Source organism: Enterobacter sp. 296B2, from assembly GCF_034106185.1.
GTDB lineage: Bacteria > Pseudomonadota > Gammaproteobacteria > Enterobacterales > Enterobacteriaceae > Enterobacter > Enterobacter cloacae_N.
This window is the reverse complement of record NZ_JAWNCA010000002.1, coordinates 113,081-170,037: the sequence shown is the minus strand read 5'-3', so window position 1 is coordinate 170,037 and position 56,957 is coordinate 113,081. Positions and strand designations below refer to the sequence as shown.

Annotated in this window: 53 protein-coding genes and 1 tRNA gene (2 of these 54 running past the window's edge); 36 read left to right on the top strand and 18 right to left on the bottom strand. The window is 55.2% G+C overall.

Features of this window, described 5'->3' with window-relative positions; genetic code table 11:
- Both frsA and crl read left to right on the top strand, forming a co-directional pair.
- A protein-coding gene (frsA, locus tag URZ40_RS02405) for an esterase FrsA (RefSeq protein ID WP_153657154.1) crosses the window boundary here: on the top strand, positions 1-507 show its 3' portion. The gene continues 738 nt to the left of window position 1, outside the view; 507 of the gene's 1,245 nt are visible here — the last part of the coding sequence; the start codon falls outside the window, past its left edge; it ends in the stop codon at positions 505-507.
- Between the two features lie 57 nt (positions 508-564).
- Positions 565-966: a sigma factor-binding protein Crl gene (gene crl / locus URZ40_RS02400; protein WP_008500249.1), complete on the top strand. Its 402-nt coding sequence runs from the start codon at positions 565-567 to the stop codon at positions 964-966.
- Between the two features lie 112 nt (positions 967-1,078).
- Here crl and phoE read toward each other — a convergent pair whose 3' ends face one another.
- Positions 1,079-2,131, bottom strand: a complete 1,053-nt coding sequence (gene phoE, locus URZ40_RS02395) for a phosphoporin PhoE (protein WP_116341713.1) — start codon at positions 2,129-2,131, stop codon at positions 1,079-1,081.
- Between the two features lie 305 nt (positions 2,132-2,436).
- On the opposite strand from phoE, the gene proB reads away from it, so the two are divergent.
- The 7 genes from proB to URZ40_RS02360 all read left to right on the top strand — a co-directional run bounded on the left by proB (position 2,437) and on the right by URZ40_RS02360 (position 8,973).
- Complete coding sequence (gene proB, locus URZ40_RS02390) at positions 2,437-3,540, top strand: glutamate 5-kinase (protein ID WP_116341711.1); 1,104 nt, start codon at positions 2,437-2,439, stop codon at positions 3,538-3,540.
- An 11-nt stretch (positions 3,541-3,551) separates the two neighbouring features.
- A complete protein-coding gene (proA, locus tag URZ40_RS02385; RefSeq protein WP_320719713.1) occupies positions 3,552-4,805 on the top strand; it encodes a glutamate-5-semialdehyde dehydrogenase in 1,254 nt (417 codons plus the stop codon).
- Between the two features lie 111 nt (positions 4,806-4,916).
- Positions 4,917-4,992: transfer RNA gene (locus tag URZ40_RS02380), tRNA-Thr, on the top strand.
- Between the two features lie 389 nt (positions 4,993-5,381).
- Positions 5,382-5,873: a DNA-binding protein gene (locus tag URZ40_RS02375; protein ID WP_320719712.1), complete on the top strand. Its 492-nt coding sequence runs from the start codon at positions 5,382-5,384 to the stop codon at positions 5,871-5,873.
- 582 nt (positions 5,874-6,455) lie between these two features.
- Positions 6,456-7,154, top strand: a complete 699-nt coding sequence (locus tag URZ40_RS02370) for a hypothetical protein (RefSeq protein WP_320719711.1) — start codon at positions 6,456-6,458, stop codon at positions 7,152-7,154.
- An 80-nt stretch (positions 7,155-7,234) separates the two neighbouring features.
- Positions 7,235-7,912 carry a hypothetical protein gene (locus URZ40_RS02365; RefSeq protein ID WP_320719710.1) on the top strand — a complete coding sequence of 226 codons (678 nt, stop codon included), beginning with the start codon at positions 7,235-7,237 and terminating at the stop codon, positions 7,910-7,912.
- A 128-nt stretch (positions 7,913-8,040) separates the two neighbouring features.
- Entirely contained in the window at positions 8,041-8,973 is a 933-nt protein-coding gene (locus URZ40_RS02360; protein WP_320719709.1) for a HEPN domain-containing protein, read from the top strand.
- A 534-nt stretch (positions 8,974-9,507) separates the two neighbouring features.
- Here the strand turns inward: URZ40_RS02360 and URZ40_RS02355 are convergent.
- From URZ40_RS02355 to URZ40_RS02320, 8 genes are all read right to left on the bottom strand, one after another.
- A complete protein-coding gene (locus URZ40_RS02355) occupies positions 9,508-10,254 on the bottom strand; it encodes a cyclopropane-fatty-acyl-phospholipid synthase family protein (RefSeq protein ID WP_116341705.1) in 747 nt (248 codons plus the stop codon).
- Positions 10,255-10,264: 10 nt separating this feature from the next.
- Positions 10,265-10,522, bottom strand: a complete 258-nt coding sequence (locus tag URZ40_RS02350; RefSeq protein ID WP_028012097.1) for a YjhX family toxin — start codon at positions 10,520-10,522, stop codon at positions 10,265-10,267.
- A gap of 240 nt (positions 10,523-10,762) precedes the next feature.
- The gene (locus tag URZ40_RS02345) at positions 10,763-12,700 is read right to left on the bottom strand and encodes an EAL domain-containing protein (protein ID WP_320719708.1); all 1,938 of its coding nucleotides are present in this window, start codon (positions 12,698-12,700) and stop codon (positions 10,763-10,765) included.
- Between the two features lie 17 nt (positions 12,701-12,717).
- Positions 12,718-13,212 carry a molybdopterin-dependent oxidoreductase gene (locus URZ40_RS02340; RefSeq protein WP_320719707.1) on the bottom strand — a complete coding sequence of 165 codons (495 nt, stop codon included), beginning with the start codon at positions 13,210-13,212 and terminating at the stop codon, positions 12,718-12,720.
- A gap of 798 nt (positions 13,213-14,010) precedes the next feature.
- Entirely contained in the window at positions 14,011-14,595 is a 585-nt protein-coding gene (locus URZ40_RS02335) for a cytochrome b (RefSeq protein ID WP_320719706.1), read from the bottom strand.
- Positions 14,592-15,665, bottom strand: a complete 1,074-nt coding sequence (locus URZ40_RS02330; RefSeq protein WP_320719704.1) for a catalase family peroxidase — start codon at positions 15,663-15,665, stop codon at positions 14,592-14,594. The genes URZ40_RS02335 and URZ40_RS02330 overlap by 4 nt, the downstream gene beginning before the upstream one ends.
- 328 nt (positions 15,666-15,993) lie before the next feature.
- On the bottom strand, positions 15,994-17,778 hold the full coding sequence (locus URZ40_RS02325) for a diguanylate cyclase (RefSeq protein WP_320719703.1): 1,785 nt from the start codon (positions 17,776-17,778) through the stop codon (positions 15,994-15,996).
- Positions 17,779-17,891: 113 nt separating this feature from the next.
- On the bottom strand, positions 17,892-19,001 hold the full coding sequence (locus URZ40_RS02320) for an AI-2E family transporter (protein WP_116341693.1): 1,110 nt from the start codon (positions 18,999-19,001) through the stop codon (positions 17,892-17,894).
- Between the two features lie 348 nt (positions 19,002-19,349).
- Between URZ40_RS02320 and mmuP the strand changes: the two genes are divergently transcribed.
- The 6 genes from mmuP to tauD all read left to right on the top strand — a co-directional run bounded on the left by mmuP (position 19,350) and on the right by tauD (position 25,259).
- Positions 19,350-20,750, top strand: a complete 1,401-nt coding sequence (gene mmuP, locus URZ40_RS02315; RefSeq protein WP_116341691.1) for an S-methylmethionine permease — start codon at positions 19,350-19,352, stop codon at positions 20,748-20,750.
- The gene (mmuM, locus tag URZ40_RS02310) at positions 20,737-21,669 is read left to right on the top strand and encodes a homocysteine S-methyltransferase (protein ID WP_320719702.1); all 933 of its coding nucleotides are present in this window, start codon (positions 20,737-20,739) and stop codon (positions 21,667-21,669) included. Before mmuP ends, mmuM begins: the two co-directional genes overlap by 14 nt.
- A 177-nt stretch (positions 21,670-21,846) precedes the next feature.
- The gene (tauA, locus tag URZ40_RS02305) at positions 21,847-22,809 is read left to right on the top strand and encodes a taurine ABC transporter substrate-binding protein (RefSeq protein WP_320719701.1); all 963 of its coding nucleotides are present in this window, start codon (positions 21,847-21,849) and stop codon (positions 22,807-22,809) included.
- 10 nt (positions 22,810-22,819) lie between these two features.
- Positions 22,820-23,587: a taurine ABC transporter ATP-binding subunit gene (tauB, locus tag URZ40_RS02300; protein WP_320719699.1), complete on the top strand. Its 768-nt coding sequence runs from the start codon at positions 22,820-22,822 to the stop codon at positions 23,585-23,587.
- Positions 23,584-24,411: a taurine ABC transporter permease TauC gene (tauC, locus tag URZ40_RS02295; protein ID WP_320719698.1), complete on the top strand. Its 828-nt coding sequence runs from the start codon at positions 23,584-23,586 to the stop codon at positions 24,409-24,411. The genes tauB and tauC overlap by 4 nt, the downstream gene beginning before the upstream one ends.
- Positions 24,408-25,259, top strand: coding sequence for a taurine dioxygenase (gene tauD / locus URZ40_RS02290; protein WP_116341681.1), 852 nt, complete (start codon positions 24,408-24,410; stop codon positions 25,257-25,259). The genes tauC and tauD overlap by 4 nt, the downstream gene beginning before the upstream one ends.
- 111 nt (positions 25,260-25,370) lie before the next feature.
- Here the strand turns inward: tauD and URZ40_RS02285 are convergent, their stop codons facing one another.
- From URZ40_RS02285 to ampH, 3 genes are all read right to left on the bottom strand, one after another.
- Positions 25,371-27,095, bottom strand: a complete 1,725-nt coding sequence (locus URZ40_RS02285) for a lysophospholipid acyltransferase family protein (protein WP_320719697.1) — start codon at positions 27,093-27,095, stop codon at positions 25,371-25,373.
- 72 nt (positions 27,096-27,167) lie between these two features.
- Positions 27,168-28,142, bottom strand: coding sequence for a porphobilinogen synthase (gene hemB, locus URZ40_RS02280; protein WP_061099078.1), 975 nt, complete (start codon positions 28,140-28,142; stop codon positions 27,168-27,170).
- A 164-nt stretch (positions 28,143-28,306) separates the two neighbouring features.
- Positions 28,307-29,467, bottom strand: a complete 1,161-nt coding sequence (gene ampH / locus URZ40_RS02275; protein WP_061099077.1) for a D-alanyl-D-alanine-carboxypeptidase/endopeptidase AmpH — start codon at positions 29,465-29,467, stop codon at positions 28,307-28,309.
- Between the two features lie 204 nt (positions 29,468-29,671).
- On the opposite strand from ampH, the gene URZ40_RS02270 reads away from it, so the two are divergent.
- From URZ40_RS02270 to URZ40_RS02260, 3 genes are all read left to right on the top strand, one after another.
- Positions 29,672-30,205 (top strand): isochorismatase family protein, encoded by a 534-nt coding sequence (locus URZ40_RS02270; protein ID WP_116341677.1) that lies wholly within the window; start codon positions 29,672-29,674, stop codon positions 30,203-30,205.
- A gap of 115 nt (positions 30,206-30,320) precedes the next feature.
- Entirely contained in the window at positions 30,321-31,541 is a 1,221-nt protein-coding gene (gene sbmA, locus URZ40_RS02265) for a peptide antibiotic transporter SbmA (protein ID WP_163330402.1), read from the top strand.
- Between the two features lie 14 nt (positions 31,542-31,555).
- On the top strand, positions 31,556-32,653 hold the full coding sequence (locus URZ40_RS02260; RefSeq protein ID WP_302220095.1) for a DUF1615 domain-containing protein: 1,098 nt from the start codon (positions 31,556-31,558) through the stop codon (positions 32,651-32,653).
- Here URZ40_RS02260 and URZ40_RS02255 read toward each other — a convergent pair.
- The gene (locus tag URZ40_RS02255) at positions 32,650-32,949 is read right to left on the bottom strand and encodes a DUF2755 family protein (protein WP_014882725.1); all 300 of its coding nucleotides are present in this window, start codon (positions 32,947-32,949) and stop codon (positions 32,650-32,652) included. The two genes, URZ40_RS02260 and URZ40_RS02255, sit on opposite strands and share 4 nt — an antisense overlap.
- A 250-nt stretch (positions 32,950-33,199) precedes the next feature.
- On the opposite strand from URZ40_RS02255, the gene URZ40_RS02250 reads away from it, so the two are divergent.
- The gene (locus tag URZ40_RS02250; protein ID WP_028012119.1) at positions 33,200-33,430 is read left to right on the top strand and encodes a DUF2754 domain-containing protein; all 231 of its coding nucleotides are present in this window, start codon (positions 33,200-33,202) and stop codon (positions 33,428-33,430) included.
- Here URZ40_RS02250 and ddlA read toward each other — a convergent pair.
- The gene (gene ddlA / locus URZ40_RS02245) at positions 33,427-34,527 is read right to left on the bottom strand and encodes a D-alanine--D-alanine ligase (RefSeq protein WP_320719695.1); all 1,101 of its coding nucleotides are present in this window, start codon (positions 34,525-34,527) and stop codon (positions 33,427-33,429) included. The two genes, URZ40_RS02250 and ddlA, sit on opposite strands and share 4 nt — an antisense overlap.
- Positions 34,528-34,630: 103 nt before the next feature.
- Between ddlA and URZ40_RS02240 the strand changes: the two genes are divergently transcribed.
- From URZ40_RS02240 to adrA, 5 genes are all read left to right on the top strand, one after another.
- Positions 34,631-35,314: an extensin family protein gene (locus tag URZ40_RS02240; protein ID WP_320719694.1), complete on the top strand. Its 684-nt coding sequence runs from the start codon at positions 34,631-34,633 to the stop codon at positions 35,312-35,314.
- A gap of 168 nt (positions 35,315-35,482) precedes the next feature.
- Entirely contained in the window at positions 35,483-36,697 is a 1,215-nt protein-coding gene (locus URZ40_RS02235) for a multidrug efflux MFS transporter (protein WP_192983487.1), read from the top strand.
- 209 nt (positions 36,698-36,906) lie between these two features.
- On the top strand, positions 36,907-37,167 hold the full coding sequence (gene iraP, locus URZ40_RS02230; RefSeq protein WP_061099070.1) for an anti-adapter protein IraP: 261 nt from the start codon (positions 36,907-36,909) through the stop codon (positions 37,165-37,167).
- Positions 37,168-37,454: 287 nt separating this feature from the next.
- Entirely contained in the window at positions 37,455-37,775 is a 321-nt protein-coding gene (gene psiF, locus URZ40_RS02225) for a phosphate starvation-inducible protein PsiF (protein WP_192983485.1), read from the top strand.
- Between the two features lie 102 nt (positions 37,776-37,877).
- A complete protein-coding gene (adrA, locus tag URZ40_RS02220; RefSeq protein WP_320719692.1) occupies positions 37,878-38,981 on the top strand; it encodes a diguanylate cyclase AdrA in 1,104 nt (367 codons plus the stop codon).
- A 14-nt stretch (positions 38,982-38,995) separates the two neighbouring features.
- On the opposite strand, the gene proC is transcribed toward adrA, so the two are convergent.
- On the bottom strand, positions 38,996-39,805 hold the full coding sequence (gene proC, locus URZ40_RS02215; RefSeq protein ID WP_041911103.1) for a pyrroline-5-carboxylate reductase: 810 nt from the start codon (positions 39,803-39,805) through the stop codon (positions 38,996-38,998).
- Between the two features lie 97 nt (positions 39,806-39,902).
- Here proC and URZ40_RS02210 point away from each other — a divergent pair, with 97 nt between their 5' ends.
- The 5 genes from URZ40_RS02210 to ppnP all read left to right on the top strand — a co-directional run bounded on the left by URZ40_RS02210 (position 39,903) and on the right by ppnP (position 42,540).
- Positions 39,903-40,361 (top strand): YaiI/YqxD family protein, encoded by a 459-nt coding sequence (locus tag URZ40_RS02210; protein ID WP_010428006.1) that lies wholly within the window; start codon positions 39,903-39,905, stop codon positions 40,359-40,361.
- Between the two features lie 144 nt (positions 40,362-40,505).
- Positions 40,506-41,030, top strand: coding sequence for a shikimate kinase AroL (gene aroL / locus URZ40_RS02205; RefSeq protein ID WP_163330408.1), 525 nt, complete (start codon positions 40,506-40,508; stop codon positions 41,028-41,030).
- A 44-nt stretch (positions 41,031-41,074) separates the two neighbouring features.
- Positions 41,075-41,266 (top strand): protein YaiA, encoded by a 192-nt coding sequence (yaiA, locus tag URZ40_RS02200; protein WP_013095817.1) that lies wholly within the window; start codon positions 41,075-41,077, stop codon positions 41,264-41,266.
- Between the two features lie 237 nt (positions 41,267-41,503).
- Positions 41,504-42,181, top strand: a complete 678-nt coding sequence (locus tag URZ40_RS02195; RefSeq protein WP_320719691.1) for an AroM family protein — start codon at positions 41,504-41,506, stop codon at positions 42,179-42,181.
- 71 nt (positions 42,182-42,252) lie between these two features.
- On the top strand, positions 42,253-42,540 hold the full coding sequence (ppnP, locus tag URZ40_RS02190; protein ID WP_008503270.1) for a pyrimidine/purine nucleoside phosphorylase: 288 nt from the start codon (positions 42,253-42,255) through the stop codon (positions 42,538-42,540).
- A 48-nt stretch (positions 42,541-42,588) separates the two neighbouring features.
- Here the strand turns inward: ppnP and rdgC are convergent, their stop codons facing one another.
- Entirely contained in the window at positions 42,589-43,503 is a 915-nt protein-coding gene (gene rdgC, locus URZ40_RS02185; RefSeq protein WP_014882739.1) for a recombination-associated protein RdgC, read from the bottom strand.
- A 123-nt stretch (positions 43,504-43,626) separates the two neighbouring features.
- Here rdgC and mak point away from each other — a divergent pair, with 123 nt between their 5' ends.
- Complete coding sequence (gene mak, locus URZ40_RS02180; protein ID WP_316380325.1) at positions 43,627-44,532, top strand: fructokinase; 906 nt, start codon at positions 43,627-43,629, stop codon at positions 44,530-44,532.
- A 75-nt stretch (positions 44,533-44,607) separates the two neighbouring features.
- On the opposite strand, the gene sbcC is transcribed toward mak, so the two are convergent.
- Together sbcC and sbcD are read right to left on the bottom strand one after the other, a co-directional pair.
- Positions 44,608-47,739, bottom strand: a complete 3,132-nt coding sequence (sbcC, locus tag URZ40_RS02175) for an exonuclease subunit SbcC (protein WP_320719690.1) — start codon at positions 47,737-47,739, stop codon at positions 44,608-44,610.
- Positions 47,736-48,941 (bottom strand): exonuclease subunit SbcD, encoded by a 1,206-nt coding sequence (gene sbcD, locus URZ40_RS02170; RefSeq protein ID WP_320719689.1) that lies wholly within the window; start codon positions 48,939-48,941, stop codon positions 47,736-47,738. Before sbcD ends, sbcC begins: the two co-directional genes overlap by 4 nt.
- Before the next feature lie 187 nt (positions 48,942-49,128).
- On the opposite strand from sbcD, the gene phoB reads away from it, so the two are divergent.
- From phoB to URZ40_RS02140, 6 genes are all read left to right on the top strand, one after another.
- Positions 49,129-49,818 (top strand): phosphate response regulator transcription factor PhoB, encoded by a 690-nt coding sequence (gene phoB, locus URZ40_RS02165; RefSeq protein WP_008503265.1) that lies wholly within the window; start codon positions 49,129-49,131, stop codon positions 49,816-49,818.
- A gap of 21 nt (positions 49,819-49,839) precedes the next feature.
- The gene (phoR, locus tag URZ40_RS02160; protein WP_262804310.1) at positions 49,840-51,135 is read left to right on the top strand and encodes a phosphate regulon sensor histidine kinase PhoR; all 1,296 of its coding nucleotides are present in this window, start codon (positions 49,840-49,842) and stop codon (positions 51,133-51,135) included.
- A 409-nt stretch (positions 51,136-51,544) separates the two neighbouring features.
- Positions 51,545-52,864 (top strand): branched-chain amino acid transporter carrier protein BrnQ, encoded by a 1,320-nt coding sequence (gene brnQ / locus URZ40_RS02155; protein ID WP_116341649.1) that lies wholly within the window; start codon positions 51,545-51,547, stop codon positions 52,862-52,864.
- A gap of 81 nt (positions 52,865-52,945) precedes the next feature.
- A complete protein-coding gene (gene proY, locus URZ40_RS02150; protein WP_028012135.1) occupies positions 52,946-54,319 on the top strand; it encodes a proline-specific permease ProY in 1,374 nt (457 codons plus the stop codon).
- A 162-nt stretch (positions 54,320-54,481) separates the two neighbouring features.
- Positions 54,482-56,299 carry a maltodextrin glucosidase gene (gene malZ, locus URZ40_RS02145; protein WP_320719688.1) on the top strand — a complete coding sequence of 606 codons (1,818 nt, stop codon included), beginning with the start codon at positions 54,482-54,484 and terminating at the stop codon, positions 56,297-56,299.
- An 86-nt stretch (positions 56,300-56,385) separates the two neighbouring features.
- Positions 56,386-56,957 carry the start of a DUF2339 domain-containing protein gene (locus URZ40_RS02140; protein WP_320719687.1) on the top strand. The gene runs 2,050 nt beyond the window's last position, so 572 of the gene's 2,622 nt are visible here — the first part of the coding sequence; it begins with the start codon at positions 56,386-56,388; the stop codon falls past the right edge of the window.

Genomic DNA, 56,957 nt, shown 5'->3' with positions numbered 1-56,957 from the left:
CTGCTGCACCAGCATGCGCTTAAAGCCCTGGAAAATATTCCCTGGGTTGACCATACCCGCGTGGCGGCTTTTGGCTTCCGTTTTGGGGCGAACGTTGCGGTGCGTCTGGCCTATCTTGAATCTTCGCGCCTGAAGGCTGTGGCCTGTCTGGGCCCGGTGGTTCACGCACTGCTCAGCGATCCTGCCCGTCAGGGGAGCGTGCCGGAGATGTACCTTGACGTGCTGGCCAGTCGCCTTGGCATGCATGATGCATCAGACGAAGCGCTGCGTGTCGAACTCAATCGTTACTCGTTAAAAACGCAGGGGTTGCTGGGCCGCCGCTGCCCGACGCCGATGCTTTCCGGTTTCTGGAAAAACGATCCGTTCAGCCCTGAGGAAGAGTCACGCTTAATCACTTCGTCATCTGCGGATGGCAAATTGCTTGAGGTGCCGTTCAGCCCGGTGTATCAGAATTTTGACAAAGCCTTGAAAGAGATCACGCGCTGGATCGCCCAGAGAGTGTGTTAATAGATTGCTAAATTTCGCTGGTTTGGTAAAACAGTGGCTTCACAAAAGGAGATCGCAATGACGTTACCGAGTGGACACCCGAAAAGTAGGCTGATTAAGAAATTTATGGCTCTCGGCCCGTATATTCGAGAAGAGCAGTGTGAAGAGAATCGCTTTTTTTTCGACTGCCTGGCTGTTTGCGTCAACGTGAAGCCTGCACCCGAAAAACGTGAATTCTGGGGCTGGTGGATGGAAATGGAAGCAGAGGAGAAACGTTTTACGTATAGCTACCAGTTTGGCCTGTTTAATAAAGATGGCAACTGGCAAGCGACCACCATTAAAGATCAGGAAGTGATCGATCGACTGGAATATACCCTGAAAGAGTTCCACGACAAAGCGAGCGCACTGCTGGCCACCCTGGACCTTAAGTTCGAGCCAGCGGATGACTTTTCCAGCGAAGCGGTGAAGCTGACCGCGTAATGCTTTTCTCCCTCTCCCTGTGAAAGAGGGCCGGGGTGAGGGCATCAGACCGCATTTATCTCGGGCAAAAAAATCCCGGCTTATATGCCGGGATTTTCTTATTTGGATAATCTTAGAACTGGTACGTCACGCCCAGCGCAACGATATCATCGCTGCTTACGCCCAGTTTATTATCGTCGTCAATCTGGTTGATTTTATAATCAACAAACGCGGACATATTCTTGTTGAAGTAATAGGTCGCGCCAACATCAATGTATTTCACCAGATCTTCATCACCAATACCTTCGATATCTTTGCCTTTAGACTGGACATAACCCAGCGACGGGCGCAGACCAAAATCGAACTGATATTGCGCAACAACTTCAAAGTGTTGTGCTTTATTTGCAAAGCCGCCTGAAATTGGCGTCATATTGCGGGTTTCAGAATACATCGCTGCCAGATAAATATCGTTCGCGTCGTATTTCAGACCGGTAGCCCAGGCCTCTGCTTTCTGCCCCTGGCCACGCGCCAGCAGGTTCTGCGCGTTGGTGCGGTCAGAGTTGGTGTACGCGCCGCTGACCGCGAAATCGCTGCCGCCGAAGTCATAGGTCAGAGACGTACCAAAACCGTCACCGTTCTGTTTCTTGGCGTCACGGTTTTCGTTTTTACCCTGGTACTGAAGCGTCATGTCCAGGCCGTCAATCGCACCGAAGAAATCCGTGTTACGGTAGGTGGCAAGACCGGACGCACGCTTGGTCATAAAGTTGTCGGTCTGCGCGGAAGAGTCGCCGCCGAACTCCGGGAACATATCGGTCCACGCTTCGACGTCGTACAGGGCACCCAGGTTACGACCGTAGTCCAGAGAGCCAAAGTCTTTCACTTTCAGACCAGCAAACGCCAGGCGTGTTTTCTGCGAGGAGTCGCTTTCCGCTTTATTACCGGCAAATTCTGCTTCCCAGCGGCCATAGCCCGTCAGTTGATCGTTAATCTGGGTTTCGCCTTTAAAACCGAAACGAACGTACGTCTGGTCACCATCTTTGGTGTCATCATCACTGATATAGTGCATAGCTTTCACTTTGCCGTACACGTCCAGTTTATTACCGTTTTTATTATAAACTTCTGCTGCGTGAACAGATGCGGAAGCCACCACGCCCATAACCACTAATGCCAGAGTGCTCTTTTTCATTTTCGATCCTGTCTTATAAACGCGCTTAAAAAATTCGCTGGACGATAAGCTCATGCTTAAGTCCCGTGAAAAAACAGGAAGGGTTTTATCGTTCTGGAATGAAACTTTTATGACAAACTAAGAATAATTTTAAAAAACTGTGATTTATTATTACGGTAATAAATTTGTCAAATTCTGCCGCTACGCTTCCTGATCCCGCGCAACAAAGTGCCTGGTGATGCACTAAGGCAGTTGGCAACCGGGCTGACTCCTGTTAAAACGTTCGTTCGACATTACTTTCCCTTATCGTTGAACGGCAGAGAATCATGAGTGACAGCCAGACGCTGGTGGTAAAACTCGGTACCAGTGTGTTAACAGGCGGATCGCGCCGCCTAAATCGCGCCCACATTGTTGAGCTTGTACGTCAGTGCGCTCAACTGCATGCCGCAGGGCACCGTATTGTGATTGTGACCTCCGGGGCGATTGCCGCCGGGCGTGAACACCTGGGTTACCCCGAACTCCCCGCGACGATCGCCTCTAAACAGTTGCTGGCCGCCGTGGGACAAAGCCGACTCATTCAACTCTGGGAACAGCTGTTCTCTATCTACGGTATTCACGTCGGGCAGATGCTGCTGACGCGTGCGGATATGGAAGACCGGGAGCGTTTCCTTAACGCACGCGATACGCTGCGCGCGCTGCTGGACAACAACATTGTTCCCGTTATCAACGAAAATGATGCCGTTGCCACCGCTGAAATTAAAGTGGGCGATAACGATAACCTCTCTGCGCTGGCCGCCATTCTGGCCGGTGCCGATAAATTGCTGCTGCTGACCGATCAGCAGGGGCTATTTACCGCCGACCCGCGTTCCAACCCGGATGCCGAACTGATCGCCGACGTTCACGGCATCGACGATGCCCTGCGCGCCATCGCCGGTGACAGCGTTTCAGGCTTGGGTACGGGAGGCATGGGCACTAAGCTGCAGGCCGCTGACGTGGCCTGTCGTGCCGGTATCGACACTATTATTGCTGCGGGCAGCCGCCCAGGCGTGATTGGCGATGTGATGGAAGGCATTTCCGTCGGCACCCGCTTCCATGCCCAGGAATCCCCGCTGGAAAACCGCAAGCGCTGGATATTTGGTGCGCCTCCCGCTGGCGAACTCGTCGTCGATGAAGGGGCAACCGCTGCGATTCTGGAACGAGGGAGTTCATTGCTTCCTAAAGGAATTAAAAGCGTGACAGGCAACTTCTCCCGTGGTGAAGTGATCCGCATCCGTAACCTTGAAGGTCGCGACATCGCCCACGGCGTAAGCCGCTATAACAGCGATGCTCTGCGCCGCATTGCGGGCCACCACTCGCAGCAGATCGACGCCATTCTGGGCTATGAATATGGCCCGGTTGCAGTGCATCGCGATGACATGATTATTCGTTAAGGAGCCAGAACATGCTGGAACAAATGGGCGCCGCCGCGAAGGCCGCCTCTTACAAACTGGCGCTCCTTTCCAGCCGCGAGAAAAACCGCGTGCTGGAAAAAATCGCTGATTATCTGGAGTCACAGTCCCAGGAAATTTTGCTCGCCAACGAGCAGGATTTACTGGAAGCGCGTCGCAACGGTCTGAGCGAAGCGATGCTCGACCGCCTGGCGCTGACCCCGGCGCGCCTGAAGGGCATCGCCGACGATGTGCGTCAGGTCTGCAATCTGGCTGACCCGGTTGGGCAGGTGATTGACGGTGGGCTGCTCGACAGCGGTTTACGTCTGGAGCGCCGTCGCGTGCCGCTCGGCGTCATCGGCGTGATTTATGAAGCCCGTCCAAACGTGACGGTTGACGTCGCTTCCCTGTGCCTGAAAACCGGTAACGCCGCCATTCTGCGCGGCGGGAAAGAGACCTGGCGCACTAATGCCGCGACGGTAAAGGTCATCCAGCAGGCGCTGGAAGAGTGCGGCTTGCCGGCGGGTGCCGTGCAGGCGATAGAAAGTCCTGACCGCGCGCTGGTCAACGAGATGCTGCGCATGGACAAATACATCGACATGCTGATCCCACGCGGTGGCGCGGGCCTGCACAAGCTGTGCCGCGAGCAGTCGACCATTCCGGTGATCACCGGCGGCATCGGCGTATGCCATATCGTGGTCGACGACAGCGCTGAAATTGAACCGGCGCTGAAGATTATCGTGAACGCAAAAACCCAGCGTCCAAGCACCTGTAATACGGTGGAAACGCTGCTGGTGCACCAGGATATCGCAAACACCTTCCTGCCGGCCCTGAGCAAGCAGATGGCGGAGAGCGGCGTGACGCTGCATGCTGACGCCAACGCGCTCGCACTGCTTCAGAATGGCCCGTCTAACGTGGTTCCCGTAAAAGCGGAGCAGTACGATGACGAGTTCCTGTCACTGGATCTGAACGTGAAAATCGTGAGCGATCTCGACGACGCCATTGCGCACATCCGTGAACACGGCACCCAGCACTCGGACGCCATTCTGACGCGCACGCTGCGCAATGCCGATCGCTTCGTGAACGAAGTGGACTCATCCGCTGTGTATGTGAATGCCTCCACCCGCTTCACCGACGGTGGACAGTTTGGGTTGGGCGCAGAAGTGGCGGTCAGCACGCAGAAACTGCACGCGCGCGGTCCGATGGGCCTCGAAGCACTTACCACTTACAAGTGGATCGGCTTCGGTGACGATACGATTCGTGCGTAAATAATCACGGGTGATGCAAAAATAGCCGTTTGATTCAAAAGGGCATTGACGCATCACCCGGATAGATCTAACCTTTTGCCCCGTGGTTACACTCGTAACCGGCCTCTCAGGGCCGATATAGCTCAGTTGGTAGAGCAGCGCATTCGTAATGCGAAGGTCGTAGGTTCGACTCCTATTATCGGCACCAGTTCTCTCAAAAAGTTAGGCATCATTAGCTCCCTTCTTATCTGCACGATGGGGCAGATTTGGGAAAGAAGCTCCCAAATTCGCATCAATTCTAAGCGCATGCTTGAGCATTCAACTGTTGCGTCTTCTCCTGCTCAGGTTGAAGCAGAGACGGATTTACTGAACGTTATCTTCAAAGATTCGGATCCAAATTAGCAGGAAGCAAACATTCTCGATTACCTGAAAATAAACGCGCATCGGTTAAATCATTGGCATCTACTCATTCCTGGCCTTGATTAGTTAAGCGAACATGTCAGCGCGATGCTCAAAGGCAGCCAGCGGCAGACACATTCAGAAGAGAAGCAGGCCGCCTGAGGGCGGCTTTTTTCTGCCCGGAGGGGAAACATCACGATGCTATTAAGTAAATCAGCCTACGCCAGGCATATGGGCGTCAGCCGGCAAACTGTTTACGGCTGGATAGCCCGCGGTGAAATTGTAATTTCAGGCGATAAAGTGGATGTCGAAGCATCGCAGGCTAAACAAAATTTTGCTGGTGCTGGCGAACACCAGACTGAAATGACGTGGGCGCTGGCCGCCGCATGGGTATGGAAGCATGACGGCGGGAAAGAGTTGCCGGCTGATATTGATGCTGGCCAGCGTATAGAGGCCGCAGCCGCTGAGCTGGGTTTTGATGTTCAGCATGAGCCCGATGAACAATTGCTGATTCTCTTCCGGCCGGATGAAGAAACCCACAGCTTCTATGGCAAAGACCGTGCCGCGGGCGCTTTACGGTTTCTTCGTTCTGAGCTGGCCTACGTTGCCACAATGCACCCCGATACGCCGGATGACTGGAGCAAAACAAGATTAAGGGCGCTCTGCCTGCTGGACGGCGAAAAACTGTAAACCTCCGGCCAAACCTAACTCCTCTAACTTGACACTTTTTCGTGAAAAAAAGGGAAAAGTGTCAACCCAACCTAACGGATCCTGACGCCTACGAACAGCAGCTACAGCAGAAGTGTAAAGGGCTGGCGTTGAGATTTGTTGAGCCTTGGCTGTTAGCTTTTGTTAATCCTGATGCGAAGCAGGGCAGGTGTCAGCCTGTTATGGTTTGTTATGCCTCACCAGAAAAATGTCAGCCGCTGCCGCTTCAGAAAACTTCAGGTACACGAACTCGTGAAGGGGAGGTGTTAAGCACTCCCCCAATGCAACCATCCTCGAGCCTCTTTCAGACGCTGTTCTGGTTTGCCCGGACGCTGGCGTTCAGATTGAGTTGTCAAAAGTTGTCACCCACCGGTAGCGCCAAAGGGGATTTTTCGCTACACGCGATCTAAGTTACAGTTGCATCCTTCAGTAATTTGAATAGATTATAAGGTAATTAGTCTTTTGAGCTTAGCAATCAAGGCTGATGCTAATAATTCCTTTAGAACTAGAAAATTATAAAGTTGAAATGTTAAAAAACTACACACAATATGGATGGGAAGTTATATGAAAACTGGAATGGTTTTGCAAAAAACGATGGCAAGCGGATGGACTATCAAAGAAATTTTATCTCCTAATTATGACGGGCATAATCATTATTATTATCTTGGCAAAAGGGCTCCTGTTGTAAAACTCGGGGAGGAAAGGTTGGTTAAGCAATATGCTGGATATACTCTAATCGAAAAGGATTTGCGTAGTGTTCTAGTATGGCTTAATGAAATAGAAAAAATAAACCCTGAAATAGATTGGAGGATTAAAAATCCTCAGCAAATGGATCTAATAAAAGGTTTTTTTGTTGCAGCTTTGACTTTTTATGGAAAGTGTTTTACTGAAAGTAAAGGAAGAGGCATAAAATACGATAGAAATAACGTTCCTGAAGAGCATAGGGAAACGCATGATATTGTTATGAAAATGCGGCATAATTTTACAGCACATAGCGGCATAGGTTTTGAAAGCGTGAAAGTTAGTCTCGTCCTCCATCCTGATATTAAATCAGATATGAGACCTGAGTTATATACAGAATTAAGACAGCCGGATCTTCATAAAGAATTAATAAAAGAAATGGTTGTTATGGTTAAATTGCTACAAGAACAAGTGCTAAAAAAAAGAAATGAAGTTGGAGTTAAGTTTCTTGAAGAAGAAGTACATCCAAAAGGTAAGTTGTATTGGTATCAAAAAGGGATTTTTGATAAATTCAATCCGTAATGGCAATCATTTTTGTGTTTTGTTTTATAGGGGCTCTTTGTTGATTTCATTAGAATAAATGTAAAGTTAAGGAGGAGGGAATGGATAAGAGTTTGAGAAGTATTCATGAACATATGATCCGTCTAGGTTGCGGTTCGCTTATGCATGCCAATTTCTTAGGGCATTTCAATGATTACGTAAATGATACGTGGAACGAACTTGCAGTTCTTCAGGCAGCTCATTCTTGTGAAATATTCATGAAGGCCAGATTAGCGCAGGAACATCCATTATTAATTTTTGATACAATCCCAAAATCTACAAGTAGACATGTTAGTGATTCCGGTTTGCTTGACTTTGAAGCACTTCTCGAAGATGGAAGAGCAATTGATTATTCGGAATTGCCGGAAAAAGTTTGGGCAGCAACAGGAATGAAATTCACAGATTATCAGAAGACGTTATATAAAGAATTTGGATATCTTCGAAATAAAATCCAGCATTTCGCCTCTCCTAAAAAAGATTTCCAGATTAAAATATCCGAATTTATTTACGGAGTTATTGACCCTTTTATTAACTCAGAATGGGGGTTGTTTGCAATCAACTTCTGTGATGATACGGAGCCTTTTGAAAATCTCGTTCCTATACTTGCAGAAAGGAATGTTGAGTTTCTAATCCCACCAGAATTGGGAGGTGATGTCTTTAGATTGATACAAAATGGAAAACAGAGTTACATAAGAAAAATGCGCATGCAGGCTGTTGAACGAGGCTATATCCATGATTAAAAAGTAAAATCAAATTTGATTGTTTGGTTTGATTTTGTAACAAGGATCACATAAAGCTATGTGAAATGTTTAGTGATGGATAGTATTATATAAACAATGCTTATAATAGTAGCGATGCAGAAAATCATATGGAATATAACAGAGATAAGTTATTAGAGCTGATTGACTATTTCAAGTCTCGCAAGGATTTTTCTAATAATCGAATAGCTTATTTGGCTGGTAAGCACGAAATTTGTTTTGCTTTGTCAGGGTTAACTTTTCGACATGGGCCCTATGTGTTCCATGAAATTGGTGAATTGCGTGAAGTTTTGCATCCTCCTGGAGAGGTTGAATTGGCTGGCGCGCTTCAGAATAAATCCTTATTAAGTCCTATTGCGCGCCATATGTCCGCAGTTACGCATGAGCTAGCTTTGCAATGCACTGAGCCGAAGCTTCAGCAAAATGAACTTAACATCGGCTGGTGGATCTTATCTGCGCTCAGATGTCGTACGCTCATCGATCTACTTGTTCCTGCTGTAGCAAATGTTTCTTGGGATGTTTTCCCTGCAATGCAACCCAATTCCTGCGAAGTACAACTTCTTGAAGACGTACCTGCAGCCCGTAGGATAAGTCCTGTCAAAGAACTATCGCTTGAATCACTCGATTGGGTTCAACAATATTTAGAAAACTGGATATCTTTGCTTGAATCTCCTGCATTCAGACTAGCTGTTGATTCTCTAACAACTCACAATCAACACGCCAATTTGAGAATGACTGCTGCTGCGTTATGGGCAGGATTCGAGGCTCTTTTTGGAATAAACTCCGAACTTCGTTTCCGTCTAGCGTTGATGACAGCTGCATATCTTGAAGAGCGAGGTCAAAAGCGCTTAGAGGCCTATCGCAGAGTAAAAAAACTGTATGATTATCGCTCTAAAGCTGTGCACGGTGGTGCTACAACAGATAATCACTTAATAGAGCACATAGTCGAGGTGAGGGAGCTACTATCGCGTTTAGTTTGCCGTATAACAGAACAGGGGGTTATGCCAGCTGTCGAAGATTATGAAGAAAGGCTTTTAACATAGACGTATCGTTAGTTAATGTGCCGCGAAACTGAATGAACAAGTTCAATATTCACTCCTCAAAAGTAATACGACCATTTTAGGCTTAGTGTTAACAAAAGGGGGTACTTATGGGGGTATCTTATAAAATCGAAATGAATTTTATTGTTATAAATCAATGAGTTGAAGTGCTGTGTGGTGTTCCTATTATCGACCAGTTCTCTCAAAAAGTTACGCATCATTAGTTCCCTTCTTATCTGCACGATGGGGCAGATTTGGGAAAGAAGCTCCCAAATTCGCATCAATTCTAAGCGCATGCTTGAGCATTCAACTGTTGTGTCTCCTGCTCAGATTGAAGCAGAGACGGATTTACTGAATGCTATCTTTAACGATTCGGATCCAAATTAGCAGGAAGCAAACATTCGCCAGACTGAATGCGGTAACGGAAAAAGCAATGATAGAAGTTTTTTCATGTCAGGCGTAGCGCAGCGTTCACAACGCTAAGCGCTTCCTGCTTAAGGCGGTATAGCCCCAAAAGGCTATACCACTCGTTCCCTCCTATCGTGCAATTAACGCAAATACGCCCCAGCCAACATATTCCCTTGTGTAAGCCACGTGGCGCTTGGGCGCTACCGTCAGCTCCGCGCGCACCTCCTGTGCAAAATCATCGTCGGGGTTTTGATCCAGCCAGCGGCGCATTGTCATCCATTTCGCGGCTTCGTATCTGTCCCAGCCCTCCTGGTCTGCCAGCACCATTTCGACCAGGTCATAACCCTGCTGATCGAAAGACGCGACGAGATCGGGCAGGGTGAGAAAGTCTGCGGTGGACGAGACGCCGCATGCCCGAGCCGTCTCCTCCGTTGCGGGAACCTGTCGCCAGTAAGGTTCGCCGATGAGCATGGTTCCCCCAGGCTTAAGGCTTTGTGCCAGCAGGTCCATCGTCCCGGCAACGCCGCCCGCAATCCACGTGGCGCCAACGCAGGCCGCCACGTCGCATTGTTCATCAGCCACGTAGCCTGCCGCGTCGTTATGCACAAAATGGACGCGTTCGCTGACGCCGAGCGCCTCTGCGCGCCGCGTTGCCTGCGCGGTAAAGAGCGGGCTCATGTCGATGCCGATACCAGTAATCCCGTAATCACGTGCCCAGGTGCACAGCATCTCTCCTGAGCCGCTGCCGAGATCGAGAATGCGTGCGCCTGGCTTCATGCGTAACACGCGCCCCAGCGTGGCGTACTTTTCTGGTGTGAAGGGGTTATGAATGCGATGTTCGCTTTCGCTAATGGTAAAAATACGTGGGATATCCATCATCCTCTCCTTAACGATTATCAGGCTGGGCACGGACGTTATTCAGCCCGGTGGTATTGATGCGGTAGGGCTGACCGTTAACGGATTTGATCAGCTTTTTGGTTTTGAGTTTTTTGAAGACGGCGAGCGTGCAGTCGCTGAGCAGCAAACCTTCGCGGCTGTAGCATTCAACGGCGGTGACGCGGCCGGACGTATCGCGGACGTGCACAATACGGCCACCTTTGGCGAGAACGTGTAAGGTACGCTGTTCCTGACGGGATAAATTCATACTGGAAAACCTGTTTCATCATCATGTGCAAAACGTGCAAACACACAGCGGTGTCCGCATTCGATTTCGGCGCAGTGATAATCAGTCCGGCCTGAAAAGGTCGGGGAAACTGATTATCGGATGATGACATTCTCCAGCATCAAAGCCTCGGGTTGAGTAGAAAGATATTTACGGGGTGAATGGTAACACCGGGTTATTGTATGTGAATACCCAGAGCTGAAAAGTGTGATCCCGGTAGGATCACACGGTACCGTTTTTTATTTTTCTGTCGATTTCAGCCTGCGGCTTTCCGAAAAGATAGCCCTGCACGAGATCGCAGCCCAGCGCCTTAAGGCGTTCAAGCTGCGCTTCGGTTTCCACACCTTCTGCAATAACCCGCATATTCAGGCTCTTTGCCATGCTGGTAATCAGTTTAACGATATTAAGGGCATCATCCTGCGTGGATATCGGGTTCACAAAGGATTTATCTATCTTAATTTTATCAAAATTCAGTTCACTCAGTCGCGAGAGCGATGAATATCCCGTTCCGAAATCATCGATGGAAATTTTGACGCCCAGTGCTCGGAGTTTTTTGAGAATAGTGATCGGCATGTTGCTGTCACTGAAGAGCGAAGACTCTGTTACCTCTAACTCAAGTCGGCTGGCCGGCAGGCCTGTCTCTTTCAGGATGGACTGAACCATCGTCGTAAACGATTTTGTGCCTAACTGAACGGGTGAGACGTTCACCGAGATTCTGGCCGGCACCGCCCAGGACACCGCTTCCCGGCAGGCAAGTTCAAGCACATTTTTGCCGATCTCGTTGATCATGCCGGTTTTTTCAGCAACAGAAATAAAGTAATCAGGTGACAATATCCCCTTCACCGGGTGTATCCAGCGAATAAGCGCTTCATAGCCGTAAATTTCATTGCTGAATGAATCGACAATAGGCTGGTAATAAACAACGAATTCATGGTTATCGATCGCGAGAGCCATATCATGCTCAAGGGTTCTGCTTTCCTGCAGCTTCTGCAGCATCCACTGGCGGAAGACTTTTATCTGCTGTGAGCCCTCTTTTTTGGCTTCGTAGAGGGCAAGATCGGCGAATTTATAGAGATAATCCGAGCGCCGTTCATTATCAGATAAAACGATACCCACACAGGTGGCAATTTTTATCAGCTGGTTATTAATCGTATAGGGCTGACTGATACGATCGCTGATCTCTTTAGCGCGCGAAACCGCAGCGCTTTCGGTCAGGCCGCTCGAGAGAAGTGCAAATTCGTCACCGCCCAGGCGGTAAAACGTATCTGTCGCGTTGCTCATTGAGGTAAGCCGTCGGGATACCTGATTCAGCAGTAAATCGCCCGCATCATGGCCATAGGTATCGTTGACCTCTTTAAATCGGTCTAAATCAAATAACATCACCGTAACAGGGGTATGGTTTTTATCTGCCTGAAGGTTAATTTTATTGAGGTCGTCCCAGAAGAAAAGACGGTTTTTCATGCCGGTGAGGGAGTCATGATACACATCGTATTCCAGCTTCGAATTCTGGATTTGCAGCGTTTCTTTTGACAGCTGAAGTTCGTCAGCGAGGGTTTTAACCTGCATATGGGCTTTAAGAATATTTTTATTCTGGTAGATCATTAAGAATCCAAGAATAAAGCTTAATATCACCAGCAGTAACGAAAGTGCTGAGTAAATATAATAAAGAATCTGTATTTTATGGTTGGATTCATTAATCGTGTTAATATCTTTTGTTAACGCACTTGAAGACAGTTGACTTAGCGGCGCGTCGAGCAGGTGCATATTTGCCAGGTACTTTTTTAACTCTGCATGGCTCATTTTTTCCAGATTACTGTCCAGATACGCCAGTATTTCTTCCAGGCGTGCAGCAAGCTCTTGATGCGTTTTATCGCTCCCAATATAGCGGCCTAAATCTCCCCCCTTCAGCAATTCGCCCTGGCTGAGCATAATTTCGAGACGCATGCGGGCCTGGTCTATCGTAACGTCATCGGTATCGGTTGCGTATAGACCAAGCCATGATTCAAATCGGTAATACTCGGATACCAGTTGAGCCACGGACCAGGACTCGGTGTAATGAGTTAATTTTTGCAGCTCTTGCTGACGATCGTAAACAAGAAAGGCAATATATCCCGTCGTGATAAAAAGAGAAAAAATGATACCAACCAGTATCCTGTTCATTATGTTCTCCTGAACTGCTATTCAATCTTCATTTTGCTAACCTGCCATGCTGAACGCGAGTAATAAATCTGATTATTCAACTCAGGAAGACTGTCATAAGGGTATACAATGAATGAGGGTCCTTTATCGCGGATGCGCATATATTCGCCATTAATCTTTAAGGCAAGAATGGCATTATATTTTTTAAAATCACTAAGAGGTATAGCGGTAGCGTAATCATTGAGCGCAATCACATTTACGTTAGTCCCTTTTGCCCCAACATAATCCATGAGCTTGCTCATTGGAATACCCTCAAACTTCGTGCGGCCCGTATACCAGGGAGAGGTCGTCTCGAAGCTCACCATACCCAGTTTTTCAAGGCTGGCGAGATCAAACACTGCTTTTCCAGCTTCGTTCGTATTTTCTATATTACCGTAAATCGTCAAAATGGGTTTTCCCGCGGGTTTCGGCAACTCACCCGCCCAGGCTAAACTCTGAACCAGACAGCATACCAGCATTAGGGTTAATCGCATTATGGCCTCCACTTTTGAACAGAAGTATATGAATTATAATTTAGTAATCCTACTAGTTTATATATTTTGTTGAGCCACCCTTATCTTTGCAGTGGTTATCTTTTAAATTACTTAAAAATCATATGGTTAGCGTGATTTTGCAATGGTGAGAGTAAGGAGCCTTAAACGCGTCATTTTTTTTAGATCCGCTGGCTTTACTTGAATAAACTCTCTGGCGTTTAAAAAACGATCGTTTTTATTGACTCTCGTTTTTCTCTCCGCAGATTCATCTGTGATACAAACCCTTTAAACGTACTTAACGCCTGAAAGAGGTGTCGTTATCCGCCCGGGCAGGCGCCGGAATGCTACCCGCTCATGCTCTATGCTACCCTGCTAAATCGTGCCCCTGCATGTCTGACGACGGGGCGACAGGCGACAGTCTTTTTTTAGAAGTTTGTTGGGTGCGCGAACAGTAATCTTTATTTGTCACGCCTGAAATTATGACCTGACTTTGTACCGATGGCGAAAGAGTAAAAATGTCGTAGAGCTGCTTCCATTTTTCCAGGAAAAATCTTAGACCTTCGTCTGTGGATATTATCCATTTCTTTAATATATCAGTCGCGTTTATTCTGGCAGGGGAGCCCAGGAATGTTCGGCATAATATCGGGAGTGTCGATAATATTTTCGTGGTATTTCAAGGTGTACCCAGAGCGAAAACAATATGCCTCGCTCCGGTTGCTAAATGATGCGCCACCCGATTTCCATCCGGGTAGCGAACAGGGGAATTAAACAAACGGACGCGGTTGGGCGATGGGAATGTTAGCGCTCTTGAGGCGGCTGACTCGCCGATTTGCCGCTTTTCGCCATGCTGGCAAAAACGCTGTCCCGGTAGATCCAGGCATGAACTAATGCGGCTGAAATATGTAAGAGCACCACGGCAAAAAGGAGTTTCGCCAGAAGGCTATGGGCATCGTGGCACCATGCGAAAAGCGTTGGGCTTGTTGGCACAATCGGTGGGAGGTTAAAACCCTCAAACATAACGACGGGCAAGCCTGCTGCCGACAGCTGCGCCCAGCCCAAAAATGGCATTGCCAGCATGAGCGCATACAGCAGCCAGTGCGACGCCTTTGCCGCAAATACCTGCCAGAAGGGCAAATCTGCAGGGAGCTGGGGGGGCTGGCTACGCAGGCGGTTCATCAGACGGAGCAGCGCCAGCAGTAGTATGGCAATCCCCAGAGGGCGATGCAGGTCGATTAGCGCTATCCGATGATGGAGCGTCGTCATCATTGCCGTACCAATGAACAGCATTGCCAGAATCATCGCCGCCATGAGCCAGTGCAGCCCTCGAGCCAGCGCGTTGAAATGCTGGGGCGTTTTTTCTTGTCCTTCACGGTTCTGGTTCATTTAACCTCCTGCATTTGAACGGCCTCGGTTGCCTTGCCGTAGCCAATTTCCCGCTCGCGGCGGCTGAAAGAGTGTGAATACGCGGCAGAACGCGCGTTCAGGACAGGATCGGCAGACACTTCCACACCCGCTGGAACCGTCGATGGGTCGAAGTTAACGTCGCGGCAGGGACCCTCTGCCTGGGCTTCCACCTGCGTCACCTCCAGCGTTCCGGCCACAATTTGCTTGCGATCGTTCGGCCACGGCTGGGAAGGGTCATCCACCGGGTCACCCGGCTGCGCGAGTTGAAGAACGAAATCCCAGTAGAGTGGTTTCTGAGCAAGTCTCTGGCTGACGCCCTCGAACATGGCGTTGCGATCGGCTGTCTGACGCTGCGCCTCGCTCAACGATATAAAAGGATCGTGCGGGCGCATCATCCAGCGCACCGCCTGGCGATTACCGTGGGCGTCAACAAGGTAGAAGGCGTTAATGCTGTAGAACGTTGCGCCAGCAAAATTGCCGGGTGCGGGTTTGTGTGCCGCCCATTTAAGGTATTTCTCTGCTTCCGGATAGGCTTTTAAGAATGCAGCGAGGCGCTGCGGATCCGGTTTGCCGGTTGCTGCATCTGGCGCGGTTGCTTTGCGAAGAGCCAGAAAGCCTTCTGGATCCCGGGTGGCAAAGTAGGGCTCGTTGTTCATTGCCATACGCCACTGCTGTTTGTCGTCTGTGCTGAACATCAGTGCCATGCTCAGGGTTTTCGTTGAGTTATCCGCCGCGTAGGGGTTGCCAGTGCCAATAGAGAACCGGCCGACAACGCGCGTTTCCGTTTGTGAAAAGAGACGCGCAGTAGACAGTGACCTCGCAGCTCCTTCAGGAACGAAGTTTCCGGTAAAGCACATCCCTTTGCCGTGCGCACGGCGAAATCCAGGAGGAAACGGCGTTGGCGTTTCCGGGACTAATGCCTGGCTGATGGTGCGTGAACCAAGCCAGCCCGCCGTCCACGCAAATGCGGAAGCCATCGCCCCCGCGATCGCGGCAATTAAGGCCAGCGCTCCCCAGGTTTTTTTGGATCGTAAATCCACTTTAGACATAGACGTTTTTCCATTGTGAAGAATAATGCCTGCCATGCTCACAACCTTCTGCGCTGCATGCATTAATACAGGGGTAAAGATGAGGCGATTATTTTTTTATAATCGCGGTAACATTAACGCCGTGGTTAATATGCCAGAGGATATTTTTATGATGAGGCGGCCACCTGCGCGCTAAATAATAACAGACTGAAAAGTCAGTATTTTTATAACGTGCGTTTGTCCGCTCTGAGAAGAGTATATGAGGTAAACCCGATCAAAAAAGAATATCACGAAAAGTTTATCATTTTCTGATACCCGATATTCTTGCGTCTGCCACCCGGCGGGTGGCCTAGCCCGCCTCCAGCATCCCAAAACTCACAATTCGCGAGCGTCCCAGTTCTTTCGCCCGGTACAGGGCCACGTCCGCGGCGCGCAGCAGGTTGTCGCTCTGAGCATGCTCTGGATAGCTGGCGATACCAATCGACACATCCACCGGCCCAATCTCGGTCAGCCCGTAGCGAAGCGACAGTTCATGCACGGCGTTGTAAATCTTCTGGGCGCAGGCGTGCGCCTCTGCTTCACCGGCATTGGGAAGCAGAACCAGAAACTCCTCGCCCCCGTAGCGGAACGCCAGCCCGCTATCGTGCGCGGCCCGCTGAACAATCGACGCCACGTTTTTGATCACCCCATCGCCGGCCTCGTGACCAAAGCGGTCATTGATGCTTTTGAAGTGATCGATGTCGATCATCATGCAGCTTAACGGCTCGCCGTTGCGCATGGCCTGCGTCATTTGAGTATGCAGGGTGTCTTCCAGATGATGGCGATTACGCAGGCCGGTAAGCGGGTCAAATAAGGCTTTTTCCAGCAGCGCGTCGCGCAGGCGCTGGTTTGCCAGCGCCAGCCCGAGCGCCTCGGCCATCAGTTCCAGATACGCGCGGGAAGGGGCATTTTCCGGGGTGATGTTCTGGAACGAGAGCAGGCCAATAGCCTCGCCCTGGGCGATAAGCGGCACGCACAGCGCGCTTTCCGCCTGTGACGCCGGGAGATGATAGCAGGCGACATCCGGCTCACCGTTAACCGGCGGGTGGCTCTGACCGCGACGCACGGCCCAGCACGCATCGGGGTGGAACGTGGTCTCATCACCGGTCGGTGAAAGCCATTGGGCGGCGCAGCGCATTTGCCACGGATCGCGATCGAAAACGTAGAGCCGTCCCGCTATACCCGGCGCGATGTTGGGAGCAAACATCTCCGCCACGTTAATGACATCGTTAAAGTTTTCACACCCCTGCAGCCGCTGCGTCATGCGCGCCAGCAGCTCGCGGATGGCCCAGTCGGCGTCGCGCTCTTTTTCCAGCCGCTGTCGCGCAAGGCCGTTTTCGCGGAAGATGCGGATGGCCTGAGCCATATCGCCTATCTCATCAACCTGGGTGAAGTTCGGGGGTTCGACGGCGTAATCCTGTGATGCCAGACGATGAACGACGTCGCTCAGGCGTACCACCGGACGCAGCACGCGACGCTTGAGGATAAAGCCCATCACAAACAGGAAGAGCACGGCGGTCAGTCCGACCATCACCTCTGAAGCGGTACGAAGCGCTTTTGACGTTCTGGTGGCAGCCTGCACGTCGGCGATAATGCGCTTGTCCAGCAGCAGGCGAAAGCGGTCGATGTTACTCTGCGCCCGCTCTAATTCCAGTTCATAACTTTTACCGAAGAGTAACGCAACGGCTTGCCGATCTTCGCCCCGGGTGATGCCGTCAATGGCTGCCTGCTGCTCATCCTGCAGTTCGTCAACAATCTTCAGTCCGTCATACAGCAGCGCCAGCTCCTCACCCGATGCTCCCGTGTTTTTGAGCTGTTGCAGCGAATGTTCAATATTCTTCAGTTCCGCTTCTTTCGCCTGATATTTCTCCAGCACGTCAGGCTCTTTTTTGATGGCATAAAGTCGCGCCAGATCAGAGAGCATCCAGGCGTCTATTTCAATCTCTTCCGTAAGCTGATCAAAGGTTTGCCGTTGTTTTACGGCCTCACGTTCTATGTTGTCGGCATGGGAAGCCATCACCATGACGATGCCGGAAGCAATGGTCAGGCACACCGTGACCCCATAAGCCCAGTTTGTGATCGTGGCGATTCGCACCTGTTGGTTTCCTCTACGGCAAAAATGGAAGAACGTTCTTTCAGATTATAGAAAACCTCTGATTCAGAGCGAAAAAAAAGGCGGCACAGCGCCGCCTTTCAGAACGCCTGTTCTTACAAATCAGGAGAGTTTTTTCCCTCTTCGATGAAATCCGCGTCCAGCTCTTCGGCGTTGCCTTCGTGATCGCGTCCGGAGAAGAGGTTCCAGCAGGCGATAAACAGCGCGGCAATAAGCGGCCCAATCACAAAGCCGTTAATGCCGTACAGCTCCATACCGCCGAGGGTAGTGATCAAAATCAGGTAGTCCGGCATTTTGGTGTCTTTCCCCACCAGCAACGGGCGCAGGATATTGTCCACCAGCCCGACGATTATCACGAAGAAGCCGACAATAAACAGCCCCTGCCACAGCTGGTGCGTGGCGAACAGGTAGATGGCGGCTGGCACCCAGACAATCGCCGAGCCGACGGCGGGGACCAGCGAGAGGAACGCCATCAGCGCGCCCCAGAGCACGCTGCCGTCGATGCCCGCGATGGCAAACGCGATCCCGCCGAGCGTGCCCTGAACGACGGCCACTACCGCCGTTCCTTTCACCGTCGCCCGGGAGACGCCGACAAACTTGGCGAACAGGTGCTGTTTAACAAAATCGGACAGCGGCAGGGAGTCGAGGATCTGGCGCACCAGATACGGTCCATCCTTCAGGAGGAAGAACAGCAGATAAAGCATGATGCCGAAGCTAATGGCAAAGCCAAACGTGCCTTTGCCGATCAGGAACGCGCTGCCCGCCAGATACTGCCCGCCCTGCAGCGCGACGTCGGAGAGTTTTTTCTGGATCTGCGCCGCGTTGGTCAGGTTGTGGTCCGCCAGGAAGCCGCTGGCCCAGTCCGGCAGGTGGTTAAAGATGCTCGCCACCACTTCCGGGAATTGCGTGTTGTTCTCCTGGAGCTTCGTGTAAACCACGTTCAGCTCAATGGCGAGCGAGGAGAGGATCACCATCAGCGGGATGAAGACGATCAGGCAGATAATGCCAATCGTCAGCAGCGAGGCCAGCCCGTTGCGATCCCCCAGCGCGGCGCGCAGCCTGTTTTTTACCGGGTTGAAGATGACGGTCAGAATAGCGGCCCACAGTATCGCGGAGAAGTAGGGCGACAGCACGTCGAAGAAGGCCCAGGTCACAAGGGCGAGAATGAAAATAAAGAAACCTTTGGTCAGTCCGTTAAAGCGCATCAGTCAGTCCTGGTTACTAATAAACTGTGTCGACTATAGAACTGATTGTGAGAATTACCAACCTTTGCGCCGGGTGGCAGCCTGTAGGGCACTATAGCGGTATGAATTCGCGCTTCACGGATAGCACTTTCGACTGACCGAAGATCGCACGCTCCCGCACCATGCTGTAAGTATCTGCTTGCGGAGGTGCTTATGGCCTGGCGTCCGATTCTCTATGTGATCCTCACAACCCACCCCAGACTCAGCGCGCGGCGCGCCCGCTTGCGTCTGGTCATCTAGCTTTTTGTTAATAATCGCGGTATAACACCTTCTTTGGATGTTTAGATGTCCATACGTATAGAAGGTAATATGCAAACACAACAAGAAAATGGGCAGCTTAAGCGCACCATGAAAACACGCCACCTGATTATGCTCTCCCTGGGCGGCGTGATTGGGACAGGGTTGTTTTTCAATACGGGATACATCATCTCCACCACCGGTGCGGCGGGCACGCTGCTGGCGTACCTGATCGGCGCGCTGGTGGTCTGGCTGGTGATGCAGTGTCTGGGCGAGCTTTCCGTGGCGATGCCGGAAACCGGCGCGTTCCACGTCTATGCCGCCCGCTATCTTGGCCCGGCGACGGGCTATACCGTGGCGTGGCTCTACTGGCTGACCTGGACGGTGGCGCTCGGGTCGAGCTTTACCGCCGCCGGGTTCTGCATGCAGTACTGGTTCCCACAGGTGCCCGTCTGGGCGTGGTGCGTGGTCTTCTGCGTGGTGATTTTTGGCCTTAACGTCATCTCCACACGCTTCTTTGCCGAAGGGGAATTCTGGTTCTCGCTGGTGAAGGTCATCACCATCGTCGCCTTTATCATCCTCGGCGGGGCGGCGGTCTTTGGTTTCATCCCGATGCAGGACGGTTCACCCGCGCCGGGTTTAAGCAACCTCACTGCCGAGGGCTGGTTCCCGCACGGCGGCCTGCCGATCCTGATGACCATGGTGGCGGTGAACTTTGCCTTCTCCGGGACCGAGCTTATCGGCATCGCGGCGGGTGAAACGGAAAATCCGCATAAGGTCATTCCGGTTGCAATCCGCACCACCATCGCGCGGCTGATCATCTTCTTTATCGGCACCGTGTTTGTGCTGGCGGCGCTGATCCCGATGCAGCAGGCGGGCGTGGAAAAGAGCCCGTTCGTGCTGGTGTTTGAGAAGGTCGGTATTCCTTATGCGGCTGATATCTTTAACTTCGTGATCCTGACGGCGATCCTCTCGGCGGCGAACTCCGGGCTGTACGCGTCTGGCCGCATGCTCTGGTCGCTCTCGAATGAGAAAACGCTCCCGCGCTGCTTTGCCCGCGTGAACAAAAACGGCGTGCCGCTGACGGCGCTCTCGGTTTCCATGCTCGGCGGCGTGCTGGCGCTGTTCTCAAGCGTGGTGGCCCCGGACACGGTGTTTGTGGCGCTCTCGGCCATTTCTGGCTTTGCGGTGGTGGCGGTGTGGATCAGCATCTGCGCGTCGCACTTCGTTTTCCGCCGTCGTCATCTGCAGTCCGGCCAGCCGCTCTCTGCGCTGCAGTACCGCGCGCCGTGGTATCCGCTGGTGCCAGTGCTCGGTTTTATCCTCTGCGTGGTGGCCTGCGTCGGCCTGTGGTTTGACCCCAGCCAGCGGATTGCCCTTTATTGCGGGCTTCCGTTCGTCGCCCTGTGTTATGGTGCCTACTATCTGACCCGAAATATGACATCGCAGGAGCCTGAACATGTCGCAGAATAATCCGCTTACCGCCATCCTTGAAAAACAGCCGTTTGTGGTGCTGGATGGCGCAATGGCAACGGAGCTGGAAGCGCGCGGCTGTAACCTTGCAGACAGCCTCTGGTCTGCCAAAGTGCTGGTGGAAAACCCGGATCTTATTCGCGAAGTGCATCGTGATTACTACCGCGCGGGCGCGCAGGTGGCGATCACCGCCAGCTACCAGGCCACGCCTGCGGGCTTTGCGGCACGCGGTCTGGACGAGGCGCAGTCCCGCGCGCTGATTGGCAAAAGCGTGGAGCTGGCGCGCAAGGCGCGCGAAGCGTATCTGGCTGAAAATCCGCATGCGGGCACGCTGCTGGTGGCGGGATCCGTTGGGCCTTACGGCGCGTATCTGGCGGATGGCTCAGAGTATCGCGGCGACTACGTGCTTAGCGCCGAAGAATTCACAGAATTCCACCGCCCGCGCGTGGAAGCGCTGCTGGATGCGGGCGCTGACCTGCTGGCCTGCGAAACCCTACCATCCTTTGAGGAGATTAAGGCGCTGGCGGCACTGCTGACCGAGTATCCCCGCGCCCGGGCGTGGTTCTCATTTACCCTGCGCGACAGCGAGCACCTGAGCGATGGTACGCCGCTGCGTGACGTAGTCAACGTGCTGGCAAACTACCCGCAGATTGTCGCGCTGGGCATTAACTGCATCGCCCTGGAAAACACCACCGCGGCGTTAAAACATCTGCAAAGCCTGACGGCGCTGCCGCTGGTGGTTTACCCGAACTCGGGCGAGCATTATGACGCGGTAACCAAAACCTGGCATCACCACGGCGAAGCGTGCGAGACGCTGGCGGGGTATCTGCCCCAGTGGCTGGCGGCGGGAGCGAAGTTAATCGGCGGATGCTGTCGCACCACGCCGAAGGATATTGCGGAACTGAACGCGCAGCGCTGATGCCCTCACCCTGACCCTCTCCCACGGGGAGAGGGAAAAAACCAACCGCACAAAACCAACTATTCTTTCCCGCTTTTTTTCTAAAAACGAATCGTCATTAACGATTCTTTTTTATTCCTTTATCAAAATTCCTGCGCCGGAAATACTGCCCTCATAACAACAAGGGGAGCAGGCACTATGGTAAATTCATCGCGAATCACACTTCTCGGCGCGCTGGCGCTGTGGGCATTTCAGGCGCAGGCGGTGGACGTCACCGTCGCGTATCAAACCTCTGCGGAGCCGGCGAAGGTTGCGCAAGCAGACAATACCTTTGCGAAAGAGAGCGGCGCGAAGGTCGACTGGCGCAAGTTCGACAGCGGCGCGTCCGTCGTGCGTGCGTTAGCCTCCGGCGACGTGCAGATCGGCAATATTGGTTCAAGCCCGCTGGCGGTCGCGGCCAGCCAGCAGGTGCCGATTGAGGTTTTCCTGCTCGCCTCGCAGCTTGGTAACTCTGAAGCGCTGGTGGTGAAGAAAAACATCACCAAACCGGAAGATCTGATCGGCAAACGCATCGCCGTGCCGTTTATCTCCACCACTCACTACAGCCTGCTGGCGGCGCTGAAACACTGGGGCATCAAGCCGGGTCAGGTACAAATCATCAACCTGCAGCCGCCGGCGATTATCGCTGCCTGGCAGCGCGGCGATATTGACGGGGCCTACGTGTGGGCACCGGCAGTGAACGAACTGGAAAAAGACGGCACCGTGCTGACCGACTCCGAAAAAGTGGGCCAGTGGGGGGCGCCGACGCTCGACGTGTGGGTAGTGCGCAAAGACTTTGCCGAGAAGCATCCTGAGGTGGTGAAAGCCTTCGCCAAAAGCGCGATTGACGCCCAGCAGCCGTACATCAGCAATCCGGAAGAATGGCTGAAGCAGCCCGCCAACCTGGAAAAACTCTCCCGCCTGAGCGGCGTGCCGGAAGCGGACGTGCCGGGGCTGGTGAAGGGCAATACCTATCTGACTCCCGCGCAGCAGGTGCAGCAGCTGAACGGGCCGGTGAGCAAAGCGATTGTTGATACCGCCACCTTCCTGAAAGAGCAGGGCAAAGTGCCCGCGGTGGCGGCAGATTACAGCCAGTACGTGACCGACCGCTTTGTGAAATAAGGAGTCCGCCATGCTGAATATTACTAACCTGTACGCCGATTACGGTGGGAAACCCGCGCTGGAGGACATCAACCTGACGCTGGGCAGCGGTGAACTGCTGGTAGTGCTCGGGCCGTCCGGCTGCGGAAAAACCACGCTGCTGAATCTGATCGCCGGGTTTGTACCGTATCAGCACGGCACCATTCAGCTGGAAGGCAAAAAGGTGGAAGGCCCGGGCGCCGAGCGCGGGGTGGTCTTTCAGAACGAAGGGTTGCTTCCCTGGCGTAACGTGCAGGAAAACGTAGCGTTTGGGCTACAGCTTGCGGGCATTAACCGCGAACAGCGGCTGGAAACGGCGCGGGTGATGCTGAAAAAGGTCGGGCTGGAAGGGGCGGGAAAACGCTTTATCTGGCAGCTTTCCGGCGGTCAGCGCCAGCGCGTCGGCATTGCCCGCGCGCTGGCGGCCAATCCGCAGCTGTTGCTGCTGGACGAGCCGTTCGGGGCGCTGGATGCCTTCACCCGCGAGCAGATGCAAACCCTGCTGCTGCGCCTGTGGCATGAGACGGGCAAGCAGGTGCTGTTAATTACCCACGATATCGAAGAGGCGGTGTTTATGGCGACGGAGCTGGTGCTGCTTTCGCCGGGGCCGGGGCGCGTGCTGGAGCGCTTGCCGCTGGATTTCGCCCGCCGCTACGTCGCGGGCGAACCCGTGCGCAGCATCAAATCCGACCCGCGGTTTATTGAGCAACGCGAATACGTCTTAAGCCGCGTGTTTGAGCAGCGGGAGGCCTTCTCATGAGCATCGTTTTCAGTGAAAAAACGCGCCGCACGCGTCTGGCGCTGCGCTGGCCTTTCTCTCGCCAAATCACCTTGAGCGTCGGTACGCTGCTTGTACTGTGGGCATTGTGGTGGGCGGTTGCGGCCCTGCAGTGGGTCAGCCCGCTGTTTCTGCCGCCGCCGGGACAGGTGCTGGAGAAACTCATTACCATCGCCGGGCCGCAGGGCTTTATGGATGCCACACTCTGGCAGCATCTTGGGGCAAGCCTGACGCGCATTCTGGTGGCGCTGCTGGCGGCGGTGATTATCGGTATTCCGGTCGGGATCGCGATGGGCCTAAGCCCGACGGTGCGCGGCATCCTCGACCCGCTGATTGAGCTTTACCGTCCTGTGCCGCCGCTGGCCTATCTGCCGCTGATGGTGATCTGGTTCGGCATCGGTGAAACGTCAAAAATCCTGCTGATTTATCTGGCGATTTTCGCCCCGGTTGCCATGTCGGCGCTGGCGGGCGTGAAGAGCGCCCAGCAGGTGCGGATCCGCGCGGCGCAGTCGCTGGGGGCCAGCCGTACGCAGGTGCTGCTGTTCGTGATTTTACCGGGCGCGCTGCCGGAGATTTTAACCGGGATACGCATCGGGCTTGGCGTGGGCTGGTCCACGCTGGTGGCGGCAGAGCTGATCGCCGCCACGCGAGGATTAGGGTTTATGGTGCAGTCGGCGGGGGAGTTCCTGGCGACTGACGTGGTGCTGGCAGGGATTGCGGTAATTGCCGCGATCGCCTTCGGATTAGAACTGGGGCTGCGCGCGTTACAGCGCCGCCTGACGCCCTGGCATGGAGAAATACAATGAGTGAACGTCTGACTATTACCCCGCTGGGGCCGTACATTGGCGCGCAGGTGTCGGGCCTGGATGTGACCCGTCCGCTGAGCGATAACCAGTTCGAGCAGCTGTACCACGCGGTGCTGCGCCATCAGGTGGTGTTCCTGCGCGAACAGGCGATCACCCCGCAGCAGCAGCGCGCGCTGGCCCTGCGCTTTGGCGATCTGCATATCCACCCGGTCTATCCGCATGCGGAAGGGGTGGAGGAGATTATCGTTCTGGACACCCACAACGATAACCCACCGGATAACGACAACTGGCACACCGATGTGACCTTTATCGAGACGCCTCCCGCCGGGGCGATTCTGGCGGCGAAGCTGCTGCCGGAGACGGGCGGGGATACGCTGTGGGCCAGCGGGATTGCGGCGTATGAGGCGCTTTCCGCACCGCTCCGGGTGCTCCTGAGCGGGCTGCGGGCGGAGCACGACTTCAAAAAATCGTTCCCGGAATACAAGTACCGTAAAACCGAAGAGGAGCACCAGCGCTGGCTGGAGGCGGTGGCGAAGCATCCGCCGCTGCTGCACCCGGTGGTGCGCACCCATCCGGTCACGGGCAAGCAGGCGCTGTTCGTGAACGAAGGATTTACGACGCGCATTGTGGACGTTACGGAAAAAGAGAGCGAAGCGCTGTTAGGTTTCCTGTTCGCACATATCACTAAACCGGAGTTTCAGGTGCGCTGGCGCTGGCAGGAGAACGACCTGGCGATCTGGGATAACCGCGTGACGCAACACTATGCCAATGCGGACTATCTGCCGCAGCGAAGGATTATGCAGCGGGCGACGATTTTGGGGGATAAGCCGTTTTATCGTGCGCCTTGATCCCCTCACCCTAACCCTCTCCCCAAAGGGGCGAGGGGACTGTACGGTGCGGTTTTCACCTTCTGAACAAAGGGCGAGGGGCTGTGTGGTACGTTTTTCACCCTCTCCCTTTTAGGGAGAGGGCTGGGGTGAGGGTGTTAAATGCGCCTCAATATACCGCTGATAGCGGTTCGCCTTCAGGTAACACAAATCCACCAGCACCAGACCGTCTACGCAGTTGTTAAACGCCGGATCGCTGCCAAAATCAATAAACTGTACGCCGCCGGGTTCACAGAGTTCGGAATACTGCTTGTAGAGCGGCGGAATGCCGCAGCCCAGATTACCGAGCAGGGATTTCAGCTTTGTCAGGTCATCCACGTAATCCACGCCGCCAAACTGTGCCAGTATGTCCGGCAGCGATGCCGGGTAAGGCTGGCGTGACGCGGCCAGTGGATGCGTCGCCGGGAACCACAGGCGGTAAAAGGCGACCAGCAGATCCCGCGCCGCAGGCGGTAAGCCGCCGGAGATGGAGACGGGCCCAAACAGGTAGCGGTAGTGAGGGTAACGCGCCAGGTAAGCCCCGATGCCGGACCACAGATAGTCCAGACCGCGACGCCCCCAGTAGCGCGGCTGAATAAAGCTGCGCCCCAGCTCAATACCGTGCTCCAGCACGTCCTGCATTTTGTCGTCGTAGTGAAACAGGCTGTAACTGTACAGCCCATCAACGCCGCGCTTTTCGACCTGCATGGCCGTTGGCATAAAGCGATACGCGCCGACAATCTCCAGATCCTCTTCATCCCACAGGATCAGGTGCAGATAATCATCATCGTAGCTGTCGGTGTCCCGGCGTTTACCGCTCCCTTCCTCCACCGCACGAAACGCAATCTCGCGCAGGCGGCCCAGCTCGCGCAGAAGAGGAGCCTCTTCCTGCCCGTTGCGCTGCCACAGGTAGATGGTTTTGCCGTCGCTGGTTTTACCCAGACACTCGGCCTGCGCCAGTTCACGTCTCAGCGTGGCCCGGTCTTCCGGACGGGCAATCGCACACTGGGTTTTAAAAACGCCAGGCAATCCCTTGCCAAGACGCATCACGTGCTGACGGCACTGCTCGGCCATCTCACGAGACGAAAGGGTAGCGCTAAACCAGCTGTTCCACGCAATATGCTGGCCGATTTTAATCGGCAGCTGGCTGTGGCGGCGGCGGAACATCTGCTGCATCAGCAGCAGCATCGACAATGTCGGTGACACCAGCGTGCTGGCATAAAAGAGCAGGCTGTTGTGCGCCTGAATATGCACCGGCAGCAGCGGGGCGCGCAGCTTGCTGGCGAGTTTGATAAAGCCTGAGTGCCATTTTTTATCGCGAATGCCTTTGCGCGTGGGCCGTGAAACTTCTCCCGCCGGGAAGAAGATCAGCACGCCCGCGTTTTGCAGATGCTGCTCCATCTGAATCAGGGACGACTTCGCCGTCCTGCCGCCCATATTGTCGACCGGAATAAACAGAGAACTGAGGGGCTCAAGGTGGGTCAGCATCCGGTTGGTCACGACTTTAACGTCGCGTCGCACGCGGGAGACGGCGTACATCAGCGCCAGCCCGTCCAGGGTGCCCGTCGGGTGGTTGGCAATAATGACCAGCGGGCCATGTTCGGGGATTTGTTCGAGATCGCGGGCGGAAACGGTGCAGAGAATATCAAGGTGTTCCAGAACTTGCTCCACCATATCCAGCCCTTTCAGGTGGCGGTGAGCGGCGGCAAACTGCTGGAATTCGTCTTCGTAAAACAGCCTTTTTAACAGACTTTTTTGCCAGGGTGCAGGCCTCGCCTGAGGCCAAAGATCGTCGAGAACGCTATCGAGGCTAAACATGATTACTCCTCCTGCCGTCTTGAGAAGACAGTAGAAGGAGCAGATGTCGGTTGTATTGCAGTTTGGTGAAGATTAGCGGAGGATTTTTTTCTCAGCCAGATCCAGCGCGAAGTAGCTGAAGATCAGATCCGCGCCCGAGCGTTTGATCGCCCCCAGGCTTTCGAGGATCACTTTCTCTTCGTCGATAGCCCCTGCCAGCGCGGCGAATTTGATCATCGCGTACTCGCCGCTCACCTGGTATGCCCCCAGCGGCAGTTCGGTGCGCTCGCGGATGTCGCGCAGGATGTCGAGATACGCGCCCGCTGGTTTCACCATCAGGCAGTCTGCGCCCTGAGCTTCATCGAGCAGGGATTCACGAATTGCTTCGCGGCGGTTCAGCGGGTTCATCTGATAGGTCTTACGATCGCCCTTCAGCGCCGTACCAGCTGCTTCACGGAACGGGCCGTAGAACGAGGAGGCAAATTTGGTGGAGTAGGACATGATGGCGGTGTCGGTAAAGCCTGCCGCATCCAGCGCCTGACGGATCGCCTGAACCTGGCCGTCCATCGCCGCAGACGGCGCGATGAAATCCGCACCCGCAGCGGCAGCGACCACAGCCTGCTTGCCGAGGTTCAGCAGGGTGGCATCGTTATCCACGCCATGATCGCACAGCACGCCGCAGTGGCCGTGGGAGGTGTATTCGCAGAAACAGGTGTCGGACATGACCACCATTTCCGGCACGGTCTCTTTGCAGATGCGGGACATGCGGGCCACGAGCCCGTCTTCTTTCCACGCATCGCTGCCGGTCGCGTCAGTATGGTGGGAGATGCCGAAGGTCATCACCGAGCGGATCCCCGCGTTGGCGATGCGTTCGATCTCGCGCGCCAGATATTTTTCAGGAATGCGCATCACGCCCGGCATGGCTTCGATGGCTTTGTAGTCATCAATCTCTTCTTCAACAAAAATCGGCAACACCAGATCGTTTAAGGTCAGTGTTGTCTCTTCAAACATAGCGCGCAGTGCAGGTGACTTGCGCAGGCGGCGGGGGCGTGCAATTAAATCGGTCATGGTATGCCTGATGTTTGTGGAACAAAGAAGGTTAGTGTAACCGAAAGCACCGTGAGGTGTTTATTAAAGTGGGCGGTTTAGCGGTAGATAATGCAAGACTGCGGAAGGGGGAGCGTTCGGGGCAAACGGTTTAACATCAACCGCTTGCCCTGAGATTATTAAGATCAGTTAGATGCGGTAAGCACCTGGGCTTTATTGGCGCTCAGCTCAGCCACCAGGTTATTAATGCCGTCACTCATATTAACGAAGCGCGTGTTAGGAGAACGGGTGACCACCACAAACGCGCCCACGTTGGACTGCGGAATCATCGCCATGTAGGTGATGAATCCGCCGCCGCCGCCGGTTTTCTGAATAATGCCCGGACGGCCATTTTTCGGCGCCATATAGACCCAGCCCAGGCCGAGCGCATCGGCTTTACCCGGCACGTCCATCCCGATGACGCGGTGCAGCTGAGTACGCTGATAAATGAGGGTCTGCATACGATCGGCCTGGCTGCTGCGGGAGTAGAAATCCGAAGAAAGGAACTGCTGCATCCAGCGCATCATGTCGCCAGGGGTGGAATAGACCCCGCCGCTGCCCACGGCCGCCAGCGTATTGTTACACGGGCTTGCGCCTTTCTCTGCCACCATCAGGCGTTTGCACTGGTCCGGGGAAGGGGTAAAGGTGGTGTCTTTCATGCCCAGCGGACGCGTGATCTGCTCTTCAAACAGCTGCGGATAAGGTTTGCCCGCCGCCGCTGAGAGCGCATCCGCCAGCAGATCAAACGCCAGGTTCGAGTAAGAGGCCTGCGATCCCGGGGCGGATTTCAGCGTGGCGGTACTCAGGTAGTTCCAGCGCTGTTGGCGCGTTGGCCAGACAAAAACGTCGCGGTGCGCTGCACCGCCCGGCTGCTCGCGCGGCAGAGCGCTGGTGTGGGTTGCCAGGTTCACAAGGCGGATTGGCGTGCCCTGATACGTCGGAACACGGGCACCCGGCGGGGCGTATTTGCTGAGCGGATCGTCGAGCTTCACCACGCCCTGGTCGAGTAGTTTCACCAGCATTTCACTGGTCATCAGCTTGGTTAAGGACGCGACGCGCACAACGGAATCCAGCTGCGGGCGAACGTTATTACCTGGACGCGTTTCCCCAAAACTGCGAAAAACGCGCTGGTTGCCGTCGATGACCACCATTGCCATCCCGGTCGCGCCGCTGCCGTAATAGATAAGGTTCGCGTAGCGATCGGCAATATCTGAAGCCAAAACGGGCGCCGTCAGCGGCTGGGCTGCCTGGGCGGTGGAGAAGCTCACCGCACACAGCGCGGCAAAAGAGAGCAGACAACGTTTCAACGAAAAGCATCCATGAAGTGAATGAGGAAAGTAATGGGTATTTATACTACTAATCGGCACCGTGCAATGCCCCGATTAGCATAACCATAGCGAGAAAAACGTAACCATGGGTAAATATGAAGAATTTCCCTGCGAGTGCTCTCCCATTTTGTGACATCGGGCTTATGATAGGTACCAGTGTTACTCAATCTTGCGGAGAATGGTATGTCTGAAAAGCGTGTGGTAATGGTGGTTGATATGCAGAACGGGGTGTTTGAAACCCCTCGTCATCAGCGCAAGAACTGTGTCTCTTTGATCAACCAGCTTACGCAGGCAGCCGACACGGTGATTTTTATTCAGCATGCCGAGGCCGGGGGGCTGGAAGAGGGAAGTGAAGGGTTTGCGTTGCTGCCTGAACTCCATCAGCCCGCTGGCGCGCTGTACGTGACCAAGACCGCGTGTGATGCTTTTTACAACACCACGCTAGAAACGCTATTACGCGAGCAGGGCATTCGTGAGTTTGTCATTTGCGGCTGCGCCACCGACTACTGCGTTGATGCCACGGTCAAAAATGGCGTCAGCCGGGGTTACCACATTACCGTGGCGGAAGATGCCCATACCACCGCCAACCGCCCGGCAGCTGAAGCACACATCCTGATTAACCATCACAACGACGTCTGGCGAAACTTCATTGCGCCGGCGAACCCTGTCGCGGTGAAACGCACCGAAACAATTCTCGAAAACTGGAAAGCGAACTAATAATCAACCCACGGGTCTGACCTTTTTGCCCGAGCCGGGAGACCGGCCCGGGCAAGGTATTCGTGTGGTAATGCGTTGAGCACAGCAACAACCATAACAACAAGAAGGAAGCATCATGTTTAAGTCTTTTTTCCCAAAGCCGGGGCCTTTTTTCCTGTCGGCATTTATTTGGGCACTGATCGCGGTCGTGTTCTGGCTGGCGGGCGGCGGTGCATGGCTGGCACGCATCGTGGGGGCGACAGGCGAGGTGCCAATTAGCGCGGCGCGCTTCTGGTCGTTCAGCTATCTGCTGTTTTATGCCTATTACGCGCTGTGCGTGGGGCTGTTTGCGCTGTTCTGGTTTAATTATTCCCCTCATCGCTGGCAGACGTGGTCCATTCTGGGAACGTCGCTGATTATTTTTGTCACCTGGTTTCTGGTCGAAGTGAGCGTAGCCATTAACGCGTGGTATGCCCCGTTCTACGATCTCATCCAGAAAGCGCTGAGCGCCCCTAACAGGGTGCCAATCGGCGAGCTTTATAATCAGTTAAAAATTTTTATGGGCATTGCGATGATCGCTGTCACCGTGGCGGTGCTGAATAATTTCTTCGTCAGCCATTACGTCTTCCGCTGGCGTACGGCGATGAACGAATTCTACATGACGCACTGGGAGCGTCTGCGTCATATTGAGGGTGCTGCTCAGCGCGTTCAGGAAGACACCATGCGTTTCGCGTCAACGCTTGAGGATATGGGCGTCAGCCTGCTTAATGCCATCCTGAAACTGTTTGCGTTCTTACCGATTCTGGTCGCGCTTTCTCCCCATATTTCAGCATTGCCGATTGTCGGACATTTACCGTACGGCCTGCTTATCCCGGCGCTGATTTGGTCGCTTATGGGCACAGGCCTGCTTGCCGTCGTCGGGATTAAGCTGCCGGGCTTAGAGTTTAAGAACCAGCGTGTTGAAGCGGCCTATCGTAAGGAACTGGTCTACGGAGAGGACGACCCAACGCGCGCTGCGCCCCCGACGATAAAAGAGCTGTTCCGCAACGTCCGTTTCAACTACTTCAGGCTCTATTTCCACTACATGTATTTCAATATTGCCCGTATTTTCTATCTGCAGGTCGATACTGTTTTTGGACTATTCCTGTTGTTCCCGTCTATTGTTGCGGGAACAATCACGCTGGGCTTACTGACCCAGATTACGAACGTGTTCGATCAGGTCAGAAACTCATTCCAGTATCTGATCAACTCCTGGACCACGCTGGTAGAGTTGATGTCTATCTATAAACGTCTGCGCAGCTTTGAACATGAGCTGGGCGATCGTGACCTGCAGGAAGTCACCAACACATTTAGCTAATACAGGAAGTTGCTATGTCTTTTGCCTTACCGCGTGCGTTACCGTTGTCCTTGCTGGCTGCCCTCGTTCTGGCGGGCTGCGCCGAAAAAGGGGCGACTCCGCTTAAAAAGGGTGAGAAGCCCGTGGATGTGGCAAGCGTTGTGCGGCAAAAAATGCCCGCCAGCGTGAAGGATCGCAATGCGTGGGCCGATGCGCTGGCAAAAACCTTCGAAAGCCAGAAGATTGCCCCTACCGAGGAGAATATCTGCTCGGTGCTGGCGGTGGCGCAGCAGGAGTCGATGTACCAGTCAGACCCGGTGGTGCCGGGTCTCAACAAAATCGCCTGGAAAGAGATTGACCGCCGCGCGGAATCAATGCATATCCCGGTGTTCCTCGTGCATACCGCGCTGAAAATCACCTCGCCAAACGGCAAAAGCTACAGCGAACGGCTGGACACGGTGAAAACCGAAAAACAGCTCAGCGCCATCTTTGATGATTTCATTAACATGGTGCCGATGGGACAGAAACTGTTTGGCTCGCTGAATCCGGTTCACACCGGCGGCCCGATGCAGGTGAGCATTGCGTTTGCTGAGAAGCATACCGACGGCTACCCGTGGGAAATTGACGGTACGGTGCGTCAGGAGGTCTTCTCCCTGCGCGGCGGGCTGTGGTTCGGCACGTATCATCTGCTGAACTATCCGGCGAACTACAGCGAGCCGCTGTACCGCTTTGCAGACTTTAACGCGGGCTGGTATGCCAGCCGTAACGCGGCGTTTCAGAGTGCGGTCAGCCGCGCAAGCGGCGTCAAGCTGGCGCTGGACGGCGATCTTATCGCCTACGGCAGCAGCGAGGCGGGAAGCACCGAGCGGGCGATCCGGAAATTATCGACAGCGCTTGATATGAGTAATAGCGACATTCGGCGTCAGCTTGAGAAAGGCGACAGCCTGGCGTTTGAGAAAACGGATCTCTACAAGAAGGTATTTGCCCTTGCAGAGAAGAAGAGTGGGAAAACGTTACCGAGGGCTATTCTGCCGGGTATTCAGCTGGAAAGCCCTAAGATCACGCGTAACCTGACAACAGCATGGTTCGCGAAACGCGTGGACGATCGACGGGCTCGCTGTATGGGGCTTTAATGGCGACGACGAAAGCGCAGGACGAGCGCGACAACGCCTAAAATCATACACCCCGCGAGGAAGGGAACGAGGCCAAACAGCGTGCTCACGCCAAACCCGATTTCAACCCGCGGGCGTCCGTTATCCTGCACCTGCATCAGGTGTTCATAAACGCCTGGCGCGTGCACCAGCATATTGAGCAGCTGGGAGCCAGCCCAGAAACAGAACAGGACAAACAGGGCATACGCGATATTACCCGCCGTGGAGGTTTTTGGTTTGCCGCCAAAAATCGGTTTCGACAATGTAAAGTCAGCCATGTTGACCTCCCGAGATATCACTCTGTTTTAATTCGCGTCTTACGGAGTGAGTTTGACAGGTCATCGCATTTGTCAATATCAGAATCGTGGTAATTTTCGCTCAGGAATTCTCCTGGATTGTTGATTTCTGCAGCATGTCACAATTTGTTAACTTAAATGAAACTGCGCCGCGTTTCAGAATTTCCGCATCTGCCACAGACCTGGCGGTAAAACTGTGAGAGGATGTCTTTTTTTCCCTGCCGGAGTTGTTATGAAGCTCACGTCCAAACTTCGCCGTGACTGGCACTACTACGCCTTTGCTATTGGCCTGATTTTTATTCTTAACGGCGTCGTGGGGCTGTTGGGATTTGAGGCAAAAGGCTGGCAAACCTATGCCGTGGGCCTGGTGACCTGGGTAATCAGTTTCTGGCTCGCAGGGTTGATTATCCGCCGTCGTCCGGAAGAGACGACAGCGGAGGAGACGGCTAAGGGTGCCGATTAACCGTTGACGGAACTTTTCAGGGCGCTGTCGGCGGCGTGACGCTCCAGCGCCAGTTCGATCAGGCGGGTGATCAGCTCAGAGTAGCCTAGCCCGCTGGCCTGCCACAGTTTTGGATACATGCTAATGTTGGTGAAACCCGGCAGCGTGTTGATTTCATTGATAACAACTTCGTTCTCCGGCGTCAGGAACACATCTACGCGCGCCATGCCGCTGCAGCCGAGCGTCTGATAGGCGCGAATGGCGATCGCTCGGATCGCGTCGTTGATCGCCGGATCGATATTCGCCGGAACGACAACCTGTGCGCCTTTATCATCAATGTATTTGGTGTCATAGGAGTAGAAGTCGCTGTTTAAGACCACTTCACCGCAGGTGCTCGCCTGTGGAAAATCGTTGCCCAGCACGGCGCACTCAATTTCGCGGCCTTTGATCCCCTGCTCAACCACCACTTTATGGTCGAACTCAAACGCCATACGAACGGCCTGCGTGAACTCTGCTTCGCTGGTGACTTTGCTGACGCCCACGGAGGAGCCCTGATTGGCCGGCTTCACAAACAGCGGCAGACCCAATTCAGCGCTGATCTGCGCGAAGCTGTGCTTATCGCGGTTGGCGCGGGTGAGCGTCACGAATGGTGCGATATTCAGGCCGGCATCACGCAGTAGACGTTTGGTGACGTCTTTGTCCATGCAGGCGGCGGAGCCCAGTACGTCCGAGCCGACGAACGGCAGGTTGGCCATGCGCAACATCCCCTGCAGGGAACCATCTTCGCCCAGGGTGCCGTGCACGATAGGGAAGACCACGTCGATCTGGGCGAGAGCCTGCGCGTTGCCTGCGTCGATGAGCTGTCCCTTCATGACGCCGGGTACGGTGGCGACGCTGATCTCCGAAGGGTTGAGGGCGATGTGCGCCGGATCGTGGGCATTCAGCAGATACTGGCTGGCATCGTTAACGTGCCACTGGCCCTGTTTATCAATGCCCAGCAGCACCACGTCGAAACGGCTTTTATCGATCGCATCAACGATATTTTTAGCCGATTGCAATGACACCTCGTGCTCTGCTGATTTTCCCCCAAAGACAATACCTACGCGCTGCTTTGCCATCTCACTCTCTTCCAGTCTGACGAAAAGCCAATAACATACCACGATGCCCTGCGGGTTTCGCGGCCTTCTGCCATAATGTTTTGGGTAACAGTGAGGGGGGAGAGTGAAAGGAAAAACGCTGCTGATCGTTTTCATCCTTGGGGTAATCGCAACGGCGGGCTATCGCTGGTTGCCGTCTTACTACAACCCCTTCACGCCGCTGACCCTGGACGACCCGCCTGGCCGCATTACCCAGTATAAACTTCGGCGCTTAACGCCCGAAGTCTGCTCGAGCCTGTTAGCGCAGGCTAATCAAAGAAACCTTATTCGCACCCAGGCGGTGGCTGACAGCGGCGGGGAATGTCCGCTGAGCGACGTCGTGCGCGTGCGAGACTTCGGCCCGGTGAGCCTGAACGGCAGTTTTCTTGCCAGCTGTCCGCTGGCGCTCAGCTCGGCCCTGTTTGTCAGCCAGCAGGCCCGGCCCCTGACTAAACGCTTCACCGGCAGTGAACTGACCCGCATTGAGCACCTCGGCAGCTTTGCCTGCCGCAATATCTACCACCGGCCCGATGCGCGGCGCAGCGAGCATGCCACGGCAGAGGCGCTGGATATCGCCGCTTTTCGGCTGGCGAACGGGGAGCATGTTACGGTGCTGAAGGGCTGGAAATCGGCAAAAACGCAGCCCTGGTTGAAGGCTCTGCTGGCGGCAAGCTGCGGCTACTACGGTAACGGTCTTGGGCCGGAGTATAACGCGGCGCACGCCAGCCATTTTCATCTGGGAATGCGCGGTTTTGGCCTCTGTCGCTGAAGCATAATCTTCCGCCAGAAAATGGATGATTTGTGACTTATTTCACAAATATGATGACTGGGAAGATAAAACACCAAAGTCAGCAAGGCCGCATCTCTGGTGCGACGTTAAGGCGCGTAACTTGCTAATCTGACGGCGAATTCGCCTAAAAATGAAGACTATTTCTGTATGGAATCCTGGAAAGTTAATCTCATCTCGGTCTGGTTCGGCTGCTTCTTTACAGGGCTTGCCATCAGCCAGATCCTGCCGTTCCTGCCGCTGTACGTCTCGCAGCTGGGGGTCACCTCGCATGAAGCGCTCTCCATGTGGTCCGGCCTGACGTTCAGCGTCACGTTTCTGGTTTCCGCCATTGTGTCACCAATGTGGGGCAGCTTGGCCGACAGGAAAGGGCGCAAGCTGATGCTGCTGCGCGCCTCGCTCGGGATGGCGATAGCTATTCTGCTCCAGGCCTTTGCCACCAACGTCTGGCAGCTGTTTTTCCTGCGGGCGGTAATGGGGCTGACGTCCGGGTATATTCCCAACGCCATGGCGCTGGTTGCCTCTCAGGTGCCGCGCGAGCGCAGCGGCTGGGCGCTGAGTACGCTCTCTACCGCCCAGATCAGCGGCGTTATCGGCGGCCCGCTGCTGGGGGGCTTTCTGGCTGACCACGTCGGGCTGCGCGCGGTGTTCATCATCACCGCGATCCTGCTGGTGATCAGCTTTCTGGTTACGCTCTTTCTTATCAAAGAGGGTGGCCGCCCCGTTATCAGTAAATCTGAGCGCCTGAGCGGCAGGGCCGTCTTCGCCTCGCTGCCTTACCCGGGACTCGTGATTAGCCTGTTTGTCACCACCATGGTGATCCAGCTCTGCAACGGTTCGGTCGGCCCGATTCTGGCGCTGTTTATTAAGTCGATGGAGCCGGACAGCAACAATATCGCCTTTCTCAGCGGCATGATTGCCGCCGTGCCGGGCGTTTCCGCGCTGATCTCTGCGCCGCGCCTGGGGAAGTTAGGTGACAGGATCGGCACGGCGCGCATCTTGATGGCGACGCTGATTTTTGCGGTGGTGCTCTTCTTCGCCATGTCGTTTGTTACCTCTCCGCTTCAGCTGGGCGTGCTGCGATTTTTACTCGGCTTTGCGGATGGCGCTATGTTGCCTGCCGTACAGACGTTGCTGGTCAAATATTCCAGCGACCAGGTGACGGGGCGTATTTTTGGTTATAACCAGTCTTTTATGTATTTAGGCAACGTTGCCGGTCCGCTTATTGGCGCATCCGTTTCTGCAATGGCGGGTTTTCGCTGGGTATTTGCCGCGACGGCGATAGTCGTTTTAATCAATATTATTCAGCTGGCTATTGCCCTGCGTCGCCGCAGGCAAATAGCGGAGGCGAAATCGGCGAAATAACCGCTGACAGATGTATTATATATTCTTATGGTTGCCGCATTTTTTATAACAAAATGCGGCGTTTATTTTATAGAAAAACGTTTCGCTGAAAATGCCGGGGCGCTAATTTGGCGGCAACGTCACTTTTGCATAAGATAATACTTTTCTCCGCTTTGCATATTTCATTCCTGGTGTTAATTTCAGAGAAAATCCCATAAGGAAATAGCACGATGAAGAATCTCATTGCTGAGTTGCTGGTCAAGCTTGCACAAAAGGAAGAGGAGTCGAAAGAGCTGGTCGCCCAGGTCGAAGCGCTGGAAATCGTTGTCACGGCGCTGCTGCGGCAGATGGCAACATCTGACCAGCAGGCGTTAATTGATAGCATCGAAGGGGCGCTGGACAAGGCGCGGCCCGATACGCAGGTTCCGCCAGAGGATGCCGAGTTGCTGCAGCAATACGTAAAGAAGCTGTTGAGGCATCCGCGCAGTTAAGCCGTTACGGACGGTGCTGACATGTCATAAAATTGTCATGCCGGATGCCTGTAGTCGCTCTGTTTTATTTTTTATGTATTGGTACCTTGATAAAATAAATTGAAACAGAGCGCATGTTTCTTCGCGTTACTTCCCCTGTTAATTACCCCGGCTATTTATGCCGAGACCGTCTATTTCGGCGCGCTGGATATGAAATGATAAATTCCCGGCGGAAATCACAACTGCCGGGTGGTTTTTTTTCTGTCACGAACCAGACTTACAGGGAATGTTCACAAAAGGATGGTGCAATGAAAACAACATTACTGGTTACTCTGTTCTCCGGCCTGTTCCTGATCTCCTCGGCGAATGCGGAAGAGAAAACGCTCACGCCGCAGCAGCAACGTATGACCACCTGCAATCAACAGGCGACGTCCCAGAGTCTCAAGGGGGATGCGCGTAAGACTTACATGAGCGACTGCCTGAAAAACGGCGCCGCGAAACCCGGCGAAAAAAGCCTGACGCCGCAGCAGCAAAAAATGCGCGAGTGTAATGCGAAAGCGACCGAACAGTCCCTGAAGGGAGACGATCGCAGCAAGTTCATGAGTGCCTGCTTGAAGAAAAAAGTGTAGTTCTAACGGGTGAGCGGCGCGGGCTGCTCACCCGAAATTTCATACTTTCCCCGCAGACCCCCTCTCTATAATTTGGGAAAATGTTTCAGAATATTCCCAAAAATGATGAATGATGAAACGTATTACACCAAAAAGCGCATTCGGGAAGAGTGGAGTTTAACTCTTTCTCAGGATGACCCTCACCGCACCGGCTTCCAGCTCGCCAGGCGAGTTCGGCTGGCGCGCGCTGTCGGGCTGGCGGCGATGTTTTTCCCCGTGGCAGAAATGCTTGTCAGCCATTTTTTACCCGGCGGCTGGTGGTTGTTACTGGTGGGGTGGGCATTCGTCTGGCCGCACTTCGCCTGGCAGTTATCCTGCCGCGCCGCTTCACCTCTTCAGCAGGAGATCTTCAACCTTAAGATGGATGCCATTATCGCCGGGCTATGGATTGGCGTGATGGGAGTTTATGCGTTACCTGCGGCAGCGCTGTTGATGATGGTGGGTATAAATATGATGGGCTCAGGCGGCTGTCGTCTGTTTATTTCGGGGATGGCACTCACCACGCTTTCCGTGCTGGTCACATTACCTCTCGTTGGCCACGTGGTGCCCTTTAATCCGGGAGCGCTGGAGTGGGGCTTAACGCTTCCCGTCCTTATGCTTTATCCCATGCTGTTTGCCTGGCTTAGCCATCGTACTGCCGTCAGGCTGGCGGAACATAAGCGGCGGCTGGAAATGATGAGTACCCGTGACGGCATGACCGGGGTCTTTAACCGTCGACATTGGGAAATGCTGCTGCGCAATGAGTTTGAGCTCTGTCGCCGGAGCCACTGCACTGCCACGATATTGCTGATTGATATCGACCACTTTAAAAACATCAACGATACCTGGGGGCACGACGTGGGCGACAAGGCTATCGTGGCCATTACCCGCCAGCTCCAGATGTCGGTGCGGTCAGGCGATGCGATAGGCCGGTTTGGCGGGGATGAATTCGCGGTGATTATGTCCCAGACGGCCGCTGAAAGCGCCATCGCCGTCATGTCGCGGGTTCACGCGCGGCTGGAAACGCTATCGTTACCATGTGCGCCGAAAGAGCCTCTGCGCATCAGCGTGGGCGTGGCTCCCTGGGGACCGCAGTTTGTGCACTATCGGGAATGGCTGAAGGCGGCAGATGTGGCGCTGTATAAGGCGAAAAATGCCGGGCGCGGCCGCACCGAAGTGGCGGCCTGACGCCCGACCAGACATCAGGATTTACTCAGCTTCTCTGACTTTTCCATGCATTTGGCCATCGCCTCGATGACGGCCGAACGGAACCCGCGCTCTTCCAGCACCCGCACCGCTTCGATGGTGGTACCGGCCGGGGAGCAGACCATATCTTTCAGTTCTCCCGGGTGTTTACCGGTCTCCAGCACCATTTTGGCGGAGCCCATCACTGCCTGTGCGGCGAATTTATACGCCTGCGCGCGCGGCATACCGCCAAGCACGGCGGCGTCCGCCATCGCTTCTAAAAACATGAAGACGTACGCGGGGGCTGAACCGCTCACGCCGACCACCGGATGGATCATCGATTCCGCAATCACTTCCGCCTCGCCGAAGCAGCGGAAGATGTTCAGCACGTCCGCTACCTCTTCTGAGGTCACCAGCGCGTTAGGGGTGACGGAGGTCATGCCGGCGTTGACCAGTGAGGGGGTATTCGGCATTGCGCGGACGATTTTACGGTCGTGGCCCAGCGCGCGGGCCAGCTGATCGAGCGTCACGCCCGCGGCAATCGACACGACCAGCGTCTCTTTATTCAGGCTGGAGGTGATGTCGCTTAACACTTTGATCATGATGTTCGGCTTAACGGCACCAAAGACGATATCGGCAACCTGGGCCACCTCCTGCGCGCTTTCGGCGGCGTTGATCCCGTATTGATCGCGCAACGCGGCGACGTTATCCGGTGACGGGGTATAGACCCAAATCTGACCCGGCAGGACCTGCCCGCTGGCGATCAGGCCGCCCAGGATGGCTTTGCCCATGTTACCGCAGCCGATAAACCCGATTTTCTTATCCATCACGATTCTCCGTCATTATGCGTTGTTTTCTCTGATTGATAGCTTAACAACGAAATGCAGGCGACAATAGTCGGCAGAGTCATTATGGGGAGACAATATGGCGATTTGGGTTGATGCGGACGCGTGTCCGAATGTGATTAAAGAGATTTTATTCCGCGCCGCCGAGCGCGTTCAGATGCCGCTGACGCTGGTGGCGAACCAGAATATTCGCGTACCGCCTTCGCGGTTCATCCGCTCCTTGCGCGTGCCGGCCGGGTTCGACGTAGCGGATAACGAAATAGTTCGTCTGTGCAGCGCGGAGGATCTGGTTATTACCGCCGACATACCGCTGGCGGCTGAAGTGCTGGAGAAAGGGGCGGCGGCGCTCAACCCACGCGGTGAACGTTATTCGCCTTCAACCATTCGTGAAAAGCTCACCATGCGCGATTTTATGGATACGATGCGGGCCAGCGGCGTGCAGACCGGTGGACCGGACAGCCTGTCCCAGCGCGATCGCCAGCAGTTTGCCGCCGAACTGGATAAATGGCTGCTGGAAGTGAAGCGCCGTACAGCGTAATGATAATTATTGTCAATTTGTGGTACAGTGTGGCTTCCACAGGGTTGTCATCCCGTACCGCTTTGCAGTAAAGTAATCGACACATCTTCTGCAATTATTTCTTTACACTCTTCAGCCATTCGGCATCAAGGGGAACACCTGGCTATGACCCAACCCATCTTTTTAGTTGGCCCCCGCGGCTGTGGGAAAACCACCGTTGGCCTGGAACTGGCACGCGCGTGTCATCGTCAGTTTATTGATACCGACCACTGGCTGCAGACCGAGGCCGGCAAAACCATTGCAGACATCGTGGAGCAAGAGGGATGGGAAAGCTTTCGCGCCCGCGAAACGGCCGCGCTGAAAGCGGTCACCACGCCGTCAGCCGTCATTGCGACGGGAGGCGGCATTGTTCTGGCCGAATGTAATCGTCACTTTATGCGCGAAAAAGGCATTGTGATCTATCTCTGCGCGCCGGTGGCGGCGCTGGTCGGGCGCCTTGAGGCATTTCCTGAAGAGGGACAACGCCCGGCGCTGACGTCAAGGCCGCTCAGCGAAGAGGTGAGCGAAGTGCTGGCCGAGCGCGATGCCCTGTACCGTGAAGCGGCGCACCATGTTGTGGATGCCTCTGCGGCCCCGGAAGATGTGGTAATTCAGATTATTACCGCCCTGCGTCTGGCGTGTGCCAGCTAACCGCCGTCTATACTGATAGCTCAGACATAAAAAAAGGATGAGCTATGCCAACCAGACCTCCCTATCCGCGCGAAGCACGTATTGTTACCGTTGAAAAAGGCAATGGCGACCAGACTGTCACCTGGTACCAGCTGCGTGCCGATCACCCCAAACCGGACTCGCTGATCAGTGAACATGAGACTGAACAGGAAGCGCTGGATGCCAAACGGCGCTACGAAGATCCCGATAAGTCATGAATGTTTTCCTAAACGCTCCAATACCGTGCCTGAATCACACTTTTTACTCATCGCAAATGTTAAGCAGGAGTTAATATTTAGTTATTACAGGTAGCTCCGTTACCGGCAGGCGATCTTTACATTTCGGGACAGAGATCGCCTGCTACGCTTGGTGCTGTTTTGTTGAAAAAACGAACTGTGCAGCGTAGTGAGCCTGTACCTGTGTACACGTTTTTGTAGTGATGGAAGGCGAAGAAGATGAAGGCAACGTTGGCGATCCTCACCATTGGTGTGGTCCCTGTAAGCGAAGTGTTACCGCTCTTAACCGAGCATGTATCTGAACAACAGATCACGCATCTTAGCCTGCTGGGTAAGATGAGTCGGGAAGAGGTCATGGAAGACTACGCTGTAGAGGCGGGGGAGGATCCCCTGGCGACGTTATTAAGCGACGGTAAACTGGCGCATGTTTCTCGACAGAAAATTGAGCGTTCGCTGCAGGCTGTAATAGAAGTACTCGATAATCAAGCGTATGACGTTATTTTGCTGATGAGTACCGCCCCCATTAAGGGACTCATTGCGCGTAATGCGATTCTGCTTGAGCCAATGCGCATTATTCCTCCGCTGGTGGCCTCCATTGTTGACGGGCACCAGGTTGGGGTCATTGTGCCCATTGAGGAGCTCATGGACAACCAGGAAGTAAAATGGCATGTGCTCGAAAAAACGCCCCTGTATGCGCTGGCAAACCCCTTCTGGGACAGCGAGGCCAAACTCATTGCTGCCGGGAAGGCGCTGCTGGAGAGAGGGGCAGATGTGTTGATTCTGGACTGTCTTGGTTTCCACCAGCATCACCGCGATTTGCTGCAAAAGGCGCTGGACGTGCCGGTGCTGTTATCCAATGTTCTGATGGCTCGCCTGGCCTCAGAGCTTCTGACGTAATGATTTTGCGTGACAGGTGATGAGCATGGCCCCTATAGTGAATTTTTATCTCTGAATATAAGGGCCAGTTCATGCTTCAAAGTAACGAATACTTTTCCGGTAAAGTGAAATCCATCGGTTTTACCAGCAGCAGCACTGGCCGCGCCAGTGTGGGCGTGATGGCTGAAGGGGAATACACCTTTGGCACGGCTGAAGCGGAAGAGATGACGGTGGTCAGCGGCGCGCTGAACGTCTTACTGCCGGGTGAAACGGAATGGAAAGTTTACGCTGCCGGGCAAGTTTTCAACGTACCTGGCCACAGCGAGTTCCATTTGCAGGTTGCTGAGCCGACCTCTTATCTGTGCCGCTACCTGAAATAAAAAATAAGCCGGGTGGCGCTCACGCTTACCCGGCCTACGTTTTGCCTGTTATCTTTGCGCTTCGCCGCCAAGACCTTCCACCAGATTCTGAATTAACGCGGCCAGCTCGCCGGTCATCAGGATAAAGTCCGCGTCAAAGCGCTGGGCGTAATCTTCCCGGTCGATATCTTCGTTCTGATCGCGCAGTTCATCGCAGAACTTCAGACGCTTCACGGAGCCGTCGTCACACATCACGAACTGAATGCGCTGCTGCCAGTCGAGCGCCAGTTTGGTGACCACTTTACCAGCCTCAATGTGTACGGCGATCTCGTCGCTCACCAGATCCTGCTTCTTCGCGCGGATCACGCCGCCATCTTCCAGCAGGGCTTTCAGCTCGGCCTCGTCCAGGATCTGGAAACCTTGCGCCGCGGTACCGCTGCGGACCCATTCGGTCAGGGTCAGCTCAATCGGCGTTTCCAGCGCCAGCGGAACGACCGGTAAAGAGCCGATGCTTTTACGCAGCAGGGCCAGCGTATCTTCGGCTTTTTTGGCGCTGGCGCAGTCCACCATAATCAGCCCGTTAACGGTATCGATCCACATCATCGTCTGGCTGAAGCGGCTAAAGGCACGCGGCAGCAGAGAGTGCAGCACTTCGTCTTTCAGCGAATCTTTTTCGGTTTTTTTCAGCTTGCGGCCCTGTTCGGCTTCCAGCTTGAAAATTTTTGCTTCAAGCGCCTGCTTAACCACCGGCGTGGGCAGAATTTTCTCTTCTTTGCGGGCGCAGACGATGATTTGACCCGTGCTGCTGGCGTGGGTCAGTGCATCGCTTTGTGAGCCCATTGGCGGAACCCAGCCGGTTTTCGCCATATCCTGGCTACCGCAAGGGGAAAAGCTATAAGCGGCTAACTGTTTTTCCATCTCTTCTGCGCGCAGCGAAACGTCGCGGCTGAGACGGTAAACCATCAAATTTTTGAACCACAGCATGATAATTTCCACGGCCTTGTCGTTAAATCAGCGGGCATGATAACGAATTGTCGCATCGCTTGCATTGCTAATCGGGAAGCGTGCTTCTACTCTGTTGATAATCAAAATAATGAGGAGAGTCTTGTGCGTATTGGGATTGATTTGGGCGGCACCAAAACAGAAGTCATCGCACTGAGCGAGCAGGGGGAACAGCTGTTTCGCCATCGTCTGCCGACGCCGCGCGATGACTATCACCAGACGATCGAGACGATTGCCCGGCTGGTCGATATGGCCGAGCAGGCGACAGGACAAACCGGCAGCGTCGGGATGGGGATCCCGGGGTCGATCTCGCCGTATACCGGGGTGGTAAAAAACGCCAACTCCACCTGGCTCAACGGTCAGCCGTTTGATAAAGATTTAAGCGTGCGCCTGAACCGGGAAGTGCGTCTGGCCAACGACGCTAACTGCCTGGCGGTCTCTGAGGCCATCGACGGCGCGGCAGCCGGGGCGCAGACCGTGTTTGCGGTGATTATCGGTACCGGCTGCGGCGCGGGTGTGGCCTTTGGCGGACGTGCCCATATCGGCGGCAACGGCACGGCGGGCGAGTGGGGACACAACCCGCTGCCGTGGATGGATGAAGATGAGCTTAAATACCGCGCCGAGGTGCCGTGCTACTGCGGCAAGCAGGGCTGTATCGAGACGTTTATCTCCGGCACCGGTTTTGCGAACGACTACCATCGCCTGAGCGGTCAGCCGCTCAAGGGGAACGAGATTATGCGTCTGGTGGAAGAACAGGATCCCGTGGCCGAACTGGCGCTCAGCCGCTACGAAATGCGTCTGGCGAAATCGCTGGCGCACGTGGTGAATATTCTTGACCCGGACGTGATTGTGCTCGGCGGCGGCATGAGCAACGTTGATCGACTGTACGCCACGGTACCGAACCTGGTGAAACAGTGGGTCTTCGGCGGCGAGTGTGAAACCCCGATCCGTAAAGCCGTCCACGGCGACTCAAGCGGCGTGCGAGGCGCGGCGTGGTTATGGCCGGAATAAAAACAGGTTGTGTTTGTACCCTCTCCCCGTGGGAGAGGGCCAGGGTGAGGGCATCAGACCGCACCATCCCCCCATTTATTCCACCGCAAACACCCTATCCAGCCTGCTATACCCCAGCCCGTTGATTTTCTTCACCTTAATCTGCACCGGAATGCGTTCTTTCATCGCTTCAACGTGGCTGATCACCCCGATAGTTTTTCCAGTGGCGTTCAGCGCGTCGAGCGCATCCAGCGCGGTATCCAGCGTTTCACTGTCGAGCGTGCCGAACCCCTCATCCAGGAACAGGGAATCAATTCGCGTTTTATGGCTCACCAGATCGGACAGCGCTAACGCCAGCGCCAGGCTGACCAGGAAGCTTTCGCCGCCGGAGAGCGTACGCGTATCACGCACCGCATCGGCCTGCCAGGTGTCGACCACTTCCAGCTCCAGCGCCTCGCTGGCTTTGCGCTGCAGCAGATAACGCCCGTGCAGGCGGTTGAGCTGCTGGTTAGCGAGCCAGACCAGGTTATCCAGCGTCAGCCCCTGCGCGAACTTGCGGAACTTGTCGCCGGTGCTGGAGCCGATCAGCGCGTTCAGGTATCCCCAGTCATCTGCCTGGCGCGCGGCCTCTTCAATTTGCAGCATTAACGCCTGCTGATGCTGGCGGTTATCGCTGTCCTGCTTAAGCTGCTGGCGGATCTCGCCCTGATGCGTGGTGTTCTCGCGAAGCCGTTGCGCCAGCTGCTGCAGCTGGCTTTGCAGAGTTGACGCATCCGCGTCAAGTTCTTCCGGGCGCAGTGCAAGGTGCGCCTGCAGCTGCTGATTAGCCTGGCCGGAAAGGGCTGCGGCCTGCTGTATCTGGTTTTCCAGCGACTGTTTCAGCTGCTGGAGGTGACTGATAGCGTCGTCGTCCAGCAGGGCCGCAAGGAACGCCTCCCGATCGGCAAAACAGCTCGCTGCGATCGCCGCGGTGAATTGCGTCTGCGACTGCTGCAGGCGCTCGCGCTCCAGCGCTTCCTGCTGCTGCTGGACGGTGAGCTGGCTTTGCAGCGACACGCATTCATTGTGGATGTCGCGCCAGCCATCAGGGATGGCCGGTTCAGCCTCTTCGCTGTTTGTTGCCGGAAGCGTGTCGAGCAGCGGCTTCAGCGCGTTTATATGTTCCTGAAGCACGCCGTGCTGCGTTTGCTTCTCCTGCCATTGAGAGAATTCCGCTTCGCGGGCGTGCAGCCAGCCGGCTTCATTACCCTCTTCGGGAACGCTAAGCGAGAGTGCGAGCAGGGTGTGTTCCAGCGCCTGGCGGGCGGCCGTCAGCTGCTGCTGATACTGGCGCTCCTGCGCTTCCTGCTCGTTGAGCTGGTTTTGCAGGGTCAGGCGCTGGCTGAGCTGATAAAGCTGCCGCTCGTACTGTTCCTGCTCGTTCATCCATGGCGCGATATCCTCCTGAATATTCAATGCGATATTCAAAGACGTGCAGGCCTCCACCCACGCTTTAGTGAGTGCTTGCTCCTCCTGAGACAAGGCCTGCGCTTCGCCTGTCTCACGCTGGATTTGCTGAGCCAGGGCATTCACCTGCCCCAGCACCAGCAGGCCTTCCTCTTTAAGCGCGGCGACCTCTTTTTCCAGCGCATCACGGCGGCGCTGGTTATCCGTCAGCTCAAGCGACCGGTATTGCTCAACGGCAGGATGGTCACTGGAGCCGCACAGCGGACAGGGTTTGCCTGCCTCAAGCTGTGAGCGATAGCTTTCCAGATCTTTAATCGTCGCTTCACGTTCGCACAGGGCCTTCAGGTCCAGATAGTGCTGGTGTTTCTCTTTGTACTGCTGGCGGCGCAGCGCCAGCGTTTCATTGAGCTTGCTCTGCTCCGCCTGGGCTTTTTGCGCGCTTTCACCGCTCTGGCGCAGGCGCTTTTGCAGCGGCTGATAGCGGACATGGAGCGACGTCAGCTGCTGACGCAGCGTGCGGGACCGGGACTGCTGCTCCATGGCCGCGCTGACCTCATCCGCCGTCAGCGTCAGCGTATTTTCCGGCATCTCCGCCAGCTTCTGACGTAGCTCAGTCATCCGCGCAGCAAGTGCGGCGAGCTGACTTTTGTCACGGTTTAGCTGTGAGAACTGGGCGCGCCAGCCGGCAATTTCCTGTCCCAGCAGGCGATAACGCTCGTGCTCCGCCAGCCACTGCGCCAGTGCCGTCAGTTCGGCCTGTAGCCGCTCATGGGTACGCAGGGCGGTATTGCGGATCCGCGCGCGCAGTGCGGTTTTGGCCTGTAAGCGAGTATTTACTTCGTTGATTCGCTGCTGGGTTTGCGTCAGACGTGAGGTTTGCTCCTGCTGGTGCTCCCAGAGCGGACGAAGCTGGGCGGCGGGCAGAGCAAGCTGGAGCTTTGCCAGTTCCGGCGCCGCGTTCGTTAGCGCCTGTTGCGCCTGCTGCTGCAGGGCGGTGACGCGCTGCTGCTCCTGCACAAGCTCGTCATGGCGCGTAAGCCACTGAAAATCTTTCTGCTGTCGCTGCTGTTGGGCCAGCAGGGTTTTCTCTTCGTCAGTAAGTGCCTGCAAACTTTGCTGCAACTGCTGCTGTTGCGCTTCGCTGAGCAGCACGACGCCCGCCGCCTGCGCCTCGTACTTTTCCAGCACGCCGCGTGCAGCTTTGTGTTTTTCAAACACCATGGCGGAAATCTGACCGTAGATCTCGGTGCCGGTTAGCTCTTCCAGCAATTCTGCGCGATCGCCCGGTTTGGCATTCAGGAAGGCGGCAAACTGTCCCTGCGAGAGCAGCATCGAGCGGGTAAAGCGGCCGTAGTCCAGCCCGGTGAGCGCCGCGGTTTGCTCCAGTTTATCCGAAACCTTATCGGCCAGAATCTTGCCGTCCTCGCAGCGGGCCAGCTCCACGCGCGGTGCCTGTAAGTTCCCGTCCGGCTGGTTGCGCGCCCGGTTCTGGCTCCAGAAGGCGCGATAGGCAACGCCTTTCACCTCAAACTCCACTTCCGCCAGGCACTCGGCTGTATCGCGTGTCATCAGGTCGTTTTGCGCCTGAGAGACCTTATTCAGGCGCGGCGTTTCGTGGTAGAGCGCAAGGCAGATGGCGTCGAGCAGGGTAGTTTTGCCCGCACCGGTTGCGCCAGTGATGGCAAACAGGCCGTTGCTGGCAAACGGCTCCGCGGTGAAGTCAATTTTCCACTCGCCCTTGAGGGAGTTGAGATTTTTCAGACGCAGGCTCAGAATTTTCATGCGTTTTCTTCCTCGTCATTGAGGGCGTGCAGGGTATGGCTGAACAGCTCGTTGAGCCGGAGGCGCTTCGCATCATCGATCTCTTCCTGCGACAGGCGGCGTTCAAATACCTCTTCTACCCGCAGTTCACTGAGGGTTTCACGCTGTGCGCCGAGCAGAATTTTCTCGCGCTGCTCGCGGCTGCGGCGCACCAGCAACACCTCTACCGGCAACTCTTCGGTCAGCGCCTGAATTTTCCGCTGCATATCGTGGAGATAGTCGTCGGTGGTGATTTCGATATCCAGCCAGACGGGCGGGTTAAGCTCCGCGCCGCGCCACTGCTCAAGCTGGGCGGTAATGGCGTCCAGATCGCCCTTCAGCACCGCCAGCGGCTGGGTGACCGGCACCTCCAGCGTCTCGACGGCGCTGAGTTTACCCTCGCTGAAGCTCACCAGATGCACGGACTTGGCTTTCCCGGTTTCATCGAAGCTGAGCGAAATAGGGGAACCACAGTAGCGGATATGCTCGCAGCCGCCGATGACCTGGGCACGGTGAATGTGCCCGAGCGCGATGTAGTCGGCTGGCGGGAAGTTTTGCGCCGGGAACGCATCCAGCGTGCCGATATAGATCTCGCGGACAGCGTCACTTTTACTTGCCCCGACGGTGGTGAGGTGCCCGGTGGCAATGACCGGAATGGCCTGTTCACCGCGCAGGGCGCAGGCATCGGCATGCTGCTGGTGGTAATAATCGGTGATGGCCTGTAATAAATGCTGCTGCTTTTCCGCACCCGACAGCCCCGCCTGGCTTTGCACGATGTCGCGCGGCCGTAAAAACGGAATGGGGCACAGTACCGCCCCCGGGGTGCCGTCGCGTTTTTTCAGGATCTGGGGCGCGTGCCCGGCGCTGGCGACCACGGTGGTATTGAGAAACGCCAGGATGTCGCGGGATTCATTGAGCGTCGCGACGGAATCATGGTTGCCGGCGACAATCACCAGATGACAGCCGGTCTGCTGCAGGTTGACAACGAAGCGGTTGTACAGCTCACGCGCATAGCTGGGGGGCGAGCCGGTATCAAAGATGTCACCCGCCACGATAATCGCGTCCACCTCGTGCGTCCGGGCCGTTTCCAGCAGCCAGTTCAGGAACGCTTCATGTTCAGCCGCACGGCTTTTGCTGTAAAAATTTTGACCCAGATGCCAGTCCGAGGTGTGAAGTATGCGCATAGGAGATCCGTGGCGAAAAACGATGCGGGCGATTATAAACTGTCAGGGAGAGGAAAATAACCGCTGTAATAAAACAACAGTTTGCCATTTGTAGTGGTACTGTTTTTCATAAATCTGTCATAAAACTGACGCATAATGGCGCCGCATTACAAACTTGTAACTTAAATAAGATAAGACAGGGCAAAGTATGGCGAGACGTATTCTGGTCGTAGAAGATGAAGCTCCAATTCGTGAAATGGTGTGCTTCGTGCTCGAACAAAATGGCTTCCAGCCGGTTGAAGCGGAAGATTATGACAGCGCGGTGAACCAGCTGAATGAACCCTGGCCCGATCTGATTCTGCTTGACTGGATGTTGCCCGGCGGCTCCGGACTGCAGTTTATCAAACACCTGAAGCGTGAAGCGCTGACCCGCGACATCCCGGTTGTGATGCTCACGGCGCGCGGAGAGGAAGAGGATCGCGTGCGCGGTCTGGAGACCGGCGCGGACGATTACATTACCAAGCCTTTCTCCCCGAAAGAGCTGGTTGCGCGCATTAAGGCCGTCATGCGCCGGATTTCGCCGATGGCGGTGGAAGAGGTGATCGAAATGCAGGGCCTCAGCCTTGACCCAACGTCACACCGCGTGATGACCGGCGAAAACCCCCTCGACATGGGGCCTACCGAATTTAAACTCCTGCACTTCTTTATGACCCATCCGGAACGCGTTTACAGCCGCGAGCAGTTGCTGAATAACGTCTGGGGAACTAACGTGTATGTCGAAGACCGGACGGTTGACGTACATATCCGCCGCCTGCGAAAAGCGCTGGAACTGAGCGGCCACGATCGCATGGTACAGACGGTCCGCGGCACGGGTTATCGTTTCTCGACCCGTTTCTGAACAATGACAGGAGTGTGACGCGTGCTGGAACGTCTGTCATGGAAAAGGCTCGTCTTTGAACTGATCTTATGCTGTATTCCGGCCCTTCTTCTGGGGGCCTTTCTTGGGCATCTGCCGTGGTTTCTGCTGGCGGCGGTCACCGGGCTGTTAGTCTGGCATTTCTGGAACCTGCTGCGTCTCTCATGGTGGCTGTGGGTTGACCGCAGCATGACGCCGCCGCCGGGAAGCGGCAGCTGGGAGCCGCTGCTGTACGGTCTGCACCAGATGCAGATGCGTAATAAAAAGCGCCGTCGCGAGCTGGGAAGCCTGATCAAACGCTTTCGCAGCGGTGCAGAGTCGCTGCCGGATGCGGTGATCCTGACAACCGAAGAAGGGACAATCTTCTGGTGTAACGGCCTTGCGCAACAGCTGCTGGGCCTGCGCTGGCCGGACGATAATGGTCAGAACATCCTCAATCTTCTGCGTTATCCCGAGTTCACGCTGTATCTGAAAAAGCGTGATTTTACCCGTCCACACAATCTGAAGCTGAATAACGGTCGCCATCTGGAAATCCGCGTTATGCCCTACAGCGATCGCCAGTGGCTGATGGTGGCGCGCGACGTTACCCAGATGCACCAGCTGGAAGGGGCGCGTCGTAACTTCTTCGCCAATGTGAGCCACGAGCTACGCACTCCGTTGACCGTGCTGCAGGGCTACCTGGAGATGATGCAGGAGCAAACCCTGGAAGGCGCGCCGCGTGAAAAAGCGCTGCACACGATGCGCGAGCAAACGCACCGTATGGAAGGGCTGGTGAAACAGCTGCTGACGCTCTCGAAGATTGAAGCGGCGCCGTCGCTTGCGCTGAATGACACCATAGATGTGCCAATGATGCTGCGCGTCGTGGAGCGTGAAGCGCAGACGTTAAGCCATAAAAAACATCAGCTGACCTTTGACGTCGACAATACGCTGAAGGTGCTGGGCAGCGAAGATGAACTGCGTAGCGCCATCTCCAACCTGGTGTACAACGCGGTAAACCATACGCCGGAAGGGACGGATATCGTGGTGCGTTGGCAGCATACGCCAGCAGGCGCCGAGTTTAGCGTGGAGGATAACGGGCCGGGGATTGCCCCGGAGCATATTCCGCGCCTGACCGAGCGTTTCTACCGGGTGGATAAAGCGCGTTCGCGGCAGACGGGGGGGAGCGGACTGGGGCTGGCGATTGTGAAACACGCGGTGAATCACCATGAAAGCCGTCTCGATATTCAGAGTACCCTGGGTAAAGGAACCCGTTTCAGTTTCGTTATCCCGGAACGATTAATTGCCAAAAAGAGCGCCTGACGGCAGGCGTGTCATTTTACCTTTCCACGGGTCAGCGTTTGCTGGCCCGTTTGCTTTGCAGTCAAGCGAAACGCGTGTGAATTTTATACGGCTGGCTGTTTTTTGTTCGCATGATTAGCCATGGGTTTTTCTTATAATTAGCGTATTGTGCTGGAGTGTATTTTCATGCTGGCATATTGTTCTGGTTTTACGATCCCACCTTGCCTTTAAACGTTATAAGCGTTTAAATTGCCCCCCAGATACTGTCAGACCGACTGTATTTGCGTGGTAAATCGAAAAACTATTCTTCTCCACGCCAGGACGGGAGCATTTCCCGCTGAAATTGAGCAAATTTTCGGCTGTATCGTCCCGTCAGGGGAATCGAAAATCTCAACGTTTTCAACACCACATCCACAGGCAGTAAGGTTTTATGACCCATCACTTAAAATCGCGTGACATTATCGCGCTGGGCTTTATGACATTTGCGCTGTTCGTTGGCGCAGGCAACATCATTTTCCCTCCAATGGTTGGCTTACAGGCGGGTGAACACGTCTGGACCGCCGCGTTTGGTTTCCTGATTACTGCCGTGGGTCTGCCGGTCCTGACCGTTGTCGCGCTGGCGAAAGTCGGCGGCGGCGTGGATAGCCTCAGCACCCCGATTGGTAAAGTGGCGGGCGTACTGCTGGCTACCGTCTGCTATCTGGCCGTTGGCCCGCTGTTTGCGACCCCGCGTACCGCGACCGTTTCCTTCGAAGTAGGGATTGCTCCTCTGACCGGCGACGGCGCGATGCCGCTGTTTATCTACAGCCTGATTTACTTTGCCATCGTGATCCTGGTTTCCCTCTATCCGGGCAAGCTGCTGGACACGGTCGGTAACTTCCTGGCGCCGCTGAAAATTGTGGCGCTGATCGTACTGGCCGTGGCGGCCATCATCTGGCCAGCGGGTCCAATTAGCGACGCGATGGACGCCTATAAAAACGCCGCGTTCTCTAACGGCTTTGTGAACGGCTACCTGACGATGGATACGCTGGGCGCGATGGTGTTTGGTATCGTTATCGTTAACGCCGCGCGTTCCCGCGGTGTGACCGAAGCGCGTCTGCTGACCCGCTATACCATCTGGGCTGGCCTGATGGCCGGTGTAGGCCTGACGCTGCTGTATCTGGCGCTGTTCCGCCTGGGCTCTGATAGCGCGATGCTGGTTGATCAAAACGCCAACGGTGCGGCTATCCTGCACGCTTACGTTCAGCACACCTTCGGTGGTGCGGGCAGTATGCTGCTGGCGGCGCTGATTTTCCTGGCGTGTCTGGTAACCGCGGTTGGCCTGACCTGCGCCTGCGCAGAGTTCTTTGCTCAGTATCTGCCGCTCTCATACCGTACCCTGGTGTTTATCCTCGGTATCTTCTCCATGGCGGTGTCCAACCTCGGTCTGAGCCACCTGATTCAGGTCTCGATTCCGGTGCTGACGGCGATTTATCCGCCGTGCATCGTGCTGGTGGTGTTGAGCTTCACCCGTCCGTGGTGGCATAACTCCTCACGAATTATTGCGCCAGCCATGTTTATCAGCCTGATTTTTGGTATCCTTGACGGGATTAAAGCATCAGCGTTCGCTGAAATTCTGCCAGCCTGGACACAGCGTCTGCCGCTGTCCGAGCAGGGCCTGGCCTGGCTGATGCCTACCGTTGTTGCACTGGTTCTGGCGGTTATCTGGGATCGTGCTGCAGGGCGTCAGGTCGCATCTAACGCTCATTAATCAACGGCAACAAACTGTTTAACCACGGGGCTTAAGGCCCCGTGGTTTTTTGTTTTTTTCGTGTTGAATGGCAAGATTTAAATGGAAAGCACTAACAAACTTAAACGTGGATTGAGCACGCGCCACATCCGCTTTATGGCGCTGGGCTCTGCTATCGGCACCGGTCTTTTTTATGGCTCGGCAGATGCCATCAAAATGGCCGGTCCCAGCGTTCTGCTGGCGTACATTATCGGCGGCGTGGCGGCGTATATCATCATGCGCGCCCTCGGCGAAATGTCGGTTCACAACCCGTCTGCCAGCTCCTTCTCCCGCTACGCGCAGGAAAACCTCGGCCCGCTGGCCGGGTTTATCACCGGCTGGACCTACTGCTTTGAAATTTTGATTGTGGCGATTGCCGACGTGACGGCATTCGGCATCTATATGGGCGTCTGGTTCCCGGCGGTGCCGCACTGGATTTGGGTGCTGAGCGTGGTGTTGCTCATTTGCGCCGTCAACCTGATGAGCGTGAAGGTGTTCGGCGAGCTGGAGTTCTGGTTCTCCTTCTTCAAGGTCGCCACCATCATCATCATGATTGTGGCCGGTTTCGGGATCATTATTTGGGGAATTGGCAACGGCGGGCAGCCGACCGGTATTCACAACCTCTGGAGCAACGGTGGCTTCTTCAGCAACGGCTGGCTCGGGATGGTCATGTCGCTGCAAATGGTGATGTTCGCCTACGGCGGTATCGAGATTATCGGTATCACCGCCGGGGAAGCGAAAGATCCAGAGAAGTCCATTCCGCGCGCCATCAACTCGGTGCCGATGCGTATTCTGGTGTTCTATGTGGGTACGCTGTTCGTGATTATGTCCATCTACCCGTGGAATCAGGTGGGTACCAACGGTAGCCCGTTTGTTCTGACCTTCCAGCATATGGGGATTGCCTTTGCGGCCAGCATTCTTAACTTTGTGGTGCTAACCGCGTCGCTCTCCGCGATAAACAGTGACGTCTTTGGCGTGGGCCGCATGCTTCACGGCATGGCGGAGCAGGGCAGCGCGCCGAAGGTGTTCGCCAAAACGTCACGCCGCGGCACGCCGTGGGTGACGGTGGTGGTGATGACCGTAGCGCTGCTGTTCTCGGTTTACCTGAACTACATCATGCCGGAGAACGTTTTCCTGGTGATTGCGTCCCTGGCGACCTTCGCGACGGTATGGGTATGGATCATGATCCTGCTGTCGCAGATTGCCTTCCGCCGTCGTCTGTCGCCGGATGAGGCGAAAGCGCTGAAGTTTAAGGTGCCGGGCGGGGTGGCGACAACCGTGGTCGGGCTGATCTTCCTGGTGTTTATCATTGGCCTGATTGGCTACCACCCGGATACCCGCATTTCCCTGTACGTGGGCTGTGCGTGGATCGTTCTGTTGCTGATCGGCTGGGTGTTTAAGTGCCGCCGCGACCGCCAGCTGGCGGAAGCGCAGTAATATCCATTTTCCCTCTCCCCGTGGGAGAGGGTTAGGGTGAGGGCATCAGGCCGCACAGATGCCTCCTCCCCCGTCCTCCTCCCCCAATAAATCACGTCATGGTGAGCTATCCTTAACCACCCTGTGGCAAGGTGACGTCAATTTCATCAGAGGGGATTCGTGATGTTAAACGCCTGGCACCTTCCGGTTGCCCCATTTGTTAAGCAAAACAAAGACAACCTTGTGATTACGCTCTGGCTGGCGGGGGAAAACCAGCCTCAACGCGTGACGCTTCGCGCCGAAATTGATAACGAAGAGACCGGGCTGAAAATGCACAAGCTGCGCAGCCAGCCGCAGCCGGGGATCACCGCGTGGCGGGCGAATATCGATTTGCGCAGCGGGCAGCCGCGCCGTCGATACAGCTTCAAGCTGCTGTGGAACAACCGTCAGCTGTGGTTTACCCCGCAGGGGTTTAGCCGTTTCCCGCCCGCGCGGCTGGAGCAGTTTGCCGTCGATTATCCTGATAACGGCCCGCAGTGGGTTAACGAACAGGTCTTTTACCAGATTTTCCCGGACCGCTTTGCGCGCAGCGAAAAACGCACCGCCGACCAGGACAAGGTCTATTTCCATCATGCGGCCGGTCACGACATCATCCTGAAAAAATGGGATGAACCGGTGACGGCGCAGGCAGGTGGCTCGACGTTCTACGGCGGCGATCTCGACGGCATCAGCGAAAAGCTGCCGTACCTGAAAAAACTGGGCGTGACGGCGCTGTACCTCAACCCGGTGTTTAAAGCCCCGAGCGTGCACAAATACGATACCGAAGATTATCGCCACGTTGATGAGCAGTTTGGCGGCGACGAGGCGCTGCTGCGCTTGCGTAAGAATACGCAAAAAGAGGGGATGCGCCTGATCCTGGACGGCGTGTTCAACCACAGCGGCGATTCGCACGCCTGGTTTGACCGCCATAACCAGTCGATGGGCGGGGCATGTCATAACCCGGACTCGCCGCAGCGCGACTGGTACAGCTTTAACGAAGAGGGCCGCGCGCTGGACTGGCTGGGCTACCCGAGCCTGCCGAAGCTGGATTTCCAGTCGCCTTCTCTGATTGATGAAATTTACGGCGGTGAAGACAGCATCGTCCGTCACTGGCTGAAGGCACCGTGGAATATGGACGGCTGGCGCCTGGACGTGGTGCATATGCTCGGTGAAGCGGGCGGGGCGCGGAATAACCTTCAGCACGTCGCCGGGATCGCGCGCTCGGCAAAATCGGCCCAGCCGGAGGCGTTTGTGTTTGGCGAACACTTTGGCGACGCGCGCCAGTGGCTGCAAAACGATGCGGAAGATGCGGCGATGAACTATCGCGGCTTTACCTTCCCGCTGTGGGGATTCCTGGCAAATACCGATATCTCCTACGATCCGAACCATATCGATGCCGAAACCTGCGCAGCGTGGATGGATAACTATCGCGCAGGCCTGTCGCATCAGCAGCAGCTGCGGATGTTTAACCAGCTCGATAGCCACGATACCGCGCGCTTTAAATCCCTGCTCGGCAAGGACATCGCACGTTTCCCCCTGGCGGTCACATGGCTCTTCACCTGGCCGGGTGTGCCGTGCATTTACTACGGAGATGAAGTGGGGCTGGACGGCAACAACGATCCGTTCTGCCGCAAAACCTTCCCGTGGGAGGAAGAGAAACAGGACAAGGTGCTGTTCAGCCTGTATCAGCGGCTGGCGAAACTGCGCAAGCAGAGCCTTGCCCTGCGCTACGGTGGCTGTCAGGTGGTGTACGCCCACGATAACGTGGTGGTGTTTGTCCGCGTCTATAACCAGCAGCGCGTGCTGGTGGCGATCAACCGGGGCGAGGGCTGCGAAGTGGTGCTGGATGATTCACCGCTGCTAAAGGTGGCGATGTGGAAGAACAAAGAGGGCAAGGCGACGATGCAGGACGGCGTGCTGGCGCTGCCTGCGGTATCCGCGACGGTCTGGCTCGGCAGCTAATCCGCTAATGTTTCCACCTTTTAAGATGGCGCAAATGCAACGATTTGTGTCAATCTTAACGGATTGTATACGGTGAAGGTGGAAACATGGACGAGCTTTACATCCTTGGCTGTTTGTTCCTGGTTTTTGCGCTGCTGGTTGCGCCCGTGCTCGCGGTTATCGGGTTTAATCGAAGCACGGCGGCACAGCAGGAGATCGCCCGGCTACGCCAGCGCATTGAGGCGCTTGAGCAGCGCGGCGCGGCAGAGATAGCGCCGGAGCCAGAACAGGTGCAAGCTGCTACTCCGGCGGTCGTGACCGCGCTGGTGGCTGAGGACGCTCCCGCGCCTGTCGATCCCTGGCGTCCCGAAATTCCCGCTATCGAGGCCGAACCCGCTCCGGCCCCTGCGTCAGCGGCTAAACAGCCTTCTGCCTTTGGTGGCATAGTGACGTCGCTGGCGCGCTGGTTTATGCAGGGTAATCCCCTGGCGAAGCTTGGCATTCTGCTGCTCTTCCTGGGTCTTTCATTCCTGCTGCGCTATACCGTTGAACACTCCCTGTTCCCGCTTGAGCTACGCCTGGTGGCGACGGCGCTGTTTGCCATCGTGCTGCTGGCGGTTGGGTGGCGGCTGCGGCACAGGCAGCCGGTCTACGCGCTTATCTTACAGGGCGGGGCGAC

What these genes read in the sequence shown, in the direction of transcription:
- crl (WP_008500249.1), top strand. Translation starts at nt 565, where the DNA reads ATGACGTTACCGAGTGGACACCCGAAAAGTAGGCTGATTAAGAAATTT.
- phoE (WP_116341713.1), bottom strand. Translation starts at nt 2,131, where the DNA reads ATGAAAAAGAGCACTCTGGCATTAGTGGTTATGGGCGTGGTGGCTTCC.
- proB (WP_116341711.1), top strand. Translation starts at nt 2,437, where the DNA reads ATGAGTGACAGCCAGACGCTGGTGGTAAAACTCGGTACCAGTGTGTTA.
- proA (WP_320719713.1), top strand. Translation starts at nt 3,552, where the DNA reads ATGCTGGAACAAATGGGCGCCGCCGCGAAGGCCGCCTCTTACAAACTG.
- URZ40_RS02375 (WP_320719712.1), top strand. Translation starts at nt 5,382, where the DNA reads ATGCTATTAAGTAAATCAGCCTACGCCAGGCATATGGGCGTCAGCCGG.
- URZ40_RS02370 (WP_320719711.1), top strand. Translation starts at nt 6,456, where the DNA reads ATGAAAACTGGAATGGTTTTGCAAAAAACGATGGCAAGCGGATGGACT.
- URZ40_RS02365 (WP_320719710.1), top strand. Translation starts at nt 7,235, where the DNA reads ATGGATAAGAGTTTGAGAAGTATTCATGAACATATGATCCGTCTAGGT.
- URZ40_RS02360 (WP_320719709.1), top strand. Translation starts at nt 8,041, where the DNA reads ATGGAATATAACAGAGATAAGTTATTAGAGCTGATTGACTATTTCAAG.
- URZ40_RS02355 (WP_116341705.1), bottom strand. Translation starts at nt 10,254, where the DNA reads ATGGATATCCCACGTATTTTTACCATTAGCGAAAGCGAACATCGCATT.
- URZ40_RS02350 (WP_028012097.1), bottom strand. Translation starts at nt 10,522, where the DNA reads ATGAATTTATCCCGTCAGGAACAGCGTACCTTACACGTTCTCGCCAAA.
- URZ40_RS02345 (WP_320719708.1), bottom strand. Translation starts at nt 12,700, where the DNA reads ATGAACAGGATACTGGTTGGTATCATTTTTTCTCTTTTTATCACGACG.
- URZ40_RS02340 (WP_320719707.1), bottom strand. Translation starts at nt 13,212, where the DNA reads ATGCGATTAACCCTAATGCTGGTATGCTGTCTGGTTCAGAGTTTAGCC.
- URZ40_RS02335 (WP_320719706.1), bottom strand. Translation starts at nt 14,595, where the DNA reads ATGAACCAGAACCGTGAAGGACAAGAAAAAACGCCCCAGCATTTCAAC.
- URZ40_RS02330 (WP_320719704.1), bottom strand. Translation starts at nt 15,665, where the DNA reads ATGTCTAAAGTGGATTTACGATCCAAAAAAACCTGGGGAGCGCTGGCC.
- URZ40_RS02320 (WP_116341693.1), bottom strand. Translation starts at nt 19,001, where the DNA reads ATGCGCTTTAACGGACTGACCAAAGGTTTCTTTATTTTCATTCTCGCC.
- mmuP (WP_116341691.1), top strand. Translation starts at nt 19,350, where the DNA reads ATGCAAACACAACAAGAAAATGGGCAGCTTAAGCGCACCATGAAAACA.
- mmuM (WP_320719702.1), top strand. Translation starts at nt 20,737, where the DNA reads ATGTCGCAGAATAATCCGCTTACCGCCATCCTTGAAAAACAGCCGTTT.
- tauA (WP_320719701.1), top strand. Translation starts at nt 21,847, where the DNA reads ATGGTAAATTCATCGCGAATCACACTTCTCGGCGCGCTGGCGCTGTGG.
- tauB (WP_320719699.1), top strand. Translation starts at nt 22,820, where the DNA reads ATGCTGAATATTACTAACCTGTACGCCGATTACGGTGGGAAACCCGCG.
- tauC (WP_320719698.1), top strand. Translation starts at nt 23,584, where the DNA reads ATGAGCATCGTTTTCAGTGAAAAAACGCGCCGCACGCGTCTGGCGCTG.
- tauD (WP_116341681.1), top strand. Translation starts at nt 24,408, where the DNA reads ATGAGTGAACGTCTGACTATTACCCCGCTGGGGCCGTACATTGGCGCG.
- URZ40_RS02285 (WP_320719697.1), bottom strand. Translation starts at nt 27,095, where the DNA reads ATGTTTAGCCTCGATAGCGTTCTCGACGATCTTTGGCCTCAGGCGAGG.
- hemB (WP_061099078.1), bottom strand. Translation starts at nt 28,142, where the DNA reads ATGACCGATTTAATTGCACGCCCCCGCCGCCTGCGCAAGTCACCTGCA.
- URZ40_RS02270 (WP_116341677.1), top strand. Translation starts at nt 29,672, where the DNA reads ATGTCTGAAAAGCGTGTGGTAATGGTGGTTGATATGCAGAACGGGGTG.
- sbmA (WP_163330402.1), top strand. Translation starts at nt 30,321, where the DNA reads ATGTTTAAGTCTTTTTTCCCAAAGCCGGGGCCTTTTTTCCTGTCGGCA.
- URZ40_RS02260 (WP_302220095.1), top strand. Translation starts at nt 31,556, where the DNA reads ATGTCTTTTGCCTTACCGCGTGCGTTACCGTTGTCCTTGCTGGCTGCC.
- URZ40_RS02255 (WP_014882725.1), bottom strand. Translation starts at nt 32,949, where the DNA reads ATGGCTGACTTTACATTGTCGAAACCGATTTTTGGCGGCAAACCAAAA.
- URZ40_RS02250 (WP_028012119.1), top strand. Translation starts at nt 33,200, where the DNA reads ATGAAGCTCACGTCCAAACTTCGCCGTGACTGGCACTACTACGCCTTT.
- ddlA (WP_320719695.1), bottom strand. Translation starts at nt 34,527, where the DNA reads ATGGCAAAGCAGCGCGTAGGTATTGTCTTTGGGGGAAAATCAGCAGAG.
- URZ40_RS02235 (WP_192983487.1), top strand. Translation starts at nt 35,483, where the DNA reads ATGGAATCCTGGAAAGTTAATCTCATCTCGGTCTGGTTCGGCTGCTTC.
- iraP (WP_061099070.1), top strand. Translation starts at nt 36,907, where the DNA reads ATGAAGAATCTCATTGCTGAGTTGCTGGTCAAGCTTGCACAAAAGGAA.
- psiF (WP_192983485.1), top strand. Translation starts at nt 37,455, where the DNA reads ATGAAAACAACATTACTGGTTACTCTGTTCTCCGGCCTGTTCCTGATC.
- adrA (WP_320719692.1), top strand. Translation starts at nt 37,878, where the DNA reads ATGATGAATGATGAAACGTATTACACCAAAAAGCGCATTCGGGAAGAG.
- proC (WP_041911103.1), bottom strand. Translation starts at nt 39,805, where the DNA reads ATGGATAAGAAAATCGGGTTTATCGGCTGCGGTAACATGGGCAAAGCC.
- URZ40_RS02210 (WP_010428006.1), top strand. Translation starts at nt 39,903, where the DNA reads ATGGCGATTTGGGTTGATGCGGACGCGTGTCCGAATGTGATTAAAGAG.
- aroL (WP_163330408.1), top strand. Translation starts at nt 40,506, where the DNA reads ATGACCCAACCCATCTTTTTAGTTGGCCCCCGCGGCTGTGGGAAAACC.
- yaiA (WP_013095817.1), top strand. Translation starts at nt 41,075, where the DNA reads ATGCCAACCAGACCTCCCTATCCGCGCGAAGCACGTATTGTTACCGTT.
- URZ40_RS02195 (WP_320719691.1), top strand. Translation starts at nt 41,504, where the DNA reads ATGAAGGCAACGTTGGCGATCCTCACCATTGGTGTGGTCCCTGTAAGC.
- ppnP (WP_008503270.1), top strand. Translation starts at nt 42,253, where the DNA reads ATGCTTCAAAGTAACGAATACTTTTCCGGTAAAGTGAAATCCATCGGT.
- rdgC (WP_014882739.1), bottom strand. Translation starts at nt 43,503, where the DNA reads ATGCTGTGGTTCAAAAATTTGATGGTTTACCGTCTCAGCCGCGACGTT.
- sbcC (WP_320719690.1), bottom strand. Translation starts at nt 47,739, where the DNA reads ATGAAAATTCTGAGCCTGCGTCTGAAAAATCTCAACTCCCTCAAGGGC.
- sbcD (WP_320719689.1), bottom strand. Translation starts at nt 48,941, where the DNA reads ATGCGCATACTTCACACCTCGGACTGGCATCTGGGTCAAAATTTTTAC.
- phoB (WP_008503265.1), top strand. Translation starts at nt 49,129, where the DNA reads ATGGCGAGACGTATTCTGGTCGTAGAAGATGAAGCTCCAATTCGTGAA.
- brnQ (WP_116341649.1), top strand. Translation starts at nt 51,545, where the DNA reads ATGACCCATCACTTAAAATCGCGTGACATTATCGCGCTGGGCTTTATG.
- proY (WP_028012135.1), top strand. Translation starts at nt 52,946, where the DNA reads ATGGAAAGCACTAACAAACTTAAACGTGGATTGAGCACGCGCCACATC.
- malZ (WP_320719688.1), top strand. Translation starts at nt 54,482, where the DNA reads ATGTTAAACGCCTGGCACCTTCCGGTTGCCCCATTTGTTAAGCAAAAC.